We start from the raw sequence: 55,189 nt of genomic DNA on the forward strand, positions 1-55,189 counted from the left end.
GCTCCGACATGGACTGCTCGGCGATCTCCGCCAGCCCCATCCGCACGATCGCATCCTCCACGGTGGCGCGGTCCTGTGCCCGGGGAGCGAGCCCGAAGTGCGGGGTGCGGCCCAGCATCACGGCCTCGCGGACGGTGAGGTCGAAGGGCGCATCCCCGGCCTGCGGGACGTAGCCGACCACCTTCGCCAGCTCGCGGCGGCCCAGCGAAGCGGTCCTGCGACCCTCGACGGTCACGGTGCCGGCCTTGGCGCGGTGCACGCCGGCGATCGCCTTGACCAGGGTGGACTTGCCGGAGCCATTGGGGCCCAGCAGGGCGCAGAACGTCCCGGAGGCGACCTCGAAGCTGACCTCATCGAGGATCCGGCGGGTCCCGTAGGCAAAGGAGAGGCGGTCGACGGTGAGGCTCACTTCAGGGTGTTCCTTCGGGTCAGGATGAGGTAGATGAACACGGGGCCGCCGATGAAGGCGACCACGATGCCGACGGGGACCACGGCGGGGGCGAGGACCGTGCGGCCCACCGCGTCGGCGACCAACAGCAGCAGTCCACCGGACAGCGCCGCGAAAGGCAACAGATGGCGGTGATCGGCGCCGATCGCGAGGCGTGCGATGTGGGGGCCCACCAGGCCGACGAAGCCGATGATCCCGCAGAAGGAGACGACCACTGCGGCGAGGGCGACGGCCAGGGCGATCAGACCGATCCGCACCGGGCCCACGTTCACGCCGAAGCTGCGGGCCGCGTCGTCACCGGCGAAGGCGATGGCGTTGAGGTCCTTGGAGAAGAACAGCGTCACCGGGATCGCCAGCAGGGTGATCACCCCGACGATCAGCACATCGGACCACAGCGCGTCGTTCACCGACCCGAAGGTCCAGCGGATGATCGCCTGCAGGGTGTTCTCGTTCGCGGTGAACTGGAGTGCGGAGGTGAGGGCCTCGAAGATCTGGGTCATCGCGATGCCGAGCAGCAGCAGGGTGGCCACTGCCATGCGGCGGGCGGTGGCGATCCCGAGCACCACGGCGGAGACGGCCAGTGCCATGACCATGGCTCCGGCGATGGTCGCCCAGGCCGGGAGCTGCTGGGTGCCGGCCAGGGTGATCACCAGCGCCGCGCCGAAGGCGGCGGCCGGGGAGACCCCGAGGGTGAACGGGCTGACCAGGGGGTTCCGCAGCAGCCCCTGCATGAGCACACCGGAGACGGACAGCGCCGCTCCGGCGGTGAAGGCCAGCAGCACCCGCGGCAGCCGCAGCTGGGTGATCACCGCGTAGGTGGAGGCGAACTCGGCGCTGATGGTGCCGCCGAGCAGGCTCACCCGCAGCGAATGGAGCACGTCGCCCATCCCCACCCCGGCGGTGCCGATCGTCACCGCTGCGACCAGGGCCAGAGCCGACAGCACGAGTCCGGCGGCGAGGACGAGGAGCTTGCGGCGCTCATGGGCGCGGACGGTCCGGGCGCCGTTGCTCTCGGGGCCTCGGGCGCGGGAGCGGGACGCTCAAGGGTGGCGGTCATGAGGACGGACCCTGCACATAGTCGGTCGGGGCGGACAGCTCGGTGTCCTGGAACTCGGTGACCCAGCGGGTGAGGTACGCCTCGGGATCCACGCCGTCCATCTCCTGGGGGTGCAGCCAGGTACCGAGGTAGAGAGCGCCGATCGACTTGCCGAGCGCACTGGTGGCCCAGCCGTTCGCGATCGCGACGTTCCCCTGGGCCAGTGCGGTCATGCCGTCCCAGCCGGGCCGATCGGCGATATCCGTGCGGAGGGCGTCGAAGCGGTCGACGGGCTCGGCGGAGGGCTCGAACTCGTGGAACACGAACTGCGGATCACGCAGCACCACCTCGGCGGGGTCGACGGTCAGCTCCTCCTGGGCGTCGCCGCCCGCGGCGTCCTCGAAGATGTTCGCCCCGCCGGCGGCCAGGATCATCGCGTGGAAGCCGGAGCCGGGCAGGGTGGTCAGGTAGGGCTCGACGGTCTCGAGATAGACGGGGACCGGCTCGACGTCCGCAAGCCGCTCCTGCAGGATCCCTGCGATCTCGCCGCGGAAGTCCAGCACGGTCTGTGCGGTGTCCTCCTGGCCGAACACCTGGCCGAGCAGGGTGAGGGTCTCCTCGACGACCTCGGTGTCCCAGGCGGTGGCGACGATCAGCGGGATGCCGAAGGCCTCGAGCTGCTCGGCGGCCTCCTGCCAGACGGCGTTGCGCGGCATCACGACGACGTCGGGCTCGAGCTCGGCGATCGCCTCGTAGTTCAGCTGGTCCAGGCCTTCGGCGATGATCTGGTCCTCGCCGAGGTCGAGGTAGGGCAGGCGTTCCAGCGAGGCCCGGTCCACGCCGACGACGCGGTCGCCGGCGCCGATGGCGCGCAGGAACTCGTTGGTGTAGCTGTTCAGGACGACGGCCTTCTGGGCAGGGCCGGGCAGGACGACCTCGCGGTCCTGGTCGTCGATGATCGTCAGCTGCTCGGCCGCCTCGGCCTGGCTCTCAACGGTGACGTCTCCGCAGGCGGCGAGGCCGAGGACGGGCAGGGAGGCGAGGGCAGCGCCGAGCACGGTGCGGCGGCGGAATGCAGTGGTCATGGGAACCTCGTTCGGGGGATCAGGAGTCGTCGGGGAGGGAGGGGTCGCCGAGGCTGAGCATCAGGCGGTTCGCCCAGGCGAAGAAAGCGGCCGCACCCAGCAGGTCGGCGATCTCCGGGTCGGAGATCCCCAGTGCGCGCAGAGGCGCGATCGGCACTGCCGACGGACGGGGGCGCGAGAGCTCCGCGGCGGCGGTGACCAGCGCGGACCAGCGCTCGTCCTGCCCGGCCGCGAGCGGGGTGAGATCGACGGCGATCCAGTCGGTGTCGCGCTCGAGCACGGCGGCCAGCAGAGCGTCCACCTCGACGTCGCGCTTGGCGAAGGCGGCGGCTTTGCGGGCATGCACGGAGGCGCAGTAGATGCAGTCGTTGACCTTGCTGGTCACGGCGGCCGCGAGCTCCCGCTCGGCCTTCGGCAGGCCGTCACGCGGCAGGAAGATCGCATTGTCCAGCTCGCTGCGAGCCCGGGTGATGTTCGGGGTGAGCGAGAGCATCCGGAAGTAGACGCTGTTGGTGCTCGCCTTGGAAGCGAAGGAGCCTCGCTGCTCGGGGGTGAGCGCCGCCTCGGAGGGCACCTCGATCCAGGGTTCCCACTGCAGCTGCTCGCGGGTGAAGGCCGAGGGGCGGGTGCGTCCGCCCGGGGTGGTGCCGCCGTGCTGCGCGGCGCGGCCGCGGGTGCGGGGAGCACGGACCGGCGCAGCGGCCGACGGCACCGCGAGGCCGCGCAGGGCGGCGAGCCCCGCGACCAGGCGCTGGAGGTAGCTCTCGAAGGCGACGAGCTGGCTGACCAGCACCGCGGTGCGAGCATCGTGGCCGGCCGCGGTGAGACGTGCCTGGTCCGCCGGGGTCACCAGCGCCGGCGAGAAGGAGAGCAGATCCACGTGATCGCGCAGCGCTGCCAGGCCCGGATCCTCTGTGTGCGGGTCGGCGGCCGTCAGCGCCGCGGAGGCACCCTGGGCCCGGTGCCAGTCGGCGAGCGGTCCGCTGCCCTGCCAGTCTGCGGTGACCGCGGCCAGCGCATGCAGCACGGGGATCGACAGCGCCTGCGGCTCCCGGTAGAGCGCGTCGTAGGCGGCGCGAGTGTGGGCCAGCACCTCGGGCCGGAGCACCTCGAGGGCGGCGCGACCCTCGGAGGAATCAGTGAGCAGGGCGTCCAGCAGCAGCTGGGCATCGGCGGGAGCGACCAGAGTAGCCATATGAGTATCTTAGGGGCCACCAAAGCAGTTGTTGGCTGTGTGACGAAGTGTGGACGCTCACCCCCACGCCGACGCTGCATCGCCTACCGAGTGCCGCAGCGCGCCCACGCATGACGAGAGGCCCGTGGTCCACCGCGACGACGATCCACATCGTCATCGCAGTGATCCACGGGCCTCTGCACGCGGTGGCACCTCCGGCATGCCTCAGCCGTCGGGCCGTTTCAGCGGCCTGCTCTCACCCCTGGCGGCGCGACAGGTGCCGTCAGAACCAGGTCTTGCGGCCTCCCACGGCGCGGCCGAGGAAGCCGAGGACCGTCAGGACGATGCCGATCACGACGAGCAGCCCGCCGAGGGCGTAGAGGAAGGACAGGTCGGTCAGCGCGCCGACGATCAGCAGAATGACACCGAGAATGATCATGGAGAACCTCGCTAGGCTGGGACGGGCACCGCAGGTGTACCTGGGCGCCTTCGTGGTCACCGCTGTCCCGGGACGGGTGGGAACCCGCATGATTCGTGGGACAGCACTGGCCGGTAAGAGTCTCAACGATACCTGAACGTCGGGCCAGGACGATGCCTATCAGGGCGCGCCCAGCCCTCGCGCCGCCTCCGCCGGAAGGTGCTGTGACCAGCGGTCCCGTGCAGTGGGGGGAAGCGTCCGGGTGCTGGGTTACCACCCGGTCCGTCCCACACCGACCCGCGAGCCCTCGCGAACGCCCGCCCAGGCGCGTCAGCGGTGCTAGCGTGCCGGAGTGACCGACTCGGATTCCCGCTCCCCCGCCTCGACCGCCTCCAGTGCCCGGGAGGCTCGGGGAGGTGGCGCGATCGGCTTCGATCGCGAGCAGTACATCGAGCTCCAGTCCCGCCACATCCAGCACCGCCGTGAGGAGATCGGTGGGAAGCTGTACCTGGAGATGGGCGGGAAGCTCTTCGACGACCACCATGCCGCTCGGGTGCTGCCGGGTTTCACCCCGGACAACAAGATCGCGATGCTGCATCGGCTCAAGGATGAGCTGGAGATCCTGGTGTGCCTGAACGCGAAGGATCTGGAGCGGCAGAAGGTCCGTGCGGATCTGGGCATCCCGTATGAGGACGACGTGCTGCGGCTGATCGACGTGTTCCGCGAGCACGACTTCCTGGTCGAGAACGTGGTGCTCACGCAGCTGGAGGAGTCCAACCACGTCGCGCACGCCTTCATCGAGCGTCTGCAACGGCTGGGGCTGACCGTGGCGCGGCACACCGTGATCCCCGGATACCCGCAGGACACCGCGCGGATCGTCTCCGAGCAGGGCTTCGGGGCGAACCAGTACACGCAGACCACGCGCGACCTGATCGTGGTGACCGCACCCGGGCCGGGCTCGGGCAAGCTCGCCACCTGTCTCTCGCAGATCTACCACGACCATCAGCGCGGGATCAGCGCCGGATACGCGAAGTTCGAGACCTTCCCGATCTGGAACCTGCCGCTGGAGCACCCGGTGAACCTCGCCTACGAGTCCGCGACCGCGGATCTGGACGACCTCAACCTCATCGACCCCTTCCACCTGGCGGCATACGGGCAGCAGGTCACCAGCTACAACCGGGATGTGGAGGTGTTCCCGCTGCTGCGCACGCTGCTGGAGCGGCTCACGGGCTCCTCGCCCTATGCGTCTCCCACCGACATGGGCGTGAACCTGGCCGGGGACTGCATCGTGGATGACCAGGTGTGCCGGGAGGCCTCACGGCAGGAGATCATCCGCCGCTACTACAAGGCCCTCATGCACGAGCGGATCAACGACGAGGACGATGTCGTCTCCCAGCGGATCGGGATGATCATGTCCAAGGCGGGATGCGTGCCCGACGACCGTGCCGTGGTGCAGCCGGCCCTGGCGATCGAGGCCCGCACCGGGGAGCCGGGAGCGGCGATGCAGCTCGCCGACGGCACACTGATCTCGGGGAAGACCTCACCGCTGCTGGGCTGCTCGGCAGCGATGCTGCTGAACGCCCTGAAGCATCTGGCCGGCCTCGAGGATTCCGTGCAGCTGCTCTCGCCGTCGTCGATCGAACCGATCCAGACCTTGAAGACCGAGCATCTGGGCTCCCGCAACCCGCGTCTGCACACCGATGAGGTACTGATCGCGCTGTCGGTCTCCGCCTCGAGCGACGAGAACGCCCGGCGTGCTGTGGAGCAGCTGCGCAATCTTGCCGGCTGCGATGTCCACACCACCACGATCCTCGGTACCGTCGACGAGGACATCTTCCGCAACCTGGGGATCTCCGTGACCTCCGAGCCGCGGTTCCTGCACAAGGCGCTCTACCACAAGCGCTGAGAGACCCGGAGGTCCGTCATGCGTCGCTCGCTCTTCGCTCTCCTCGCCCCGCTGCTGCTGCTCGGCCTCGCCGCCTGCGGGCCGGACGAGACTCCCGGGGAGGAGACCGCGACCCCGACGACCGACGCGGAGACCACTGAGACATCACCCCCGGTGGAGGTCTCGGACGGCGGCGGAGAGCTCGGGGACGATGACGACGAGGTCGTCCAGCCGACGGAGACCACGCACTACGAGGAGCAGGGCGAGGGGACCGACGGCGAGTAGGCGTCGTTGCGGCCCCCGCCGACACTCACCCCATCGCGTGCAGGGTCAGTGCGGCGAGGAACCCGAGGGTCGCCAGCAGGCCCGTGTACAGGGAGTCCTTCGAGAAGGCCTCGGGGATCATGGTGTCGGTGATCATGGCGAGGATCGCGCCGGCGGCCAGGGCGTTGACCACTGCGAGGGTGGCGGGAGCCGCACCGTCGAGCAGCAGGAATCCGGCGAGCGAGGCGAGCCCGGAGGCCAGGGCGATCGCGCTCCAGATCCCGAACACGTATCGCCTGCTGCGGCCGGCGTTCTTCCAACCGGCGCTGCTGGAGAGCCCTTCGGGGACGTTGGAGATGAACACGGCGGCGAACATCGGCACGCTCAGCCCGGGACCGACGAGCACGCTGAGCCCGAGCACCATGGATTCGGGGACCCCGTCCAGCAGGGCGCCGATGGCGATCGCTCCCCCGCTGCCGCTCTGCTCCTGCTCGGAGGGCTGCTCGGTGCCGGAGCGCTTGCGGTGCCTCGCTCCGTGGCGGGCCAGCAGGATGTTCAGCCCCACGTAGATGACCGCTCCCGCGAGGAAGCCTCCGCTGGTAGCCAGCAGTCCACCCTGGTCCATGGCGTCCGAGACCAGCTCGAGGGTGAGGGCGGAGATCAGCACTCCGGCGCCGAAGGCCATGATGGCGGCGACGACCGCGCCGGGGACCTTCACGAACCAGGCGATCGCGCTGCCCAGCAGCAGGGCACCACCGGCGACCGATCCGGCCAGCAGGGCGAGCAACCAGGGTTCCATCTCAGCTCCTCGACCCCGACGATGCGATGTGGTGGCGACTCTAGCTCGCCGCTGCCGTGCGGTGTCAGTGCAGCTCTAGCAGCGCCTGCACGGCGGCGTGGTCGGAGTGGGCACGGACGTCCGTGCCGGCAGTGACGATCGCGGCCTGCAGCGCAGTGAGGTCCGGAGTGGTGAGGATCCAGTCGATGCGCTCACCGTCCGCGATCGGCGGGAGGTAGTCGGTGAAGGTGCCCCAGGCGGGGGTGAGTCGTTCGTGGGCGGAGTCCCAGCTGTCCAGCATCGGTCCGTCGGTGACGAGGCTGGAGTAGGCCCGGGAGGCCCGCGCGGCGGCGTTGAAGTCGCCGGTGAGGATCGTGGGGCGGGAGTTGTTCGCGACCAGGTCGGCGAGGAGTTGGGCGGCACGCTGTCGGGCGGTCTCGGACTCGTGGTCGAGGTGGGTGTTCAGGAGGGTCAGCTCCCGGCCGGTGATCCGGTCACGGAGGTCCGCGCGGACCACGATCCGGGTGACGGTGTGCCCCCAGGTGACCGAGCCGATCACCTTCGGGGTGTCCGAGAGCCAGAACTGGTCCCAGGCGATCACCTCGAAGCGTTCGGGATCGTAGAGGATCACGGCGTGCTCGCCCCGGCTGCCACCCTCGCGGCCGAAGCCGAGGCGGCGATGGCCGGGCAGCGCCTCGTCCAGCGCGGAGAGCTGGCCCTGCAGCGCTTCCTGGACCCCGAGCAGATCCGGCCGCTCCCGGGCGAGCAGCTCGATGAGCAGGGGCCGGCGCTCGGGCCAGTGATCAGGATCGCCGGGACGCGTGCCGCCGTCCACGGAGCGGTCGCAACGGATGTTCGTGCTCATCACATGCAGCTGCTCAGGGGTCGTGGGAGTCAGAGCGGGAGGTGTCACCTCCGCGTCCCGGAGGGACGACGGGAGATGGCGTTGCGGCCTGGGCTTCATCGCGCCTCCTCCGTCCATGTGACCTGTGCGCAGCCGTGGCGTTCGGCCCACGTCGCCAGAGAGACCGTGTCCGTCGACGGTGGATAGGTCAGCTCGGCGGTGCCCGCCGGCCTGCTGACCCGGAGTGAGGTGTGCACGTTCGCGCTCCACGTCGGCCGGCGTCGGTCGGTGTGGTCCGGCCGCTCACCACCGAGCGTCAGGTCGTGATCTCTCGGCGCACACGGGAGCAGGACCACGGTGACGACCCGAGCGTGGACCTCGATCCGGTCGATCTGCTCCCAGGGGATCAGGCGCCTGCCGTGGTGGATGTCGAACCACCCCAGCTCCGTCGCGCCCGCGAGCGGCCGTGTCGACCGCAAGGACGTGACGATCCGCGGGAGGAAGACGGCCAGCCCCACCACCGGCATCCAGCCGAAGAGCACCACCAGCCACCAGGGCGCCTCCCCCGTCGCGATGCCCCAGACGAAGATGCCTCCGAAGCCGGCCAGCAGCACGCTGCCCCAGGCGTAGAAGACCGACCGGCGGAGGCGCTCGTGCAGCGGGGTGACGTCGGCTCGCGGATCCGGCGACCACGCGGGGTCCAGGCCGAACCGTCTGGTCTCCTCGAACGTCGGCGAGAAGCCGTCAGCCGCCCAGCGCCGGACCGCCTCCTGGGCCCCGGGTCGCCAGCGCACCCCAGGGCCGAGCCCGGCCCCTGCCCCCGCCGGCAGGGACCGACCGACCTCCCGGTCCAGCCCCACCCAGCGCAGGCCCTCGATGGGCACCTGGCTGTCGCCTCTGCCGCCGTGCCCGGTGACGATCATCCCGCCGGGGCAGATGGCCACCGTGCCCTGGTTCGAGGACCACGCCCGGCTCAGGCGTGGCAGCACGGTGGCGAGAGTGACGCCGGCTGCGGCCAGGGCACCGGAGAGCACGATGAGCCGGGCGGAGTCCTCGACACCGAGGAGGGCCCCGAAGCCCACCGTTCCCAGCACCGCTGCGACCAGCCCGGCCCAGGACAGCACCATGGCCCCGCGCCGGGGCCGCCACGCGATCAGCACGGCACCATCCGGGCGACGCGGCGGGCGCAGGTCCCGCAGGAAGCCGTCGAGGGTCATCACCCAAGGGAGCGCGGCGAAGAGGACGATCACCACGATGACGACCAGCTTCAGCCCCGGGTCGTCCACCTCGGGATGGGTCGCGATGCTACCGATCAGGCCCACGGCTCCCAGGGAGAATCCGGCCTTCACCGGCGGGGACTCCATCAGACGCTGCGTCGCACTCATCTCACGCTCCGTATACACCGCAGTGCGGCGGGTGGGGTCCATAGAAGACAGGTCACTCTAACCGGCCCGGACCGCCTTCCGCCCCCGGGAGAGGACCTCGGCGATCACGGTCGCGGCCTCCTCCACCTCGGCGGCGGTGGTCCTCGGGCCGAGTGTGAAGCGCACGGCGGTCTGCGCGACCTCGTGCGGGATCCCCAGGGCGAGGAGCACGTGGGAGGGCTCGTCGCTGCCGGCGGCGCAGGCCGAGCCGCTGGAGGAGATCACGCCCTGTTCGGCGAGGTCCAGCACGATCGACTCCCCGCTGCGGCCGGGGACGCAGAAGGAGGCGTGGCCGGGCAGGCGCGCTCCGGGCCGGTCGACGTCCGCCCCGGTCAGCAGCATGTCCTCTCGCGCTTCAAGCACCAGGCGGACCAGGAGGTCGCGCAGCGGTCTCAGCCGCTCCGTCGCCTCGATCCGCTCCGTCTCGGCCAGCTCGAGCGCGGTCGCGAGCGCGACCGCGAAGGCGACGTTCTCGGTGCCGGAGCGTCGGCCGTTCTCCTGACCGCCGCCGTGCACGAGCGGCTCCACCGGCAGTCTGCCGCGGATCATCGCCAGGCCGCTCCCTTTGGGCGCGCCGAGCTTGTGGCCGGACAGGGTCAGGGCGTCTGCTCCGAGGCCCCGCAGCTCGAGCCAGCCGGCGGCCTGCACGGCGTCGGTATGCAGGAGTGCGCCGGAGGCGTGAGCGACCTCGGCGAGCGCGGGGATGTCGTGGACGGTGCCGATCTCGTTGTTGGCCAGGGCCAGGGAGACCAGAGTCGTGTCCTCGCGCAGCGCCTCGCGCAGCGCCTCGGGGCTCACGGCGCCGTCGGGCGCCACCTCGAGGAACGTCACCTCGAAGCCGTGGACGCGGTGCAGGTAGTCGATGCTCGCCAGCACCGCGTCGTGCTCGGTGGCGGCGGTGACCAGATGCTTCCCGCGAGGTGAGGCGAGGGCGAGCCCCTTGATCGCGAGGTTCGCCGCCTCGGTGCCTCCGGCGGTGAAGGCGACGTCGCTACGGCGCACGCCGAGCACGGCGGCAGCACGGGCTCTGGCATCCGCGAGCCCGGCGGCGGCGGCCTCCCCCACCGGGTGGTGGCTGGAGGGGTTGCCGAAGGTGCCGGTGAGATACGGCCAGGCGGCTTCGAGCGCCTCCCGGCGGACAGGGGCAGTGGCGGCGGTGTCGAGGTAGATCATCGGCGGCGCTCAGGCGGTGACGGTCATGTCGAGGCCGAGGTCCAGGTGGCGGGCACTGTGGGTGAGGGCGCCGGAGGAGATGACATCCACGCCGGTGCGGGCGATGTCGGCGACCGTCTCGAGGGTGACGGTGCCGCTGGCCTCGATGATCGCGCGGCCGGCGACGATCTCCACGCCGCGGACGAGGTCCGCCGGCGCGAAGTTGTCGAGCATGATCACGTCGACCCCACCGGCGAGCACGGGCTCGATCTGCTCGATGCGGTCCACCTCCACCTCGAGCGTGGTGGTGTGGCCGAGGCGGGAGCGTGCCTGCTGGATCGCCTCGGTGAGGTCCAGGCCCTGCTGCTGGATCACGGCGAGGTGGTTGTCCTTGGCCATCACCGCGTCGGAGAGGGAGAAGCGGTGGTTGACTCCACCGCCGCACCGCACGGCATGGCGCTCCAGGGCTCGCAGGCCCGGGGTGGTCTTGCGGGTGTCGGTGATCGAGGCGCCGGTGCCTTCGACCGCATCGACGAACCGGCGGGTGAGGGTCGCGATGCCGGTCATCCGCTGGAGGAGGTTCAGGGCCACCCGCTCGGCCTGGACCACGGCGCGGGCCGGGCCGGTGACGGTGGCCAGCACCTCCCCGATATCGAAGCGGTCGCCGTCGGCCCTGTGCGCACGGACCTGCACCGCGGGGTCGGTGAGGCGGAAGGCGGCGGCGAAGACCTCGATCCCCGAGAGCACGCCAGGTTCGCGCGCGGTGAGCTCGGCGGTGGCCACAGCCCCGATGGGCAGGAACACCTCGCCGGTGAGGTCTCCCCAGGGCGCGTCCTCGGCGAGCGCGGCGGAGACCACGGCCTCGATCCGGGCGGCCGGGAGCGTGGGGGCGGTGGCGGTGGCGGTGGCGGTCAGCATGCGTGGTCCTCCTGGACGGGGGCGGCGGGGGCGTCGAGACGGTGGTGGGCACCGAGTGAGTCGGGGTTCGCGCCCGGGCACAGGCGACGAGCAGGCGGGCGAGATCGAGGAGGTTGCGGTCCTCGAGCGCGGCGACGGTGGTGGGGGCGGCGGGATCGACTGCCTGCCAGGTGGCGAGGACGTCAGCGGCCTCATCCAGCTCGGCGCCGGTGCGCAGCAGTCCGGCACGGCTCCACATCAGCTGCTGGAGATCACCCCGGGTCCAGGCGGCGCCGGCGGTGGGAGCTCGCTGCACGGCGGGCAGGCGCGACGGCGCCGGGCCCGCACCCGGTCCGGGCCCGGCGCCGCGAGCGGCTGCGGCCTCCCCTGCCCGGGCACCGAACACGGCACCCTCGAGCAGGGAGTTCGAGGCCAGCCGGTTCGCTCCGTGCACCCCGGTGCGGGCGCACTCCCCCGCCGCGAGCAGCCCGGGCAGCGAGGTCGCGCCGTCCAGAGCGGTGCGGATGCCGCCCATCCAGTAGTGGGCGGCGGGGGTGACGGGCACCGGTGTGCGGGTCCAGTCGATCCCGCACGCGTGCAGCTGGGCGTCGATGCTCGGGAAGCGCCGCCGCAGCCGTGCTCCCCCGATCCCGGTGGCGTCCAGCAGCACCGGACGGCCGGCCTGGATCCGCATCACCCTCGCGATGGCGCGGGCGACGACGTCGCGCGGTGCGAGTTCGGCCCGTGGGTCGAGGGTGGGCAGGAAGCGCCCGCCCCGCTCGTCGCGCAGCAGCGCGCCCTCGCCGCGCACCGCTTCCGAGATCAGGAAACTGCCCGGGCCGGCGAGCGCGGTGGGGTGGAACTGGAAGAACTCGAGGTCCTCGAGCTCGGCCCCTGCGCGCCACGCGGCGGCGATCCCGTCACCGGTGGCGGCGGCGGGGTTCGTGGTGTGGGCGAAGAGCTGACCGGCGCCGCCGGTGGCCAGCACGGTCGCTCCGGCACGGAGTGCGAAGCGGGTCCCGTCGGCCCCGAGCAGCTCGGCACCGACGACCCGGCCGGACTCGCACAGCAGGTCCACCAGGGTGGTGTGCTCATGTACGAGGAGGCTCCCGGGGCCGTGGACCGAGCGCGCGGCGCGCGCTGCTGCCCGCACCAGCGACTCCTGGATCGCTCGCCCGGTCGCATCGCCGCCGACGTGGAGGATGCGCGCACGCCCGTGGGCACCCTCCAGGCCCAGGGCGTACGGGGACCCGGTTCTGCCGGGGCCGGTGACGTCCCGGTCCCGGTCCCGGTCGAAGGCGACCCCGTGGCCGATGAGCTCGTCGATCGCCTCCGGCCCCTCCTCGCACAGCACCCGCACCGCCTCCGCCTCGCAGTGACCGGCCCCGGCCCCGCAGGTGTCCCGGGCATGCTGAGCGGGACTGTCCTCGGGACCCACGGCGCCGGCGATCCCGCCCTGGGCGCAGGCGGTGGCGCCGTCGCCGAGCGCCCCCTTGGTCACCAGCCGCACATGAGCGGTGCGGGAAGCCCGCAGCGCCGCCGTCAGCCCTGCGATGCCGGAGCCGATCACCAGCACCTGCGTGCCGGCGCCGCGTACCTCGCGTCCGGTCATGTTCAGCGCTCCGCGGTGGTGCGGGCCGGGGCGGGCTTCACCTCGAGCATCCGCTCCAGGGCGAGCCGGGCCGGCTCAGCGACGTCCTGGCCCACGGTGATGCGGTTGACCACCTCGCCGGCCAGCAGGGACTCCAGCACCCAGGCCAGATAGCCGGGGTGGATGCGATACATGGTCGAGCAGGGGCACACCACCGGGTCGAGGCAGAAGATGGTGTGCTGCGGGTGCGCAGCGGCGAGGCGCTGGACCAGATTGATCTCGGTGCCGATCGCGAAGGTCGTGGGCTCCTCGGCCCCTTCGATCGCGCGGCGGATGAAGTCGGTGGAGCCGGATTCGTCGGCGGCGTCGACCACGGGCATGGGGCACTCGGGGTGCACGATCACCCGCACCCCGGGGTGCTCGACGCGGGCCTTGTCGATCTGTGCGGTGGTGAAGCGCTTGTGCACGGAGCAGAAGCCGTGCCACAGCACCACCTTCGCCTCCTGCAGGCCCTGGGCGTCGTTGCCACCCAGCGGTCGGTGCGGGTTCCACATCGGCATCTGCTCCAGGCCGATTCCCATCGACTTGGCGGTATTGCGCCCGAGGTGCTGGTCGGGGAAGAAGAGCACCCGTCGTCCCCGGGCGAAGGCCCAGTCCAGGACCGCGGTCGCGTTGGAGGAGGTGCACACGATCCCCCCGTGCCGGCCCACGAACCCCTTGAGCGCGGCGGCGGAGTTCATGTACGTGACCGGGATGATCGGCAGCAGCCCGTCGGCGTCCTCGCTCTCGCCGCCGTAGACCTCCATCAGCTGCTCCCAGGCTTCCTCGACCTGGTCGATATCGGCCATGTCCGCCATCGAGCACCCGGCAGCCAGGTTGGGCAGGATCACGGTCTGCTCGGGGGCGGAGAGCAGGTCCGCGGTCTCGGCCATGAAGTGCACGCCGCAGAAGATGATGGCTTCCGCCTCGGTGCGGGACGTCGCGGCGGTGGCGAGCTGGAAGGAGTCGCCGACGTAGTCCGCGTACTGCACCACCTCGTCGCGCTGGTAGAAGTGCCCCAGCACCACCGCGCGGTCGCCGAGCTCGGTCTTCGCCGCGAGGATGCGACGGTCCAGCTCCTCGGCGCTCGCGTCGCGATACTCCTGGGGGATCTCGCCCTGGGCCGGTGCGCCGGCGGGGATCGGATCCGCCATCGAGGCTCCGGGGCCGTAGCCGGGATCGGTCGCATCGACGTCCCAGGGGGCATCCAGCAGACGGGTCGAGCAGCTGGCGTCCGCGGTGCCGCGGGTGCTGAGGTCACGCAGGGTCAGGTCGACGGAGGCGGTGGTCATGGGTTCTCCTGAGGGTCGGGGCTGAGGTCAGCGTTCGGTGAGAGGGCCGTTGTCGGAAAGCTGGATGGAGCGGTCGTGCCGGTACAGGCGGGCGGGGCGGTGACGGCCTCCGGTGCGATAGGCGTCGGTGGCCACGAGCCGTCCCGAGGCCTCGATCTGCCGGCGGAAGTTCGAGGGTTCGAGGGAGCGCTGGAGCACCGCTTCATGGACTCCGCGCAGCTCGGCGAGGGTGAAGCTCTCACCGAGGAAGGCGGCGGCGATGCGGGAGTACTCGACCTTGTTGCGCAGTCGCCACAGCGCGTACTCGACGATCAGCGAGTGGTCGAAGGCGAGTTCGGGCAGCTCGTCGGCGACGAACCATTGGACATTCACGCCGACGGCGCCGGCGTCGGCCTCCTCCGGCCGCACCAGCGCCCAGTAGACGACTGAGACGGTGCGCTCGGCGGTTGTCGGCGCCCGGTCCGTACCGCCGAAGGCGTAGAGCTGTTCGAGGTATCGCGGGCTGAGCCGGGTGGTCTCCTGCAGGGTCCGGGCGGCCGAGGCCGCCAGGCCCTCGTCCGCGCCGAGCGGTCCCCCGGGAAGTGCCCATCGTCCCTGGTGCGGCTGCCGGATACGGCGCACCAGGGGCACCCACAGCACCGGCAGCCGTGTCCTGGGGTGCGGGCGCAGCGCGAAGATGACGGTCGAGACCGCCAGGGAGAGCGAGCCTTCCATCACAACACCTCCTGTTAAGGTCAATGGGACCTTTACTCGTGACGAGGAGGTTAGTTTCATCTCGACCAGAAGACCGGCCTTCGCGCATGAGGTGTGAGCGGCGTCACGTGGATGCTGACATTAACTCCTCACCGGAACGGCGCTCCACAGCCGCGGCGAGCTCGCGCACGCCCCGAGCGCCGCGGGCATCACCCGGACCGACCTAGGAGTCCGCGCCGATGAGGGCTACGGTCGGCCTCAGAGCGCTGCCACCGGGCAGAGTTCTCTTACCCTGCCGTGCCCGTGCTCGGCGAGGAGCTGGAGGCGCACGATGACCACCGACCGCCCCGACCGTCTCCGCATGACCCGTGAGCAGGCTCTGGCGTGGAATCCCGCCTGGTCCGCCGCGGACGTCCGCCTGCTCGAGGAGAATCTCGACCGGCTCGAGGTGCGCGCCTTCTATCGCACCCGTTCCAACGGCAGCGTCACCGCGCAGGACGCGGACGGGCTGTCGGTGATGTACCTGTCCCCGGGATACGTGGAGTTCCGCAAGGGCCTCGCGCCGACCGATCGCCCGGATCCGGCTTGGCACGGTCTCGCCCTGTCGTGCTTCCGACCCCGCTCGAGGGATGTGGGGACCACGGACGAGGGCCCCGCCATCTGTCCGTCCTGCTTCATCGCGCTGCCCGCCACCGGCGTCTGCGACGACTGCGGGTGATCACCGGCATGCTGCGGGGCCGTCACCGATCCCGCAGCACGTGGGCCCTCCCCTGCCTCTCCACCTCGCCGACCAGGGTGAATGCCCCGGACTCGGGGGATAGGGCAACTGGTGCGGACCGACCTCGCGGAACAGCGGGCCGGCGCTGCGCACCTGCACCGAAGACCGGCTCAGCCACCGCTCGAGGCGATGATTCACCCGGTTGCCGAGGTCGCGATCGATGAAACGAGGTGCATCTGCACGGGCGGTCACCAGGGTGTGCTGCCCCCGCACCTCGACCGACTCGATATCCTCCCAGGCCACGAGCCCCTGGCCATGCAGATGGTCGACCCATCCGGCGGGGCTCAGCTCCGCCGGTCGGGTCACGTCGGTGCGCAAGGTGCGCAGCAGGCGCGGGGCGAGGATCGCGACGCCGAGCAGCGGTGCCCAGCCGAGCAGCAGCAGGATCCACCACGACGCCTCACCTGTCGCGACCGCCCAGATCATCGCTCCGGCCAGGAGCGCGCAGCCGAGCGTCGCCCAGCCCTGGAGGGCGATCAGCCCCAGCGGTCGGCCCGGGAGGATCGCACCGTCGACGGATCCGAGGACCACTCGGGGTCCAGGTGGAGGGAGCGTGCCTCCTCGGCGGTCGGGTCGAAACCCTCTGCGGCCCAGCGCGCGACGGCCGCGCAGGTGCCGGGTCGCCACCGCACACGCCCACCGAGCCCGCATCCCCGCACGGCCGGCAGCGACCCCTCCGGCGATGACGACGGCAGGACCGTCCCGAGCTCCGTCCACGGGATCGTCATGTCCTCACCGCCTCGCGCAGGGACGATCTGCAGCCCGCCGGGAGAGGCGGCCACCCGCCCGGCGCCATCGGCGTACCAGCGGCTGAGCCGCGGCAGCAGCGAAGCGACCGGAAGCGCCACGAGGAAGGAGAGCATGCTGAGCAGGAGTGCGACATCGCTCAGCTCTGCGGCCGCCAGCAGACCGAAGGACAGCCCGCTGAGGATCACCACCGCCAGCGATGCCCAGGACAGCACGCGCGCTAGGCGCCGCGGACGATTCGCGAGGACGACCGCATCGCCCAGGCACCGGGGTTCCCGCACGTCGCGCACGAATCCGGAAAGCGTGGCGCCCCAGATGACGGTGCCGAGCATCAGCACGACCACGACCATGACGATCCGCGCCATGGCCCCCAGCTCCTCGTCGTCAAAGCCGGGCACTGCAGTGACCAGGACCAGGAACAGCACTGAGGCGAAGCCCCGCATCGGTGGCAGGGACAGCAGGAACGTCGCGGAGCTCGGATTCATGGCCATCTCGAGATCAGCGTCGTCCCGGGGCCGTCCAGGGTGAACCCAGGGGCGAGATGGTCACGGCGCATGGCACCACCCTAGACCCCGTCCCGGATACCGCGCCCCGCCCCGGAGCCGCTCGTTATCCTGAGACCACCAGCGATGATGCGAAGCGCGCCAGGAGCCGTCATGCCGATCACCCACCCGGACACCCCCGATTTCGCTTCGGCGGCCGAGCAGACTGTCTGGGAGCATCTGAGTGCCCAACTGCCGCACGACGCCGTGCTGATCGCCGGCCAGCGCGTCACCCGGGACGGCACGGAGGTCGAGGCGGACCTGCTGGTGCTGTGGCCGGGGAGCGGCGTGGCGGTGATCGAGATCAAGGGCGGGCGGATCTCTCTGCGTGAGGGCCGCTGGTACCAGGCCGACCGCTCCGGGGAGCGGGAGCTGAAGAAGTCCCCGATCGATCAGGCGCAGACGGCGAAGCATCACCTGATCGCCTACCTCAACAATGCCGCCTCGACACCCATCGGCCGTGCCGTGCACCTGGTGGTGCTCCCGTACACCGAGCTGCCGAGGAGCTGGGATCCGCCGGAGGCCCCTCGTGCGATCACGCTGGACTCGACCGACCTGCCGTATCTGACCGAGCGGATCGTGCACGCCCTGAACGCACAGACGCGCCCCGGGTACGTGCCGCTGGACGCCCTCCAGTGCGCCTACGCGGTGAAGGTCCTGCGGCGCACCCATCGCGCTATCGAGAACCATCAGCTGCTGGCCCGGGAGATCGCCGACGAGGGCAATGCCCTGACCCATGAGCAGCAGCGGGCGATGGCACTGCTGCGATTCCAGGACCGGGCACAGATCATCGGCGGTGCCGGTTCCGGCAAGACGCATCTGGCGATGATCAAGGCCCGGAACCTGACCCGTCGCGGTGCCCGGACCGCCCTGCTGTGCTATTCCCGGGGTCTGGCCCGCCACTTCCAGCTGCTGACCTCGACCTGGCCCGTCGAGGAGCGGCCCGCTTATGTAGGGCTGTTCCATGATCTTCCCGTGCGCTGGGGCGCCGAGACCGAGGATGAGTTCGACGGGGCCGTCGTCGCCTACTACGAGCAGCACCTGCCCCGTCGCCTCGCCGAGCTCGCCCAGCATCAGGATCCGAGTGAGCTTTTCGACGCGATCGTGGTGGATGAGGCACAGGATTTCGCGGACATCTGGTGGGACTCCCTGCAGCCCTGCCTGCGCGATCCCGAGCAGGGAGTGCTGTTCGTGTTCACTGACGAGCACCAGACGGTGTTCGACCGCGAGGGCCGCGCCCCGATCACCCTGAACCCGTTCCCGCTGGACGACAACCTGCGCAACACCAGCACCATCGCCCGGACCTTCGCGCCGCTCGCGCCCCTGGAGCAGAATGCCCGGATGGAGGAGGGCGCCCCGGTGCGGTACGTCGCGAGCACCGCGCAGGAGGCGGTCGCCGCCGCCGACGACGTGATCGAACAGCTCCTCGTCGAGGGATGGGCTCCCGGAGACGTGGCCCTGCTCACCACCCGCAGCCGCCACCCCGAGCAGAAGGAGCGGATCGAGCACTTCGGGTACGACGGGTACTGGGATGAGTTCTTCGCCGAGGAGGACGTCTTCTACGGGCACGTGCTGAACTTCAAGGGGCTCGAGCGGCCCGTCGTGGTCCTCGCGGTCAACGGCTTCGGTTCCGCCGAGCGCGCACCGCAGCTGCTGTACGTAGGGCTCTCCCGCGCACGGTCGCTCCTGGTGGTGGTCGGTGACGGCGGCGAGATCTGGGACGCCGGCGGCGGTGTGGTGTGGGAGCGGATCAGCCAGCGGTGACCGGGCGCGCCACGCCGTTCACAGCGACACGATCAGCAGCGTCCCCGCGAACACCAGCCCGGAGGCGACCAGCACGATGGTGGTGTAGCCGAGGATGTCGCGCATCTTCAGACCCGCGATCGCGAGCAGCGGGAGCGCCCAGAACGGCTGGATCATGTTCGTCCACTGGTCGCCGTAGGAGACGGCCATGATGGTGATCGCCGGATCCACGCCGAGATCGGCGCCGGCACCCAGCATGATGGGTCCCTGCACCGCGAACTGTCCGCCGCCGGAGGGCACGAAGAAGTTCACCAGCCCCGAGGCGAGGAACGCGAAGAGACCGAAGGTGGTGGTGGTCGAGATCGAGACGAAGGCGTCGGAGAACACCTGGACCAGCCCGGAGCCGACCATCATGCCCAGGATCCCGGCGTACAGCGGGAACTGCAGCAGGATCTCGCCCACGTTGGACGCGGCGCTCTTGGTCAGGTGGATCAGCTCGAAGGGATTCTTCACCAGCAGCAGGATCAGGGCGAGGAAGGACCAGTTCACGGTATCCAGCGTCAAGGTGCCGCCGCCCACGAAGTGCAGCACCAGGTACGCCACCAGCGCGAGTCCGATCAGACCGGTCACGATCCGGCTGGCGTCGAGCCGGTCGGCCGGGGTGATGATCTCCTCCTGGAGGTCCTCCACCTGCTCGCGGGCATCGACGGTGAGCTCGGTGACCCGGTCACCGCGCCGGGGGGGCCACCAGGTAGAGCGCGAGCGCGACCACGAGGATCGTCACTGCGGCAGCACTCATGTTCCAGGCGGAGAAGACGGTCTCGGTGATCGGGATCGGCTGCCCGCCGAGAGAGTCCATGAGGAAGGAGTCCTCGGTGGCGGCGGTCAGCGGGCCGGACGCCGAGTAGCCCATGTGCCAGACCACGAATCCGCCGAAGCCGGCTGCCACCAGCATCGGGAAGTGCAGCTTCAGCCCGCGCTCGCGACCCTGGTAGGCGACCTCGCGCGCCAGCAGGCCACCCACCACCAGTCCCAGGCCCCAGGTGATGAGGGAGGCGATCGCGGCGACCACGAACACGAAGACGTAGGCGGTCAGCTCGGTCTTCGGGACCGACGCGAGGAAGGCCAGGATCCTCCGCACCGGCCCGGTGTTGGCCAGCATGTGCCCCAGCAGCAGGATGAGCGCCATCTGGGTCATGAAGGCCAGCAGCCCGGAGAGTCCATCACCCCATTGCACGACCAGGTCTGCGGGGCCGGTATCGGTGAGGATCAGACCCAGGGCTGCGACGATGAAGGTCAGGACGATCGAGAAGACGAGGGCGGAGGGGATGAATCGCTCCACCAGGTGGTTCAGAGGGCGCATGGCGCGTGAGATCGCCGTGCCCTCCTTCCGTGCGGTGCGGGGTTCGGGCGCGCTGGACATGCAGTGGACTCCTCAGGGATGAGGCCGGTCCGCACGACGTCGTGCGAAGGACCAGGGCCTGAACTGATGTGACTGTCGCCACCATAGGACGGATCCTGTCGTGACGTGGCGCAATGGCTCCGCCAGGCGTTCTCGTTCCTCGAAGCCGCTGTCGCTGTCTCTCGGCGCGTAATCTTGCTGGGCCGCTCCCGCAGGAGCCGTGCCCGCCCGCACCGAAGGATCCGCCTCATGTCCCCCACCGATCGCCCCTCCCCATCTGCCGCGGCAGGAGCCGATCATGACCCGCGCCTGGGACGGCCCTGGCCGGCGCTGTGGTCGATCGTGCTGGGATTCTTCATGATCCTGGTGGACACCACCATCGTCACCGTCGCGATCCCCCGCATGCAGGAGGACCTGGACACGGACCTGCCGTCTCTGCTGTGGGTGACCAGTGCCTATCTGCTCGCCTATGCCGTGCCGCTGCTGATCACCGGCCGCCTGGGCGACCGCTTCGGGATGAAGTCGATGTACATGGCGGGGCTGGCGGTGTTCACGGCCTCGAGCCTGTGGTGCGGGCTGTCCGGGAGCGTGGAGATGCTGATCCTGGCACGAGTGGTGCAGGGGCTCGGCGCCGGGATGATGACCCCGCAGACGATGTCCATGATCACCCGGATGTTCGCCCCTGCCGATCGTGGACAGGCCCTGGCCCTGTGGGGCGCGACCGCCGGGGTCGCCACGCTGGTGGGGCCGATCGCGGGCGGCCTGCTGGTGGACGGGCCCGGCTGGGAGTGGATCTTCTTCGTCAACGTGCCCGTCGGCGTGATCGGCCTGCTGCTGGCCGGACGGAACGTACCCCGCTTCGCGCGCCGCGTGCACTCCTTCGACTGGCTCGGTGTGGTGCTCTCCGCGGTCGGGCTGTTCCTGCTGGTCTTCGGCATCCAGGAGGGAACCTCCTACGACTGGGGCAGGATCACCGACTCCCTCACGATAGGCCCGCTCGAAACCCATGTGCCGGTCAGCGTGCCCGGGCTGATCATCGCCGGGGCCGTGATCATGGCGGCGTTCGTCGCCTGGCAGGCGCTGAACCGTCGGGAACCGCTGGTGCCGCTGGGCCTGTTCCGTGACCGGAACTTCTCGGTCGCGAACATCGCGATCGCGATGATGGGTGCCATCGTGCTCACGCTGTCCTTCCCGATCACCCTGTTCTTCCAGCGGGTGCTGGGGATGTCCCCCACCGAGGCGGCGCTGATGACCGCGCCGATGGCGGTGGTCTCCCTCGTCCTCGCGCCGGTGGTGGGCAAGAACATGACCCGCTACGACCCGCGGTGGATGGCCGTGGGCGGTTTCGCCTCGCTCGCCGCCGGGCTCGCGTGGCTCGCCGTCCTGATGCGGCCCGACGCCTCAGTGGCACTGCTGCTGGTGCCGTTCGTGCTGGTGGGCCTCGGCAATGCACTGATCTGGGGACCGCTGTCGCTGACGGCCACCCGCAACCTGGCACCGTCCCAGGCCGGCGCCGGTTCGGGCGTGTACAACGAGACCCGGCAGATCGGCTCCGTGCTGGGTTCGGCGGGCATCGCGACGGTGATGAACGACCGCATCGGCGTGCGGATCACGGAAGCGTTCCAGGACGCCCCCGCCGCGGCCGGGTTCGGCGGTGAGCGTTCCCTGCCCACCGACGGAGACCTGCCCGCGTTCCTGCACGCGCCCTTCGCCGCCGCCATGGCCGACGCGATGCTGTTGCCGGTGGCTCTGTCGCTGGTGGGCGTGCTCGCCGCGCTCTTCATCGGCCGTCCGGTGGACTCCGGGGCGTGGGCCGAGGACGCCTGAGGGGCGGGATCCCGGTCAGCGCTCTCGTCGCAGGCGGGAGACAGTATCGGTGATGCGTGTCGGCAGCCGCACGGCTCGTCGGGAGCGGTCGTCCGCCTCGACCACCTGGCGGGTGACGGTGCGCAGTCGCTTCTCCATCGATTTGCGTCGCTTCTCGGCCGTCGCGGCGCGCTCCTCCGCTGCATCCGCCCTCTGCAGCGCCTCCTCGAGACGCTTCTCCACGTCCTCGATCCGCTGGCTGAGCCCGGTGAGCTGTTCCCGGGTCCGCTTCTGCCGTGCGGCGCCCTCCCGCCGGGTCGCGGACTGGGTCTGCTTGCGGCGGACCTCCCGGTCCTGGAGCACGGCATGACGGTGCGTCGTCTCCGGCGACTCCCCGATCCAGGTGGGCCGGACTGCGGGCGGGAAGGACACCTCCTGAATCCTCTGCTCGTACTCGCGACGGGCCGACTCCTGGCCCGGGTCGTAGATGTGCTCGAAGCCGTTCTCGTGCAGGAAGCTGCTCAGGGTGTCGAAGCGTTCGGCATGGCCGCGGTTGAACTCCGTGAAGTCGGCTCGGGCGTACAGCTCCTCGACAGTCCCCGGAACCTCGTCGCGCCCCCACGTCAGGTACGGGATGCCGTGATAGCGCGCCAGCTCCAGGGTCCGGGAGTCGTGCGCCAGCATGACGCTGGGTGTTCCCGCGAGCACGGCAGCGATGTTTCCGTGCGCTCGGGCTCCGAAGGAGAAATCCATCTGTGAGAGACGGTCGATCCACGGATAGGCATCGATGAACATCTCGGCCCGCGCCGCCGTGAACTGGGAATGCGACCGCTCCAGCGGCAGGCGCGGATCCGCGGTCTCGTAGGGAGAGGTCGCCCAGAGCATCAGTTCCAGGGTGCCGTGCTCCTGTGGGACGTAGGTGGCCCGGTAGTGCTGCTCCGCATCCGCGATGAGGTCCCCGCCGAAGGGGTCCTTCGTCTCCATGTTGTAGGCCACCTGGGCCCCGGCCTCGAGCGCCTCGGGCATCTCGACCCGATGGCCGGGGCCATGGAGGGTCAGGGACGGGCAGCCAACGACGAGCACGTCCTTGAATCCCAGGGAATGCAGGTAGTCCGCGGTCATCTCGCCTCGCACGGTCAATGCACTGGAGCCATTCAGGACCGCCCGGGCGAACCGCTTGACCGTCGGCTCCATCGCCTTCAGCTCCGACGGGTCGCCGTCCAGAGGCAGCTGCGCCCCACCGGAGAGCATCACGAAGGGGATCGTGAGCCGCTCGAGGAAGTCCGCCGTGCGTCGCAGCTGATCCTCGAAATTCGGGCGGAAGGCATTGGCCAGCGGCAGGATGAACCCGTCGTACTCGGCGTTCACCTCGGCGGCATAGGCGCCGTTGATGCGGTAGTGGTTGGGCTCGACGACCGTGTCTCGGGTCGAGAACAGTTTGTGGGCGGCAGCCCCGTAGATCAGGTTCCCGCTGTTCGTGCCGAGCAGGTTGTGATCGAGCGTATGGAAGGCATCGGCGACCTCGAACGGCGATTTGCCGAGCCTCATCAGATACCGCTTGGTCATGGAGTCCCCACTCTGGAACGGAACCGGGCTCTGCCACGGCGGACCACGATCGGGTCCCAGGATCAAGGCTACTGGTCGAACCGCCGGAGTCGGGCTGCGGCACGGGACAGTCGCCGGCACTGGCCGGTCCGCCGACCGCCCGCATCGATCGCGGCCCCGACGGTACGATCACGTGATGATCTGTCGCGAAGTGCAGTTGACAGCCGTGCCGGACGGAGCCGTCCGCGCGGAGGATTTCGGAGTGTTCGAGAAGGAGGTGGGGCCCCTCCGCGACGGGCAGGTTCTCGTGGAACTGCGACGACTCGGTCTGAACGCGGGTCTCGCCCACCGTCTCGGCGGTGAAGGCACCGCCTACGGGCCGGGCATCGGCGTGGGTGACGTCCCCTCCAGCGACGCCGTGGTCGAGGTGCTCAAGTCTGCGGTCGAGGGTCTCTCCCCGGGGATCTCGCCGTCGCCAAGGTGCCGTGGTGCACGGCAGCTGTCCTCGAGGCGGACGAGCTGAGGATGATCGATGGTCAGACGCAGGATGTGGACCTCGAGGCGTATCTGACAGTCCTGGGCCACGTCGGCTTCACCGCCTACACCGGCCTGGTCCACATCGGCGAGGTCCGACCGGACGACATCGTCTACGTGTCCGGAGCGGCCGGCGGCGTGGGCAGCTGCGTCGTGCAGTTCGGGAAGGCGCGGGGAGCGACCGTTATCGGCGTCGCGGGCTCCTCGGACAAGGTCGCGCTCCTCACGGACGTGCTCGGCGCCGACCGGGCCGTCAACCGTCACGACGGGCCCGCGGTGGACCTGCTGCGCGATGCCGCGCCCGAAGGCATCGACCTGTACTACGACAACGTCGGCGGGGAACAGCTCGAGGCAGCGCTCGAGGTCCTGAGGTTCGGCGGCCGTGCGGTGATCTGCGGTGCGGTCGCAGCCGGTTCCGGCGGACCGGCCAACTACCGCAGGATGATCTACCAGGAGCTCACCATGCGCGGGTTAACGGTCACCGCGCACGAGGATCTGCGGGCACAGTTCGAGTCCGAGGTCGGCCGCTGGGTGCGGGAGGGCGCGGTGCGCAGCCTGCACACCGTCTTCGACGGCATCGATAGGGTTCCCGAGGCCTTCGCCTCGCTCCTGGCCGGTGGCAGCTCCGGCCGGGTGATCGTCGCGATCAACGGGTGATCGACCGCCAGCCGGGGCGAACGGCGTCCCCGCCCCGGGAACGCATCTCAGCTGAACCGCGAGATCATGCATGGGACGGACGCGGTCCAGACCTGCGGTTGTGATCGAGCGTATGGAAGGCATCGGCGACCTCGAACGGCGATTCGCCGAGACTCATCAGGTAGCGCTTGGTCATGGAATCCCTACTCCGGAATGTCGCTGTGCAGTGCACGGCGGGCCGCACCCGGGCGCTGTCCCCGGGGCTGCCGGTCGCACCGCGGGCTGCGACCTCGAGTCGCAGCCCGCCGGCATCCGGTCATCCGGGGATCATTCGATCTTCTGCAGAGCTGAGAAGGTCGCGATGTAGTCCGGGGAGTCGATCGACATCACCTCGGTGAGGTTCGAGGCGTAGTAGCAGGCGTCATTGCCCTCGCTGCCGGTCTTGAGCGTCCCGGAGAACTTCACCATGTCCCCGGGAGCGAGCTCGAGCGCGGAGTCGTAGAGCGGATCGCCCTGCTCGATGAGCGTGTTGTCGCTGATGTCCGAGAAGGCGTTGTTCCAAGTGCCGATCTCGATGTCATCCTCGATCGAGACGACCACCACGGCCTTGCCCTCGCCGTTCGCGTCGACCGTCTTCACGGTGCCGATCCAGTCCTGCACGATGCCGTCGGGCACCGTCTCGCACATGGTCTCGCTACGCACATTCAGGACGTTGGCGCGCTGCAGGTCGGTTTCGGCGTCCTCGGCGTCCGTGCGTCCTTGGTCAACCGCATCTGCCATGGCCTGCTGCGCCGCCGGGAAGTCGGCGGCTGGCGCCTCCTCGACAGCCGGAGCCTCTTCAGCGGGCTTCTCCTCCGGTGCATCCTCGGCAGGAGCGTCCTCGACCGGCGCCTCGTCTGCGGACTCCTCCTCCACAGGCTCTGCCACGGCCTCGTCGACGACCTCGTCCTCGATCTCGGCCGGGGCGGCGGAGACCACCTCATCGGGCTCGGGAGCGGCCACTTCGCCCCCGCTGGTCGCGGCATTGACGCTGCTGAAGATCATGCCGAGGACCAGGACGATCGGGGTGACGATCCAGGCGATCTTCTTGCTCTTGTCGTAGCCGGCCAGCTGCTGTCCGGTGCTGTCGCGGCCACCGGTGAAGATGATGATCAGCAGATCGATCAATGCCCAGACCCCGGCTCCACCGCAGGTGACGAGCTTCAGGATGCCCAGACCGATGAATCCGCGATAGAAGCGGTCGATGCCCAGGAAACCGAGGAACAGTGCCAGCAGCCAGGCCACGACGAAGTCCTTCGGGGGCTTCTGGGCCGGGGCGTACTGGCCGGGACCACCCTGGTACGCACCGGGACCGGACTGCTGCTGCGGCTGCCATCCGCCGGGCTGCTGCGGCTGCTGCGCGCCGTAGCCGGGGCCCTGTGGCACGGGTGGGAAGGGCGAGCCCTGTCCCGGGTTCTGCGGACCGACGCCCGGTTGCTGGGGGATGCGCCGTACGGCGGAGGGACGGACGAAGACATGGATGCTCCTTGGGTGATCAGGCAGACGAACTCCGCCTGAGAAAGGGATGAGGGCCCAGCCGGTCGGTCCTCCAATGAGGCGCCGCCCCTGCGAACGGGCTGACTGAATCATCAACAACGGGTCCGACAGACGAACTCGGGGTCAGCGAGTTCCGAGGAGGTCTCCACGAACGAGACGAGGATCTTCACACCGGAACCTCTGGCATCGGGGGCCTGCGCGGTTTCGGCAGACGTCCGGCACGGCTGCGCCTCCGGCAGCTCCCGTCATCCACAGCCGTTACGCCCCGCTCGCGGCCCGTCGGCTCGCCCGCCTACAGTGGTCTTCATGAGCACCCCGCCTGCCGCCGACCCGATCTCCGCGCTCCGCGAGGGCGATGCCGGGCAGGCCGAACGGGCCCTCGAGATCCTCTCGACGGTCTTCGGCTATGACGCCTTCCGCGGTGATCAGGCCGAGATCATCCAGCAGGTCGCCTCCGGCGGCGACGCGGTGGTGCTGATGCCCACCGGCGGCGGCAAGTCGCTGTGCTATCAGATCCCCTCCCTGCTGCGCGCCGGCACGGGGATCGTGGTCTCCCCGCTGATCGCGCTGATGGCGGACCAGGTCGCTGCGCTCGAGGGCGTCGGCATCCGCGCCGCTTACCTCAATTCCACCCTGGACCTCGACCAGGCCCGCGCTGTCGAGCAGCAGCTGCTGGCCGGGGAGCTGGACCTGCTGTACATGGCACCGGAGCGGTTGGTCCTCCCCCGCACCCAGGAGCTTCTGGGTCGCGTCCGGCTGGCGCTGTTCGCGATCGATGAGGCGCACTGCGTCTCCCAGTGGGGCCATGACTTCCGCCCCGACTACCTGGGCCTCTCGGTGCTCGCCGAGCGCTTCCCGGAGGTGCCGCGGATCGCGCTGACCGCGACCGCCACCGAGACGACCCACCGCGAGCTCACCGAGCGCCTGCAGATGCAGGAGGCGAAGCACTTCGTCTCCAGCTTCGACCGCCCCAACATCCAGTACCGGATCGAGCCCAAGGCCACCCCGCGCGAGCAGCTGCTGAAGCTGATCACCAGCGAGCACGAGGGAGAATCCGGGATCGTCTACTGCCTCTCGCGCAAGAGCGTCGAGCAGACGGCCGAGGCGCTCGTGGCGCGTGGGATCCCCGCCCTGCCCTACCACGCGGGTCTGGACGCAGGCGTGCGTCAGGACCATCAGGAGCGGTTCCTGCGTGCCGATGGTCTGATCATCGTGGCGACCATCGCCTTCGGGATGGGGATCGACAAGCCCGACGTCCGCTTCGTCGCCCATCTGGACCTGCCCAAGTCCATCGAGGGCTATTACCAGGAGACCGGTCGCGCGGGGCGCGACGGGCAGCCCTCGACCGCCTGGATGGCCTACGGCCTGGGAGACGTGGTCAGCCAACGGAAGTTCATCGACACCGGTGAGGGCTCCGAGCTGTTCAAGCGCAATGCCCACTCCCACCTCGACGCGATGCTCGCCCTGTGCGAGACGGTCTCCTGCCGGCGCGTGCAGCTGCTTCGCTACTTCGGTCAGGACAGCCAGCCGTGCGGCAACTGCGACACCTGCCTGTCCCCGCCGCAGACCTGGGACGCCACCGTCGCGGCGCAGAAGCTGCTCTCGGCGCTGATCCGTCTGGACCGCGAAAGGGGCCAGAAGTTCGGCTCCGGGCAGGTGATCGAAGTGCTGCTGGGCCGGCAGAACCAGCGCTCCACCCAGTCCCGCCACGACGAGCTGAGCGTCTGGGGAATCGGGGAGGAGCTCAGCGAGAAGGAGTGGCGCACCGTGGTCCGGCAGCTGCTGGCCCGCGGCATCATCGAGGCCGAGGGCGACTACGGCGTGCTCGTGCCGGGTCCGCAGGCCGGTCCCGTGCTGCGCAGCGAGACGACCGTCGAGCTGGCCGTGGATCGCACCCCGCAGCGGGCGTCGCGCGGAGGCGGCCGACGGGCCGCAGGTGCCTCCCGTGCCGCCGAGAGCCTCGAGCCCGCGCAGCGGGAGCGCTTCGAGGCCCTGCGCACCTGGCGCACCTCGGTCGCCACGGAGAAGCAGATTCCGCCGTATATGGTCTTCTCCGACGCCACCCTGGTGGGGATCGTGGAAGCCGCTCCGGTCTCGGTCGCCGCGCTCGGAGCGGTCAGCGGTGTCGGAGCGAAGAAGCTCGCCGAATACGGTGAAGCCGTGCTCGAGACGCTGCCGGAGTCGGCGTGACCTCGCCGGAGTCGCCGACGCCGGAACCCGGATCCCACGAGCGCTTCACCCCACCACCGGCGGAGCCGGTCTCGCAGGCCGAGGCCCGCTCGAACTTCTTCCTCGCCGCAGTCCTGAGCGGAGCCGGGTGCCTGCTGGTGCTGCTGGTCGTCCTGGCTCTGATGCTCCTCTGCACAGCGGGCATGCCGCGGTGACGGGCGGTGGGGGCGCTCACGTGTCCCACCCCTGCGAGAGACTGGCGCCATGACCATCCACTGGGTGCGCGGCACCTGTCCCCGCTGCGGCAGTGACCAGGTGCTGCACCATGTGATCGGCATGCCGGTGCTCGAGGCCTACGAATCCTCACCGCCGTGGGTGCTCTGGGAAGGCTGCACGGGCCTCGGGCCGGAACGGGAGTGCGCGGAGTGCGGGCACGCCTGGCAGCCGGCGGATGTCGGCTTCGCCGAGGAGCCGGAGGCCTGGTACGACGCTCGGAACGACGAGGAGCACCCGGATGATCCCGCGCCCCTGCGCGTGGTCGGTGCGGTGATCGTGCGCGGGGAACAGATCCTCGTCGCTCGGCGCGCGGCGGGCAGGAGCGCCGCGGGGCTCTGGGAGTTCCCCGGCGGGAAGGTGGAACCGGAGGAATCCCCGCAGCAGGCGCTGGCCCGCGAGCTGCGGGAGGAGCTGGGCGCCGAGGTGGAGATCGGCTGGCTGATCGGCCGCGGGGAGGGCACCGCCGGTGATCGTGCCCTCCACCTGGACTGCTACTGGACGCGCCTGCTCGGCGCGGAGCCCGCCGGCAGCACCGATCACGACCGGTTGGAGTGGGTGGCCCGTACGGATCTGCGGGGCCGCGACTGGGCCGGCCCCGACGTACCGATCGTGGAGACGATCCTCGACGGGGCCGTGCCGCGCTTCCGTGCGCGCTGATCCTCCACCCGCTCGCTCGCTCACCCGGGCGTTCCGCGACCCCATTCCGCCTGGAACACCGCTCGCCGCTTCTCCTGCTCGATCGGATCCGGGACCGGGAGGGAGGCGATGAGCTTGCGCGTGTACTCGTGCGTGGGTCGCTGCAGCACGTCCGGGCCGTGGCCGTCCTCGACCAGGTCGCCGCGGAACAGCACACCGATGCGGTGGGCGAGGGAATCGACCACGGCGAGGTCGTGGCTGATGAACAGTGCTGCGAAGCCCAGGCGAGACTGCAGCTCGCGGAAGAGATCCAGCACGGTCGCCTGCACCGAGACGTCCAGGGCGCTGGTGGGCTCGTCGGCGATCAGCAGCTCGGGCTCGAGCACCAGGGCACGGGCCAGGGAGATGCGCTGACGCTGCCCGCCGGAGAGCTCGTGCGGGTACCGCCCGGCATATCTGCCGGGCAGCTCGACCGCCTCCAGCAGGGAGCGCACCTGCGCCTCCCGCTCGGCGGCGGTCAGCCGCTGCTCGTGCACGATCAGCGGCTCGGCGATGCACTGCTCGATGGTCAGATGCGGATTGAAGGAGGTCGCCGGGTCCTGGAACACGAAGCCGATCCGGCGGCGCAGCGGCTTGAAGGCCTTCTCCCTCATCCCGTTCATCTGGTGGCCCAGCACGCTCAGGCTGCCACCGGTGGTGCGCTCCAGGCCCGCGATCGCGCGGCCGATGGTGGTCTTGCCGGAGCCCGACTCGCCCACCAGCCCGTACACTTCGCCGGCGCGGATCTCGAAGTCCACGCCCTTGACCGCGCGGAATGCGGGCTTGCCCATCCGGCCCGGGTACTCGATGACGAGGTCCTTCGCCACCACCACCGGCTCCGCCTCCTCGAGCACGGCCTGCTGGGAGGGCTCCAGCGCATCCCAGGCGGAGTTCCGGCCCAGGTGCGGCACGGCGGCGAGCAGCTTCTTCGTGTACTCCTCACGCGGGCTCGCGAACAGCTCCCGCACCCCGGCCCGTTCGATGATCTGCCCGTGGTACATCACCGCGACGGAGTCCGCGAGGTCGGCGACCACACCCATGTTGTGGGTGATCACGATGATCGAGGTGCCGTGGCGTTCCCGGATCTCCCGCAGCAGTCCGAGGATCTCGGCCTGCACCGTGACGTCCAGCGCCGTGGTGGGCTCATCGGCGACGATCAGCTCGGCGCCCAGCGCGAGTGCCATCGCGATCATGATGCGCTGCTTCTGCCCACCGGAGAACTCGTGGGGGTAGCGGTCGATGCGCTCGGCGGCATCGGGGATCCCCACCGACTCCAGCGCCTCGACCGCCTCCGCACGGATCTCCTTCTTGGTGATCTTCGGCCGATGGGCGCGCAGGCCCTCCCCGAGCTGCCACCAGATGGGGAAGACCGGGTTCAGGGCGCTGGACGGCTCCTGGAAGATCATCGAGACGTCCTCGCCCCGCAGGGCTCGCAGCTGCGCCCCGGACAGTCCCACCAGGTCGGTGCCGGAGACGATCACCGCCCCGGAGGCCTCCGCCGTCTCCGGCAGGAGCCCCAGCACGGACCGGGCGGTGACGGACTTCCCCGAGCCGGACTCGCCCACGATCGCGAGGATCTCTCCCGGGGCGACCTCGAGGGTCACCCCATCGACCGCGTGGACGTCTCCGCCGTCGGTCGCGAAGCGGACGTCGAGGTCCTGGATGGACAGGCGCGGGGCGCTCTGCGTGTCGGTCATGCCGTCACCTCCTGCTGCGGGTTCTTCCGTCGGCCGCGGCGCGAGCGACGGGTGCGCAGACGCGGATCGTTCAGATCGTTGATCGACTCGCCCACCAGGGTCACCCCGAGCACGGCCAGGGCGATCGCGAGGCCCGGGAACATGCCGGTCCACCAGATCCCGCTGGTCGCATCGGCCATCGCCCGGTTGAGGTCGTATCCCCACTCGGCGGCGCTGGTCGGCTCGATGCCGAAGCCCAGGAACCCCAGCGCCGCCAGGGTGAGGATCGACTCGGAGGCATTGAGGGTGAAGATCAGCGGCAGGGTGCGGGTGGCGTTGCGCAGCAGGTGGGTGCCCATGATGCGGCGGTGCCCCGTGCCCACCACCTTCGCGGCCTCCACGAAGGGCTCGGCCTTCAGCCGCACCACCTCCGCGCGGATCACCCGGAAGTACTGCGGGATGAACACCACGGTGATCGAGATCGCGGCGGCGGCGATCCCGCCCCAGGCGTTGGACTGGCCACCGGAGATCACGATCGACATCACGATCGCCAGCAGCAGCGCGGGGAAGGCATAGACGGCGTCGGCCACCATCACCAGCAAGCGGTCCAGCCAGCCGCCCACATAGCCGGACAGCAGCCCGAGCGCGACACCCAGGAACAGGGAGGCGGCGACCGCGCAGGCCATCACCGCGACCGCGGTGCGGGTCCCCCAGATCACCCGGGAGAGCACGTCGAAGCCGGTCACGGTGGTGCCCATCGGATGAGCGGCCGATGGCGGCTGCTGGGTGCCGAAGCGGGTGCCGTCCGCCGACGTCTCCGCGAAGCCATAGGGCGCCAGCAGCGGCGCGAAGAGGGCGGAGATCAGCAGGATGCCGACCAGCACCACGCCGGTGATCAGCATGCCGCGCTGCAGTCCGACACTGCTGCGCAGGTGACTGATGATCGGCAGCCGCAGATACCAGGGGGTGCTGCGGCGAGCGGCCACGGCACTGCCCTCGGCAGCTAGATCGTTGGCGCCGGGATCGCCTTCGCCGACGGGTTCGGGGTTCGAGAGGGTCATCTCAATACCTCACTCTCGGGTCGATGAGCGCGGCGATCACGTCGACGACGAAGTTCGAGACCGCGACGATCACCGCGAGCATCATGACGATGCCCTGCACAGCGACATAGTCACGGGCCTTCATGTACTCGGCGAGCATGTATCCCAGCCCGTTCCACTCGAAGGTGGTCTCGGTCAGCACGGCGCCGCCGAGCATCAGCGCGATCTGCATGCCCATCACGGTGATGATCGGGATCAATGCGGGACGCAGCGCGTGCCGGGTGGTCAGCCTGGTCTCGGCCACGCCCCGGGAGCGGGCCGATTCGATGTACTGCATATCCTGCGTACCGATCATGTTCGTGCGCACCAGGCGCAGGAAGATGCCGCCGGTGAGGATGCCCAGCGCCACGGCCGGCAGGATCGCGTGCCGGGTCACGTCGCCCAGCAGCTCCATGTCCCCCAGCCGCAGCGCGTCCAGCAGGTAGAAGGGTGTGGGGTTCAGGATCTTGCTCATGGAGATCTGCCCACCGGTGGACAGCCGTCCGGCCACCGGCAGCCAGCCCAGGCCCACGGAGAACACGAGCTTGAGCAGCAGGCCCACGAAGAACACCGGGGTGGCGTAGCCGAGGATCGCGACGATGCGCAGCACCGCATCGGGCCAGCGGTCCCGGGTGCGGGCCGCGACCATGCCCAGCGGAACGCCCAGCAGCAGCGCCACGATCAGCGAGTACACGACCAGCTCGAAGGTCGCCCCACCGTAGGTGGTCAGCACCTCGGAGACCGGGGTGTTGTCGGAGTAGGTGGTGCCGAAGTCTCCTTGCAGCACCCCTGCGAGATAGTCGAAGTACTGCACGATCAGCGGCCGGTCGTAGCCGGCCGCGGCGCGCCGCTCGGCGAGCTGATCGGGGGTGAGCCGGCCGCCGAGGGCCGCGGTGAGCGGATCGCCGGTGATCCTCATCAGGAAGAACACCATCGTCATCAGGATGAAGATGGTGGGGATGATGAGCAGGAAGCGCACCAGGATGTATCGGCCGAGGCCGCCCCCCGACGCCCGCTTGCGCGAGCGTCGGGGGCGTCCTGGACCTCGGTCTCGAGGGTGGAGCTCACTTCGCGAGCGGCGAGAGGCGGAACTTGAACGAGGAGTCCAGGGTCACGCCCTCGACCTCCGCGGTGGAGATCGCGATCTGCGCGCCCTGCAGCAGCGGCAGGGTGGAGATCTCCTCGGCGACGAGATCCTGGATCTGGACGAACAGAGCCTCGCGCTCATCCGGGTCCTGGGTGCCGCGCTGCTGGGAGATCAGCTCGTCGACCTTCGGGTCCGAATAGTGGTTGCCCAGGAAGTTCTCGGTCGCGAAGAACGGGGAGAGGTAGTTGTCCGCATCCGAGTAGTCCGGGAACCAGCCCAGCTGGTACGCCGGATAGACGTCGTTGACCCGGTCCTTGGAGTACTGGACCCACTCGGTGGACTGGAGATCGACCGTGAACAGCTCGTCGGCCTCGAGCTGGTTCTTCACCGCGGCGTACTCGTCTCCGGAGGAGTTTCCGTAGTGGTCCGGGTTGTACTGCAGGCTGAGCTTCACCGGGATCTCGACGCCGGCGTCCTCCAGCCGCGTCCGGGCGCGGTCGGGGTCGGGACCGCCGGAGCCGTCGCCGTACAGGTCCTGGAACTGAGTGCCGGAGCCCGGCAGGCCCTCGGGGATGTACGAGTACAGCGGCGTGTAGGTGCCGTTGTAGACGGTCTCCGAGATCGCTTCCCGGTCCAGCAGGTCTGCCACGGCCTGGCGCACGGCCTTCGCCTTGGCGGAATCCGGATCCTCGGTCTTGTCCCCGTAGGGGTTGGTGTTGAAGTTGAACACGATGTATCGGATCTCGCCGCCGGGGCCGTTGTGCACGGTGACCGCGTCATCGGTCTCGAGGTCAGCGATGTCGGTGGCGGACAGGGAGCGCCACACGCAGTCGATGTTGCCCTCCTGGATGTCCAGCTTCATGTTGTTCTGGTCGGCGTAGTAGGACATCACCACCGAGGAGGTCGACGGCTTCCCGTACAGGCCCTGATAGTTGTCGAAGGCCTCGTAGGTGACCAGCTCGTTGATCTTCCAGCTCGAGATCGTGTACGGGCCGCAGAAGGCCTCGGCGGCGACGATCTCGTTGTCCGGCAGCACCGCGTCGGCGGGGAACACGTCGGCGTCGACGATCGGGCCCACCGGGCTGGTCAGGACGTACGGGAAGGTCTGGTCGTTGGGCTCCTTGAGATGGAACTCGACGGTGAGGTCGTCGACGATCTCGATGGTGTCGAGGTTGCCCAGCAGGCTGGAGGGGCCGGAGGGATCATCGATGGTACGGGTGCGGTCGAAGGTGTGCTTGACGTCCTCGCTGGTCAGCTCGTTGCCGTTGGCGAAGGTCAGTCCCTCCTTGAGCTTCACGGTGTAGACGGTGTCGCTGGTGAACTCGGCGCTCTCGGCGAGATCCGGCTCGGGGCGGCCGTCCTCGGAGCCGAGGGCGACCGACAGCAGATAGCCGTAGCACTGCGTCCACACGGTCGAGGAGCCGTTGTCGTAGGCGGCCGCCGGGTCCAGCGCGGTGACCTTGTCGGTGGTGCCGACGGTCAGGGTCCCGCCTCCGCCACCGCCGTCGGAACCGCCGGAGCCGCCCTCGTCGTCGCTGGTCTTGGCGCAGGCGGACAGCAGCACGGGAACGCCCGCCATCGACAGGAGCACGGCGCGGCGTCGGGGAGTGAAAGCGGCATCGAACATGGGGCCCTCCTGGGGATGAGGACGACGCCGCGGGGTCACGACGTCGTGGACCGGTGCGCCCCATGTGACGGGGCACACCCATGGTGCCCTGCAACCTAACAGCCCGGGTGCCCGTGGGCCGCCCGCCGGAGCGCCATGTCGGGCGCCGTGACCGAACCGTGATCCCCTGGCAGCTCAGCCCTCGTTCCACCAGCGCAGCACCCGCAGCGCCTGCATCGTCAGCCAGGGCGACGGCTCGCCCACGCCCACGTCGATCTCGAACCACACCTCGCCGGGCAGGACGTGCTGCTGCAGCCAGGTGCCGTCGTCCTGCTGAGCCGCCTGCACCATCTGCACGGCCTCCTGCATCCGCTGGTCACGGCGACCGGTGCGGCGGAAGTGGTCCAGCGCCCGCAGTGCGGTGAAGATATGCCGGGGCGGGTACAGGAAGTGGTCGACCCACGGGCCGACGATCTCGCCGGTGCTCAGGCGACGGCTGAGATTCCGCTCCAGCAGGTACTCCTCCCCTGCCCGCTGGGCCTCGCGCGTGGCATCCGTGCCGCCGGTGAGGCGTTCGTGCTCGTGCAGGGCGCCCAGCGCGTTGAGTGTGGAGTGGAAGCTCGCGCGGGTCGAGCCGTCCTTCCATTCACAGTTCCAGCCGCCCTCGTCCATCTGGTGGGCCAGGAACCAGTCCACCAGCGTCTCGACGTCCGCGCCCAGCCACAGACCGTTGGCGAGCGTCATCGCGTTGATGCAGACGTCAACCTCCCCGCCCCAGTACGGCAGGGAGCCATCGAACTCCCAGTGCGCGTGGCGGGCGAGCTTCGCAGCGGTGTCTCGGGCGATCAGCGGGGCGGCGTCCATGCCCCATTCGCGCAGGGTGGTCAGCGACCAGGTGGTCGCGGTCCACGGCTGGCCGGGCAGCTCCCTGCTCTCGGGGTCCTCGAGGAAGCCGGCCGGGAAGAAGGCGCCGCCGGCCCAGAGCCCGGTGCCCGGGTCCTGGTGGGCCAGCAGCGCAGCACCGTACCCCTCCTGGGGGATCCGGGCGCGGGTGGCCTGCCATTGCTGCTCGGGCGCGTCGAGCAGATCGCGCTCGACCTGCCAGCGCAGCGCCGGGTCGGTGTCCAGGAGCCAGGAGATCACATCGGTCGGTGCCATCCGGCGATCCTCCTCGCGAACCGTCGCGCGGGCAAGCCCTCATCCGGCCTACTGTGCCTGCATGCTCCGCCCTGTCTCCGCCGGGATCATCTCCGGTCTGGTCGCTTTCACCAGCTCCTTCGTCGTGGTCCTGGCGGGCCTGCACGGAGTGGGTGCCAGTGCGGACCAGGCGGCCAGCGGGCTGCTCGCGGTGAGCCTCACGATGGGGTCGGCCTCCATCCTGCTCTCGACGTGGACCCGGCTGCCGATCACGATCGCCTGGTCCACGCCGGGCGCGGCACTGCTGGCCACGACCGGCACCGTCGAGGGCGGGTGGCCCGCCGCCGTGGGCGCGTTCCTCCTGGTGGGTGTGCTCATCGTGCTCACCGGCCTGGTGCGCCCGCTGGGGCGGCTGATGGCGAGGATCCCCGCCTCGATCGCCCAGGCGATGCTCGCCGGCATCCTGCTGCAGCTGTGCCTCGGACCGGTGCTCGGCGTCGCGGCGAATCCGCTCGCGGTAGGACCGGTGATCCTGGTGTGGGCCCTCGCGCAGCGGTTCGCCCCGCGCTGGGCCTCCCCGCTCGCCTTCGCCGCTGCCGCGGTGGTAATCGCGGTCGCGATGGCCGGCGCCGGGACCAGCCTGTCATCGGTGCCGCTGCTGCCGGTGCTCGAGCTCACCACGCCGAGGCTCGGCCTCGGCGCGGTGCTGGGGATTGCACTGCCGCTGTATCTGGTGACGATGGCCTCCCAGAACGTGCCGGGGGTCGCGGTGATGAAGGGGCTGGGCTACGAGGTGCCCTGGCGGCGCACGATGGTGGTGACGGGGCTGGGCACGCTCGCGGGCGCGCCGGCCGGGGGCCATGGGATCAATCTCGCCGCGATCACGGCAGCACTGGCGGCGGGTCCGGAGGCCGGACCGGATCAGGATCGCCGCTGGATCGCGAGCTTCACCTCCGGCGTGGTGCTGGTGCTGCTCGGGCTCGGCGCGGCCGCCTGCGCGCACCTGATCGCCCTGGCCCCGGAGGGTGTGGTCCCGGCCGTGGCGGGCCTCGCGCTGATCGGGACGTTCGTGGTCTCGCTGCGCGCCGCGCTCGCGGAGCCGTCCGAGCAGTTGCCGGCCGGGGTGACGGTCCTGATCGCCGCCTCGGGCATCGCGGTGGGCGGGATCAGCGCCGCGTTCTGGGCACTGCTGGCCGGGCTCGCGCTGCGGGCGCTCCTGCGCCCGCGCCGTCGTCGCCGGGGACGGGGCCCGTCACAGGGGGTACGGCCCGAAGCGTAGCCAGGCGAAGAGGGTCGACACGATCGCCAGCAGGATCGACGGCAGTGCGGCGGCGATGCCGTCACCTCGCCGGGTGTGCACGAGAGCGGCGAAGACCATGGTGATCGCGAGACCGGCGCCGGCCAGGGGCACCAGCACGGTGGCGACGTCGAGGAGGGCGGGCAGGAGCAGCCCGAACGCACCGAGGATCTCCAGTGCACCGATCCCCCGGATCACGACCTGCGGGAAGTCCTCGACATAGGGCGTCCGGTCGATCTGCTTGTCACGGACGGTGACGAGCTTCACCATCCCGCTGCTCGCGAAGACCGCGGCGAGCAGGAAGGCCAGGACCCACAGGATCAGGTTCATCGGTGCGTCTCCTTCGACGGGGCATCCCAGTATCCCTCTGCGGAGCGGTCCCTGTCACACCCGCGCCCTCCCGTCGCTCATTCCCGCGCTCTCACCAGGCGTTCGTGACCGCTCTCCTCGAGCTCTGCGATGTCCGCGTTCCCCTTGAGGAAGTCGTTGAAGGACTTGAAGCCGATGGCCTTCTCGCTGAACGAGGAATCCATGCGCCGCATGTGGGACTTCACCGCCGAGGCATGCAGCCAGTCGCTGTCCCCGCGGTCGCCGAGCTGCAGCGCGCGCTGCAGCAGGCGGGTCGCGGCCTCGCGGGGGTCCTCTGCGGTCTCCTCGTCATCGGCCTCGGCCTCCTCGGCCGCGTCCGCCGCCTCCTCGGCGGCGTGGACAGCGGCGCGAGCCTTGGCGTCGGCGTCCGCCGAACGGCGGGAGCGGGTGCGCTGACCGCTGCCCTCACCGCTGGAGTCGCCGTCACCGGAGGGCTGGGCGCTGCTGCCGCCGCCGCGCCGGGAACGGCTCCGCTGGGGGGCCGCGGGCCGCTCCACCCCGGGGAGGTTCTCGTAGGACTCGAACTCGTCGCAGGCGGCGGCGAGGGACTTCGCGGTGGAGCCGGCCACGCCCATCGCGATCACGTAGCGGCCCAGGCGCCGGCAGCGCTGGGCGAGGGGGACGTAGTCGGAGTCCCCGGCGACGATCACCACGTGGGTGAGGTCGGGCATCAGATAGAGGTCCTCGACCGTGTCGACGGCGAGGCGGATGTCGGCCCCGTTCTTCGCGTATGCGGCGGCGGGGAACAGCTGCACGAGGTCCACGGCGCGGGCCACCAGCTGGCTGCGGTAGATCGCGTTGACCGGGGAGGACCAGTCCGCGTAGGCGCGGGTGAGCATGAGCGAGCCGAAGGAGGCGGCGTAGTCGATGACCGCCCCGACGTCGACGGTGGCCTTCGCCAGGCGCTCGGCGATCTCGGGCTCGGTCGGGTCCTCGGCGATGCGCTGCCGGTCGCGGCTGTATGCCTGTCGTCCGTGCACTCGGTCGTACCAGGACATGACGATGTTGTCGAAGTCGAGATAGACGGCCACACGGGAATCCTGAGTCTCTGCCATGGGTCCAGTCTGCCTGCTCCGGCGGGCGGGGACGACCTCAGCTGCGCGGCGGGCCGCTCTGGATCTGCAGCGACTGGCGTCGACGATGGACGGTGAGGTATTCCAGCCCGTCCTCGCCGGCACGGAACCCACGCTCGGTGCGGCGCGGGAGCAGTGCCACGTCTCCGGCTCGCAGCTGCTCCTCCCCTGCGTCGGTGACCAGTGCGCCGCCGCCGCTGACCACGTGGATCAGCGTGTCGACCTCCGCTCCGATATGGGTGGGGATGCTGTCGCCGGGGGGCAGCCGGATCAGGTTCGAGTCCAGCTCGCGCTCGGGCTCGGCGATCGACCAGACCGCGCCGCGGCGGGGCTGCTCGGGCTGGGCGGCGGTATTCGTCAGGATCGGCATATCCCGAACGTACACGGCGGGGTCGGCGGTGTGCTCGCGGACGAGATGAACCCGCAGATGCGGTGCTATGGTCGCATTCATGACGCATCTGCGAGTTCGCGACGCTGCCGGGTTCCTCGGAGTCAGTGAGGACACCGTGCGGCGCTGGATCGACAAGGGGAGCCTCTCCGCAAGCGCCGATGGCGCCGGGCGGAAGGTCCTCGAGGGCACCGAGGTCGCCCGCCTGGCCCGTGAGCTCGCGGTCACCCCGGAGCTGCACGGCGCCACCGCGAGCTCCGCCCGGAACCGCTTCGTGGGACTGGTGACGAACGTCGTGATGGACACGGTGATGGCGCAGGTCGAGCTGCAGTGCGGCCCCTTCCGCGTCGTCTCCCTGATGAGCAGCGAAGCCGCGCGCGAGCTGGGCCTCGCACCCGGCAAGGTCGCCAGCGCCGTCGTGAAGGCAACCCATGTGACGGTCGAGGCGGAGCCCGATCGCACTCCCGCAGGGGTCGACGCATGAGGGCCCTGGCCAGGTCGCTCTCGGCCGCGGCCGCGGTCATGCTGCTGGCCGCCGGCTGCGGGGGCGCCGCCGACGGCGCCGACGGGGCCGAGGACAACGTCTCCCTGCAGGTCTATGCCGCGGCCTCCCTGCAGGAACCGTTCACCGAGCTCGGCGAGGCCTTCGAGGCCGAGCACGACGGGGTCGACGTCGAGTTCAACTTCGCCGGCTCCTCCACCCTGGTCCAGCAGATCCAGCAGGGCGCCCCGGCGGACGTCTTCGCCTCCGCGAACCCCGAGAACATGGACAAGCTCGTCGAGGCCGGGATGCAGAGCGCCGAGCCGGTGGACTTCACCTCCAACACGCTCATGATCGCGGTGCCGGCCGGGAATCCGGCGGAAGTGACCGACCTGACCTCGCTCACCGAGGAGGATCTGCACCTCGTCGTCTGCGCCCCTGAGGTGCCCTGCGGCGCGGCCACCGAGACCGTCGAGCAGGCTGCCGGTCTCGCGTTCACCCCGGTCAGCGAGGAGCAGTCCGTCACCGATGTGCTGAACAAGGTCACCAGCGGTGAGGCGGACGCCGGGCTCGTCTACGTCACCGATGTGACGAAGGCCGGGGACGCCGTCGAGGGCATCGGGTTCCCCGAGGCGCAGGAGGCCGTGAACGTCTACCCGATCACCTCGGTGAAGGATTCTGCGCACCTCGAGCTGGCGAAGGAGTTCGTCGACCTGGTCAGCGGCCCGACGGGTCAGCAGATCCTCGACGGCTACGGCTTCGTCGGCCTGTGAGCACGCTCCCCCGCTGGGTGCTGGTGCCCGCCCTCCTCGGTGGGCTGTTCGTGCTGCTCCCGCTCGCAGCGATGGCGGCGCGCGTGCAATGGGCGAGCTTCGGCGCACTGATCACCAGCGAGGCCTCGCTCTCCGCGCTTCGGTTGAGCGTGCAGACCTCGGGGACCAGCGCGCTGCTCTGCGTACTGATGGGGGTGCCGATGTCCGTGCTGCTGGCGCGCGCCGAGTTCCGCGGCCTCTCGCTGCTGCGCTCGCTGGTGCTGCTCCCCCTGGTCCTGCCACCGGTGGTCGGAGGAATCGCGCTGCTGTACACCTTCGGCCGCCAGGGGCTGCTGGGGCGGCAGCTGGAGGTGCTCGGTCTGGAGATCGCCTTCTCGACCACGGCGGTGGTCCTCGCCCAGACCTTCGTGGCGCTGCCCTTCCTGGTCATCAGCCTCGAGGGGGCGCTGCGCACCGCCGGCACCCGCTATGAGATCGCCGCCGCCTCGCTCGGGGCCCGGCCCTCCCGGGTGCTGCTGGGAGTGACGCTGCCGCTGGTGCTGCCCGCACTGCTGTCCGGCACGGTGCTGGCCTTCGCCCGGGCGCTCGGGGAGTTCGGGGCCACGATCACCTTCGCCGGCTCCCTCCAGGGCACGACCCGCACGCTCCCGCTGGAGATCTACCTGCAGCGGGAGAGCGATCCCGATGCCGCCGTGGCGCTGTCCTTCCTGCTGATGATCGTCGCGGTGCTGGTCATCGCCGCAGCCCGGCGCAGGGTGAGCACATGAGCCTGCAGCTGCGGGCCCGGGTCCCCGAGCGCGACGTCGAGCTCGACCTCGCTGTGGCCGCCGGGCAGACCCTCGCCCTGATCGGCCCCAACGGTGCCGGCAAGTCCACGGTCCTCGCGCTGGTCGCCGGCACTCTGCGCACCCCGCGGGGACGGGTGGAGCTGGAGGGACGGGTGCTCGCCGGCGAACGCTCCTGGACCCCGCCCCACCACCGCCGGGTGACCACGCTCAGCCAGGACCCGGTGCTGTTCCCGCACCTCACAGCACGGGGAAACGTCATGTTCCCGCTGAGGTCGCAGGGGATGCCGCGAGCTCGGGCGCGTGCGGAGGCCGAACGGTGGCTGACCGAGCTCGGTCTCCAGGAGCTGGCCGAGCGTCGACCCGCGATGCTCTCCGGCGGGCAGGCCCAGCGGGTCGCGATCGCCCGTGCCCTGGCCGCGGATCCCCGCCTGCTGCTGTTGGACGAGCCGATGGCCGCGCTCGACATCGACGTGGCCTCGGCCCTGCGCGAACAGCTGCGGCGCTTCCTCACCGACCGGACGGCGATCATCGTGACCCACGACGTGCTCGACGCCCTGACCCTGGCCGACCGGCTCGCCGTGCTCGAGGAGGGGCGGGTCATCGAGCAGGGGCCCACCCGGGAGCTGCTGACCAGGCCTCGCACCTCCTTCACCGCTCGTTTCGCCGGCCTCAACCTGGTCACGGGACGCTGGGAGGACGGGGCCGTGGTCCTCGCCGACGGGGCCCGCCTGCCGGCCCCTGGACCGCACCCCGCGGGTCGCCGCGTCCATGCCGCCTTCCGCCCGTCCGCGGTGCGGCCGGCATCGCAGGGCGGGATCCGCCGCACCGTGACCGGGCTGTTCCCGCACGGGGACCTGGTACGGGTGCGCACGGAGGACCTCGCGGCGGATCTGCCGCCGCAGGAGATCGCAGAGCTCCGCCTCGAGCCCGGGGCCGCAGTGCACCTGGCCGTCTCGGGCGACGCCGTGACAACCTACGAGGCATGATCGATCTGCGCGTCCTGCACCGCGAGCTGCGCGAGCGGCACGGCCCGCAGGGCTGGTGGTGGCCCGGCGAGGAGCCCTTCGAGATCGCCATCGGCGCCGTGCTGGTCCAGCGCAGCCGCTGGGAGCAGGCCGCCTCGGCGATCGCGGCCCTGCGCACGGCCGGGCTGCTCATGCCGGCGCCGCTGGCCGCGGCCCACGAGGATACGGTGCGGGAGCTGGTGCGCCCCGCCGGGTTCCCCCGCACCAAGCCCCGCCGCGTCCAGGCGCTCGCCGACTGGTGGGCCGGGCGCTCCGTGCAGGCGCGGATGCTGGGCGACGAGGAGCTGCGCAGCGAGCTGCTGGGCATCGAGGGGGTCGGCGAGGAGACCGCGGATGCGATCTCCCTGTACTGCTTCGGACGGCCGGCCTTCCTCTGCGACGAGTACGCCCGACGCCTGCTCGGCGCGCGGGGTGCCGTGGTGCCGGGCTCGTACCGCGCGTTCCGTCGCGCGCTGGAGGAGCCGCTCGCCGCCGCCGCCTTCGAGGTGGCGGAGCTCGCCGAGCTGCACGGACTGATCGTGGAGGAGGGGAAGCGGAAGCGCAGCGCAGCTCAGGTGGTCGAGCGCACCGCCAGCTCGGGGCACAGCACGAGCGACTGAGCGGTCTCCCGGCCGGCGAGCAGGTCCAGCAGCATCGTGGCCCCGAGCTCGGCGAGGCGTCGGCCGGGGTTGACCACGGTGGTCAGCGAGATGGTGTCGTCGGCCGCGGAGGCGATGTCGTCGAAGCCGACGACGGCGACGTCGTCCGGCACCCTGATGCCCCGGCCCTCGAGCTTCTTCAGCACGCCGAGCGCCATCAGGTCGCTGCTGGCGAAGACGGCGTCGAAGGAGGTGTCGGAGGCCAGCAGGGCGGCCATCTCCCGTTCTCCCGATGCCAGGGTGAAGTCGCCGTAGGAGCGCCACACCGGGGTGATACCGGCCTCGGCGAGCTCCGTCTCTATGCCGATGCGGCGATCGACCGCGGCGGGCATGTCCTGCGGCCCGCAGATCAGTGCGATCCGTCGGCGCCCCCGCTCCAGCAGGTGCCTGGCTGCGAGGCGCCCGCCACCGGTGTTGTCGAGATCGACGAAGGGGGCGGAGCAGCCCCGCGGGGGCCGGCCGATGAACACCACCGGCACCGTGGCCTCCTCCAGCATCTCCTCGGTGAGGTCACCCTCGTGATGGGAGACCACCAGCAGCCCATCGGCATGCCCGCCGCGGAGGAAGCGGCGGATCCGGGCCCGGTCCTCGGGGCTGGTCAGCACCAGCAGCAGCTGCTTGTCCCCCGGGTCGAGCCCTGCGGTGACCCCGGAGATCGCACTGACGAAGAAGGGGTCGGTGAAGACCCGCGACTCATGCTCGGGAACGATCAGCGCGACGGCGCCGGTCTGTCGGCTGGCGAGGCTGCGGGCCGCATTGTTGGGCACGTAGCCGAGCGTGTGCACCGCGGCCTGGACCGCATCGACCTTGTCCTGGTGGACCTGCACATCCCCGCGCACCACCCGCGAGACCGTGGCGCGGGAGACCCCCGCCACACGGGCGACGTCCTCCAGGGTGGGGCCCCGTCCTTCGGGACGATGCTGCTCCGTGTCGTCGCTGATGCCCATGCACCCGCCTCCTCTCAGCCCTTGACCGCACCCTGCATGATGCCACCGACGAGCTGGCGTCCGGCGAGGATGAACAGCAGCAGCAGCGGGAGCACGGAGACCACCACGCCGGACATGATCAGGGAGTAGTCCTTGAAGTAGGAGGACTGCAGCTGCTGCAGCGCCACCGGGAGCGTGAGGCTGTCGCCGCGCAGGATGATGAACGGCCAGAAGAAGTTGGTCCATGAACCCACGAAGGTGAACAGGAACAGCATCGCCCCGGCGCCGCGAGAGGCGGGCAGCGCCACATGGCCGTAGGTCTGCAGGAGGTTGCAGCCGTCCATGCGTGCCGCCTCGATCAGCTCGTAGGGCAGCGCATCATCGAGGTACTGGGTCATCCAGAACACGCCGAAGGCGGTGACCAGCCCCGGGATGATCACCGCTTTCAGATCTCCCACCCAGCCGAGCTTCGCCATGATGATGAACAGCGGGATCACCCCGAGCTGCACCGGGACGGCCATGGTCGCGATCACGAACAGCAGCAGCCACTTCCGGCCCCGGAAGCGGAGCTTGGAGAAGGCGAAGCCGGCCAGGGTCGCGAAGAACACCACGGACAGCGAGGTCACGACCGCCACCAGCACGGAGTTCACGATCGCCGACCAGAAATCGATGTCGGAGGTGATCACCTCGGTGATGTTGCTCAGCAGATTTCCCTGCGGCAGCAGCGAGGGGATGGGATTGCGGGCGATGGAGCCGGCGTCCGAGGAGGCCAGCAGGATCGCGTAGTACAGGGGGAAGATCGAGATCCCCAGCACCACGGCGAGCAGGCCGTAGTTCCACCAGCGGGGGCGGGCGTCCACCCCTCCCCGCCTTTGAGCCGGCGACGAGCAGCACGGGCGGCCCCCTTGCCGGCGAACTGCTCGATGGCAGCGGTCGACTGCATATCTGCTCCTTACCGCTTGTTCTTCGCAGGGCCGCCGGCATCGGCGATCCGCTTGGTGATCAGGAAGTTGAGGATGCCGATCCCGATGATGATCAGGAACAGCAGCCAGGCCACCGCCGAGGCGCGGCCGAAGGAGACCTGTGGTCCCCAGCCGAGCTCGTAGAGGTACATCGTCATGGTCATCCACTGCCGGGACGCACCTCCCTGGCCGCCGGTGTCGAACATCCGCGGCTCGTCGAAGATCTGCAGCCCGCCGATGGTCGAGGTGATGACCACGAAGATGATGGTGGGTCGCAGCATCGGCACGGTCACGTGCCAGAAGCGGCGCATCCGGCCGGTGCCGTCGATGATCGCGGCCTCGTAGATCTCGCGCGGGATCGCCTGCATCGCTGCCAGGAAGATCAGCGCGTTGTAGCCGGTCCAGCGGAAGTTCACCATCGTGGCGATGGCGAAGTGCGAGGCCAGGGCGTCGGAGTGCCAGCCGATCGCGGGCAGGTCCATCCCCAGCAACAGGTTGTTCACCAGGCCGGACTGGTCGGCGAAGATCTTCGCGAAGATCATCGAGACCGCCACCGGTGCCACGATGTACGGCACCAGCACGCCCATCCGCCAGAAGGTCTTCGCGCGCAGGTTCGCATCCAGCACATAGGCGATGAGGATCGCAGCGATCACCTGCGGCACCGAGGACAGCAGGAAGATCGAGAAGGTGTTGCGCAGCGCCTTGTAGAAGCTCTCGGTCCCGAGCACGAACCGGAAGTTCGACAGGCCCACGAACTCTCCCTGGCCACGGATCAGGTCCCACTCGTGCAGCGAGACCCAGGCGGTGTACAGGATCGGGAACAGCCCGACCAGGAAGAACAGCAGGAAGAACGGGCTGATGAAGAGGTACGGCGTCAGCCGGGCATCGAGCCGGGCGAGGACGGCGCGTCGGGTCGATGTCCTCGAAGGGCGGGTGGTGGTCACAGAAGTCCTCTCGACGCGGAGCGGGCGCGGACGGCGGCTCGGCCGTCCGCGCCCCGGGGTCTGCTCAGGCCAGGCCGAGCTCGTCGTACGCGGTCAGGCCCTGCTCCCAGGAGTCCGTCGGGTCCGCGCCGTCCGCATCCCACCGGGTGATCGCATCGCCGACGACCGTGTTGATCACGAAGAAGTTCGGTCCCTGGAAGGGCTGGACCTCGATCGAGGTGGCGCGCTCGGAGTAGATCTCCCCCACCGGTGCATCATTGAAGAAGGGGTTCACCAGGCTGGTCACCTCCTCGGCGTCCAGCGCCTCGACCTGGCTGGGGAAGGCGCCGACGGCTTCGAAGGCCGCGATCTGCTGCTCAGGCGCGGTCAGCCAGGCAGCGAGCTTCTTCGCCTCCTCGATGTGCTCGCCCTGGGAGGGGACGGCCAGGTAGGAACCGCCCCAGTTGCCACCGCCGCCGGGGAAGACATCGGCGATGTCCCAGCCCTCGACGCCATCGGCGTTGCCGGCCAGCGGGCCCATCATCCACGGCGGGCACAGCATGGTGGCGAAGCCGTCGTTCTGGAAGGCCGCGGTCCAGTCCTCGGACCACTGGGTCAGGCCCGCGGAGATGTCCTTGTACTCGGCCAGGTGGTCATAGATCGCCTTGACGTCGGCGTTGTCCGCAAGCGGGATCACGGTCCCGTCGGACTCCTCATAGGGGTTGGTCAGCTGCTGGACCATCCCGTTGAAGGTGCCGCCGGCACCGTCGAACCACGGGATGCCGGTCGCCTCGACGAACTTCCGGCCGGCCTCGAAGTAGGTGTCCCAGTCCCCGGTCAGCAGCTCGGCGACCTCGGTGCGATCGGTGGGCAGCCCGGCCTTCTCGAAGAGGTCCGCCCGGTAGGCGATGGCCTCGGGGCCGATATCGGTGCCATAGCCGATCAGCTTGCCGTCGACCGTGGCGGCCTCGGTCTTCCAGTCCAACCAGCGGCCCTCGACCTCGGGGTCGGAGAGGTCCTCGAAGACGTCCGCGTACTGGAGCAGCTCGGCCCACCAGCCGACCTCGATGCCCTCGACATCGGCCAGGCCGGAGTGCGCGGCGAGACCCGTCATCAGGTTGGCACGCGCGTCATCGGCGGTCGCGGCCTTCTTGTGGGTGACCTTCACCCCGGGGTTCGCCTCCTCGTAGGCGGAGAAGAGGTCCTCGTAGCCGAACTCGTTGAAGGTCGCCACGGTCAGCTCGACGTCGCCGCCACCGCCTCCGCTGCCCCCTCCGTCGCTGCTGCCACAGCTCGCCAGGGCGGCGGTGGCAGCGGTCGCGGCCGAGGCCGCCAGCGCTGTTCTGCGGGTGATCTTCATGGTGAACTCCTTCGTTCGCTGCGGGAACCTGAGCATGAGAGCGCTCTCAGAATGGGGATGTTCGTCACCATACAGCAGTGCATCGAGGCCGGAGGTCTCGATCCGGTCTCACCTCGCAAGCCTCCGTTCACCGCTCCCGCAGCGCGGCTGGGAGGATCAGGGGATGACTCTCCTGGGCTCCCGTCTCCCGCTGGTCGCCGCACCGATGGCGGGCGGCCCCTCCACGCTCGCGCTGGCCGGAGCCGTCTCCGCGGCCGGCGCATTCCCCTTCCTGGCCGGAGGCAACCTGACACTGGAGGCGCTGGCCGCCGACATCGACCAGGCGCGGGGACTGGGGGCCGACTTCGGGGTGAACCTCTTCGTGCTGCCGCCCTGGGAGATCGACGAGGACGCCTTCGCCGCCTATGCGGAGGAGCTCGCCGAGGACGCCGCTCAGCTCGGTGCCCGCCTGGACCGGGTGCCCCACCGGGATGATGACCGCTTCACCGCGAAGCTGACGCTGCTGTGCGAGGCTCCGGTTCCGGTGACCTCGTTCACCTTCGGCCTGCCGCCCGCGACGGCGGTGGCCGCCCTGCGGGCGGTGGACACCATCGTGCTCGCGAGCGTCACCGATCCCGAGGAGGCCCGCGCCGCGGCCGAGCGCGGGGTCGACGGCCTGGTGGTGCAGGGCCCCGCCGCAGGCGGGCACAGCGCGACCCATCATCCCTCCCGGACCCCGGGCCCGATCCGCACCGAGGAGCTGGTGCGCCAGGTACGCGCAGCGGTCGACCTGCCGCTGCTGGGAGCCGGCGGGGTGGACGGTCCGCTCGCGGTGCGCCGGATCCTCGCCGCCGGGGCGGAGGCGGTGGTCAGCGGCACGATGCTGCTGCGCACCGACGAGGCAGGCACCTCCCCCACCCATCGCGCCGCCCTCGCGGATCCCGCGTTCACCGAGACGGTGCTGACGCGAGCCTTCACCGGTCGCCCCGCCCGCTCCCTGCGCAATGCGTTCGTGGACCGCCACCACGACACGGCGCCGACCGGCTACCCACAGGTCCACCACCTGACCCGCGAGCTGCGCCGGAGGGCAGCCGCGGCCGGCGATCCGCAGCGCCTGCATCTCTGGGCGGGCACCGGCTGGCGCAGCGCACCGGCGGGCCCCGCCGGCCAGGTCATCGCCCGGTTGGCCGAGGAGATCTGAGCCGGACCGGAGACCGGACAGCAGAAGGGCCCCACCTCGTGGTGGGGCCCTTCTGACGAGTCACTGTCTCACGGTTTCTCGAGTGGAGCTATGGGGATTCGAACCCCAGACCTCTTCCATGCCATGGAAGCGCGCTACCAACTGCGCCATAGCCCCGTATCGGGTGCCGCCCCCTGGGCGACGAGACGATATTACACGGCCTCCGAGATCAGAGGAAATCGGGGGCGACGTTGTGTGACACCAACCTCATCAGGCCGTTCGTCGTGTCACCGGCGATCGGCTCGAGCATCGAACGGTGACAGTTCTCGAGCCCGGCCAGGCCGCGGAAGCCGTTGGTGTCCAAGCCCAGCAGCGCGGTGATGCCCAAGGTGATCGCGGCGCCGTGGGCGACGACCATCACGGTCCCGCCCACGTGATCGGCCACCAGGGCACGGCAGGCGGCGGCGACCCGTTCCCCCACCTCCGGGCGATCCTCCACATCGAGCCCGAGCACCGGGCGGTGCGCGCGCCAGTCCGCATGCTGCTCGGGCCAGCGCAGGCGGATCTCCTCGCCGCGGAGCCCCTCCCACTGGCCGAACCCGCGCTCGAGGAAGGCGTCATCGGTCCTGACCTCGACCGCGGTGCCGCGGCTCATCAGCCGGGCCGTCGCCAGCGCTCGCTCCAGCGGGGAGGCGACCAGGACATCCGGCGGTTCGGCGGCGAGGACCGGCGCGAGCGATTCGGCCTGCCTGATGCCGGTGGCGTTGAGCGGGATGTCGACCTGTCCCTGGAGGCGGCCCTCGCGGTTGAAGTCCGTCTGCCCGTGACGCACCAGGACGAGACGGGTACGGGGGCCCCTCACGCCGGGCGGTCCGCGTCGATCTGCAGATCGATGACGGGGGCGTCGCGCCAGAGTCGCTCGAGGGCGTAGAAGACACGATCCTCGGAGTGCTGGACGTGCACGACGATGTCGCCGTAGTCCAGCAGCACCCAGCGAGCCTCGCGCTCGCCCTCGCGGCGCAGAGGCTTGCGCTGCCGCTGGGTCAGCAGCGCCTCCTCGATGCCGTCGACGATCGCGGCGACCTGGCGTTCGGAATCGCCGCTGCACACGAGGAAGGCGTCGGTGATCACGACCAGCTCGGAGACGTCGAGGGCGATCACCTCTTCGGCGAACTTGTCGGCGGCGGCCTGGCCGGCCACCCGGGCGAGGTCGAGGGATTCTTCAGGAGCGCTCACGCGGCAGGTTCCTCCAGGACGGGATGAACGAGGGACAGGTCGGACAGTGCGGACGGGGACGCAGTGGCTGCGGTGTCGGGGCCGAGGACCCCGGTCAGCAGCAGGACGATCAGCGCTACCAGCGCGATCGCGATCAGGATCCACACCACCCACGGCAGCAGGCGCCCGGCACTGCTCTCGGGACGGTGGAGCACCTTGCCGTCGAAGCGCGGGGCCGGGCGCGGCTCCGGGGCCTCGGTGACGGACAGCTCGCCGAGCTCGACTCCGTCGTGGTCGCGGCCGATGGTCGCGACGGAGGCATCCTCGGCGACGGGCGCGTCAGAGCCGGAGCCCGCGACCGCCGGCTCCGTCCCGGCGGACGCCGTCTCCGGCTGCTCGCTGAGCTCGATGATGCGGGCTCGGCGCCCGAACTTGCGCAGGGCCGGCACCGGGGCGTCGGCCGTCGGAGCGGCGACCGCACCCCGCACACCGGGCACGGCCGACGATTCGCCGGCGGACTCCATCGCAGCGCGCGCCTCGAGGGCGGCCTGCTCCTCGGGGCTGAGCGCCCGGGCGCGGCGACCGCGGCGCGGAGTGGTCTCGGGCTCGGTCATCGGGGGTCACCTCCTGTGTAGAGCGCGTACTTGTTGATGTATTGGACGACGCCGTCGGGCACCAGGTACCACACCGGCCCGCCGGCTGCCACGCGGGTGCGGCAGTCCGTGGAGCTGATCGCCATCGCCGGGACCTCGATCAGGGTCACGCCGTCCTCGGGGAGTCCGGAGGTGTCGAGCTCGTGCCCCGGCCGGGTGACCCCGACGAAGTGCGCGAGCTCGAAGATCTCTTCGGTGTTCTTCCAGGTGAGGATGTTCTGCAGGGCATCTGCACCGGTGATGAAGAAGAGGTCCGCATCGGGCTGCTCGTGGTGCAGATCGCGCAGGGTGTCGATGGTGTACGTCGCCCCGGGCCGGTCGATGTCCACCCGCGAGACGGTGAACACCGGGTTCGCCGCGGTGGCCACGACCGTCATCAGGTAGCGGTGCTCGGGATCAGAGATCGCCTGCTCCGCCTTCTGCCAGGGCCGGCCGGTGGGGACGAAGACGACCTCGTGCAGCCCGAAGACGCTCTGCACCTCGCTGGCGGCGACGAGGTGCCCGTGGTGGATGGGATCGAAGGTCCCACCCATCACGCCGATCCGTCGTCGCTGCAGCTCCACTGAGGTCAGCGGTCGGAGTCGCGGGTGCTCTTGCGCTTCTTGTCCAGGCTGCGGTGGTGCGCTCCGCCGGTGAGCCAGGTGAAGCCGAGCAGGGTCAACAGGATGACGAAGATGCCGATGCCGACGGCGGGGGCGCTGAGCCCCTCGCTGGCGTGCGCGCCGGACTCGGCGAGGATCATGAGCTGATCGATCATGGTCTTGAAGGCCTTTCCACGGGTGACCGGCCCATCATCCCACAGCGGCGCAGTCGGTCAGCACCCTGACGCGCAGGATGGGAGTCGGGTCACGGCCGCACCTGGCCCTGTCCCACCACCAGCCACTTGCTCGCGGTGATCTCCCGCAGCCCCATCGGCCCGCGCGCGTGCAGCTTCTGGGTGGAGATGCCGATCTCCGCACCGAATCCGAACTCGCCGCCGTCGGAGAAGCGGGTGGAGGCGTTGGCCATCACCACCGCGGAGTCGACCTCCGCGAGGAAGCGCTGCTGGCTGGTCAGATCGCGGGTCAGGATCGACTCGGTGTGCCCGGTGGAGTGGGCACGGATATGGGCCAGCGCCGCGTCCAGGTCATCCACCACCGCCACCGCGAGCTCGAGCGCGAGGTACTCGGTGTCCCAGTCCTCGACGGTCGCGGGAACGACGTCCGTGCCGGAGGGCAGCAGCGCCGCGGCCCGCTCATCGACGTGCAACCGCACCCCGGCGGCGGTCAGCGGCGCCGCCAGACGCGGCAGCGCCTCCTCGGCGATGTCGCGATGGACCAGCAGGGTCTCCAGCGCATTGCACACCCCGACCCGCTGCAGCTTGGCGTTGGCGACGATGGCGACGGCCTGGTCCAGGTCGGCGCTCGCATCGACCAGCACGTGGGTCTTCCCGGTGCCGGTCTCGATGACGGGGACCTGCGAGTGCTCGACCACCCGCCGGATCAGTCCCGCCCCGCCGCGCGGGATCAGCACGTCCACCAGGCCGCGGGCGCGCATCAGCACATCCACCCCGTCGCGGCCGTGCTCGTCGATCCCGACGATCAGGTCCTCGGGCAGCTCGTGGGCGGCCAGCACATCGCGCAGCACCCCGATCAGCGCGGTGTTCGAGTGCAGCGCCGCGGAGCCGCCGCGCAGCACCACTGCGCTGCCGGCCTTGAGAGCGAGGCCGGCGGCATCGACGGTGACGTTCGGACGCGCCTCGTAGACCATGCCGATCACACCCATGGGGACCCGCACCTCGCGCAGCTCGAGGCCGTTGTCGAGAACGGAGCCGCGGATCACCTCGCCGATCGGGTCGGGCAGGGCGGCGGCGTCCCTGAGCTGCTCGGCGATCGCCCGGACCCGGGCGACATCCAGCGCGAGCCGGTCCCGCAGTCCAGGTGCCATGTCGGCCGCGTCGGCGGCCGCGAGGTCGCGCGCATTGGCCCGGACGATCTCCCCTGCGCGTTCCACCAGCGCCTCGGCCATGGCCAGCAGCAGCTGGTCCTTGGCGCCGCGATGCAGGCGGGCCAGCGCCGGCTGCGCCTCCTTCGCGGCGCGGGCTGCGGCGAGGACGGCGATGGTCACGGGAGTGCTCATGGCCGGAGTCTACGAGGATGGCTCTGCCCCGAGAAGGAGCGTCCGACCAGCAGACCGAGTGTTCAGAGCACCACCAGCTGGTCGCGGTGGATGGCGGGGCGGCTGAAGCGATCCCCCAATCGCTCACGCGCCTCCTCGGTGCCGAGCCCGGCCATCGCCCGCAGCTCATCGCTGCTGAAGGAGGTCAGCCCGCGGGCGATCACCTCACCGTCCGGAGCGGCGAGATCGACGGGGACCCCGGCCGGGAAGGTGCCCTCCACGCGGGAGACGCCGACGGCCAGCAGCGAGCGGTGCCGGTCGCGCACAGCCTGCGCCGCGCCCTCGTCGAGGTGCACGGTGCCGGCACCGCGGGTCGCGAAGCGGAGCCACACCAGTCTGGATCGGCGCCGACCATGCTGCGCCGGGAAGAACGTGCCCACATCCTGCCCCGCGATGCCGGCGGAGAACTTCTCGGTGGAGGTCATCAGCGCGGCGGTGCCGGTGGTGGAGGCGAGCTGGGCGGCCGAGAGCTTGGTGACCATGCCGCCGGTGCCGACCTTGGTGCCGACCGTGCCGATGCTGACTCCCGCCAGCCGGGCCACGTCCTCCACCTGGCCGATGCGCTCGGCGCCGGGCTCTCGAGGCGGTGCGGTGTACAGGGCGTCGACATCGGTGAGCAGGATCAGCGCATCCGCGCCGAGCAGCTGCGCCACCAGCGCGGCCAGACGGTCGTTGTCGCCGAAGCGGATCTCGTGGGTGGCGGTGGTGTCGTTCTCGTTGATCACCGGGACGGTGCCCAGCCCCAGCAGCGTCTCCAGCGCAGTGCGCACGTTGCGGTAGGTCTGCCGGCGGATCACGTCGGACTCCGTGAGCAGCACCTGCCCGGTGATCCGGCCATGCCGGGCGAAGGCGGTCTGCCAGGCACCGGCCAGCAGCGCCTGGCCGACGCTCGCGGCGGCCTGCTGCAGCGCCACGGCTGCCGGGCGCTCCGCCAGCCCCAGCGGGCCGAGCGCCGCGGCGATCGCCCCGGAGGAGACGATCACCAGCTCGGTGCCCCGCTCGGCCAGCCCGGCGGCGGTGTCCGCGATCCCCTGGATGTGCTCTTCGTCCAGCCGCCCCTGCTCGTCGGTGAGGCTCGAGGAACCGATCTTGACGACGATCCGGCGGGCTGAGGGCAGTGAATCCCGGGTGGTCAGCCGCTCGGGCTGGCGCAGCTCCGCGACGCTCACCGCGTCGTCTCGTCCGAGGCCGGGTCGGCCCAGTGCCCGGCCCTGCGCTCGGCCTCCATGGCCGAGATCCGCTGCATCCGCTCCGCGGTGCGGGTGCGCTGCTGCTCCTTCTTCACCTCACGGGTGGGGCGGGAGCGGTCCTCGAACCGGTCATCGGTGCCGCGTCGACCCAGCATCTCGGCGCCGCCCACCATCGTCGGCTCCCAGTCGAAGACGACTGCATCGTTGCCGGGTCCGATCAGCACCGTGGAGCCGGCCACGGCCCCGGCGGCGAACAGCTGGTCCTCGACGCCGAGCTTCGCGAGGCGGTCGGCGAGGAAGCCGACGGCCTCGTCATTGGTGAAGTCCGTCTGGTGCACCCAGCGCTCGGGCTTGTCGCCCTGGACGCGGTATGCGGTGGCGCCGTCGAACTGCTCGGTGACCACGCGGAAGCCCTTCTCGTCCACCGCGCGGGGCGCGAGGACGATGGGTGCCGCTTCCGGCTCGGGCAGCTTCGCGCGCGCCTGCTCGACGAGTCCGCCGAGGACGAAGGACAGCTCGCGCAGCCCCTTGTGGGAGACCGCGGAGACGTCGAGGACCGGGACGTCGCGCTCGCGGAGCTGGTCGCGGACCATATCGGCCATGTCCTCGCCGTCGGGCAGGTCGGTCTTGTTCAGCACGACGACCGTGGGCCGCTGCATCAGCGGGACCCTGCCGTCGGTCTCCTCGTCGAGGCTCGCCGCATAGGTCGCCAGCTCGTGCTCGATCGTGGTCAGGTCTCTGAGGGGATCGCGGTCCGACTCGAGCGACGCGGCATCCAGCACGTGCACCAGCACGTGACAGCGTTCGATGTGGCGCAGGAAGTCCAGTCCCAGCCCCTTGCCCTGGCTCGCCCCGGGGATGAGACCCGGGACGTCGGCGATGGTGTACCGGTGATCGCCGGCCTCGACCACACCGAGGTTCGGCACCAGGGTCGTGAAGGGGTAGTCGGCGATCTTCGGCCGGGCCGCGCTCATGGCCGCGATCAGTGAGGACTTGCCTGCGCTCGGGTAGCCCACCAGCGCGACATCCGCGACCGACTTCAGCTCGAGCACGAGCGTGCGCTCCTGGCCGGGTTCGCCGAGCAGCGCGAAGCCGGGGGCCTTGCGCCGGGAGTTCGCCAGTGCCGCGTTGCCCAGGCCCCCGCTGCCGCCCCGGGCGGCCACGTAGCGGGTGCCGATACCGATCATGTCGGCCAGCACCGTGCCATCCTCGGCGGTGATCACGGTGCCGTCGGGCACCGAGAGCACCAGGTCCTGACCGCGGGCGCCGTGGCGCAGGTCGCCCTTGCCGAAGCCGCCGCCGGTGGCGCGCTGGTGCGGGCGGTGGTGGTACTCCAGCAGTGTCGTGGTGGACGCATCGACCTCGAGGATCACATCGCCGCCGCGGCCGCCGTCGGCCCCGTCGGGACCGGCCAGGGGCTTGAACTTCTCACGACGGATGGACGCGGCGCCGTGCCCGCCCGATCCCCCGACGACCTGCAGCTGGACGCGGTCGACGAATGTGGCCATGGATGCACTCCGATGCTGAAGGGGAGAAAAGCCTCGAGGGGCGGAGCGTTCGGCTCCGCCCCTCGAAGGACGCTGGGTGCCCCGGAAGCCGGGGCGAGCGGTCAGACCGTCTCGACGACGTTGACCACCTTGCGGTCACGCTTGCGGCCGAACTCGACGGTGCCCGCGGTGAGCGCGAACAGCGTGTCGTCGTTGCCGCGACCCACACCGTCACCGGGGTGGATGCTCGTGCCGCGCTGACGAACGAGAATCTCGCCCGCGCCGACGACCTGGCCGCCGAAGCGCTTGACGCCGAGACGCTGGGAGTTGG

General features: G+C 70.4%; 54 protein-coding genes, 1 tRNA gene and 2 pseudogenes (2 of these 57 only partly in view). 17 read left to right on the forward strand and 40 right to left on the reverse strand.

The genetic code is table 11. The annotated features are described in order from the left end of the window. The 5 genes from CFK39_RS01275 to CFK39_RS16385 form a co-directional block, all read right to left on the reverse strand. A protein-coding gene (locus CFK39_RS01275; protein ID WP_089063944.1) for an ABC transporter ATP-binding protein crosses the window boundary here: on the reverse strand, positions 1 to 409 show its 5' portion. Its footprint begins 407 nt before the window's first position; 409 of the gene's 816 nt are visible here — the first part of the coding sequence; it begins with the start codon at positions 407 to 409; its stop codon lies beyond the left edge, outside the window. Beyond that, positions 406 to 1,392 carry a FecCD family ABC transporter permease gene (locus tag CFK39_RS01280; RefSeq protein ID WP_245822790.1) on the reverse strand — a complete coding sequence of 329 codons (987 nt, stop codon included), beginning with the start codon at positions 1,390 to 1,392 and terminating at the stop codon, positions 406 to 408. The genes CFK39_RS01275 and CFK39_RS01280 overlap by 4 nt, the downstream gene beginning before the upstream one ends. Before the next feature lie 109 nt (positions 1,393 to 1,501). After that, positions 1,502 to 2,569: an ABC transporter substrate-binding protein gene (locus CFK39_RS01285; protein WP_089063945.1), complete on the reverse strand. Its 1,068-nt coding sequence runs from the start codon at positions 2,567 to 2,569 to the stop codon at positions 1,502 to 1,504. A 19-nt stretch (positions 2,570 to 2,588) separates the two neighbouring features. After that, positions 2,589 to 3,764 (reverse strand): peroxidase-related enzyme, encoded by a 1,176-nt coding sequence (locus CFK39_RS01290; RefSeq protein ID WP_089063946.1) that lies wholly within the window; start codon positions 3,762 to 3,764, stop codon positions 2,589 to 2,591. 262 nt (positions 3,765 to 4,026) lie between these two features. Next, on the reverse strand, positions 4,027 to 4,182 hold the full coding sequence (locus CFK39_RS16385) for a hypothetical protein (RefSeq protein ID WP_089063947.1): 156 nt from the start codon (positions 4,180 to 4,182) through the stop codon (positions 4,027 to 4,029). A 331-nt stretch (positions 4,183 to 4,513) separates the two neighbouring features. On the opposite strand from CFK39_RS16385, the gene CFK39_RS01300 reads away from it, so the two are divergent. Next, a complete protein-coding gene (locus CFK39_RS01300; RefSeq protein WP_089063948.1) occupies positions 4,514 to 6,067 on the forward strand; it encodes a DUF1846 domain-containing protein in 1,554 nt (517 codons plus the stop codon). An 18-nt stretch (positions 6,068 to 6,085) separates the two neighbouring features. Beyond that, positions 6,086 to 6,331 (forward strand): hypothetical protein, encoded by a 246-nt coding sequence (locus tag CFK39_RS01305; protein ID WP_089063949.1) that lies wholly within the window; start codon positions 6,086 to 6,088, stop codon positions 6,329 to 6,331. Positions 6,332 to 6,356: 25 nt separating this feature from the next. Here CFK39_RS01305 and CFK39_RS01310 read toward each other — a convergent pair whose 3' ends face one another. The 8 genes and pseudogenes from CFK39_RS01310 to CFK39_RS01345 form a co-directional block, all read right to left on the reverse strand. Then, the gene (locus CFK39_RS01310; RefSeq protein WP_089063950.1) at positions 6,357 to 7,109 is read right to left on the reverse strand and encodes a ZIP family metal transporter; all 753 of its coding nucleotides are present in this window, start codon (positions 7,107 to 7,109) and stop codon (positions 6,357 to 6,359) included. Between the two features lie 64 nt (positions 7,110 to 7,173). Beyond that, positions 7,174 to 7,953: an endonuclease/exonuclease/phosphatase family protein gene (locus tag CFK39_RS01315; RefSeq protein WP_245822792.1), complete on the reverse strand. Its 780-nt coding sequence runs from the start codon at positions 7,951 to 7,953 to the stop codon at positions 7,174 to 7,176. 95 nt (positions 7,954 to 8,048) lie between these two features. After that, positions 8,049 to 9,317 carry a hypothetical protein gene (locus tag CFK39_RS01320; RefSeq protein WP_089063952.1) on the reverse strand — a complete coding sequence of 423 codons (1,269 nt, stop codon included), beginning with the start codon at positions 9,315 to 9,317 and terminating at the stop codon, positions 8,049 to 8,051. Between the two features lie 57 nt (positions 9,318 to 9,374). Next, positions 9,375 to 10,529 carry a cysteine desulfurase family protein gene (locus CFK39_RS01325; RefSeq protein WP_089063953.1) on the reverse strand — a complete coding sequence of 385 codons (1,155 nt, stop codon included), beginning with the start codon at positions 10,527 to 10,529 and terminating at the stop codon, positions 9,375 to 9,377. Between the two features lie 9 nt (positions 10,530 to 10,538). Further along, complete coding sequence (gene nadC / locus CFK39_RS01330; protein WP_089063954.1) at positions 10,539 to 11,426, reverse strand: carboxylating nicotinate-nucleotide diphosphorylase; 888 nt, start codon at positions 11,424 to 11,426, stop codon at positions 10,539 to 10,541. Then, positions 11,420 to 13,017, reverse strand: a pseudogene (gene nadB, locus CFK39_RS01335) (L-aspartate oxidase). Before nadB ends, nadC begins: the two are co-directional and overlap by 7 nt. A gap of 2 nt (positions 13,018 to 13,019) precedes the next feature. Then, positions 13,020 to 14,327 carry a quinolinate synthase NadA gene (gene nadA, locus CFK39_RS01340; protein ID WP_089063955.1) on the reverse strand — a complete coding sequence of 436 codons (1,308 nt, stop codon included), beginning with the start codon at positions 14,325 to 14,327 and terminating at the stop codon, positions 13,020 to 13,022. 27 nt (positions 14,328 to 14,354) lie between these two features. Continuing rightward, positions 14,355 to 15,041: an NUDIX hydrolase gene (locus tag CFK39_RS01345; RefSeq protein ID WP_089063956.1), complete on the reverse strand. Its 687-nt coding sequence runs from the start codon at positions 15,039 to 15,041 to the stop codon at positions 14,355 to 14,357. A 310-nt stretch (positions 15,042 to 15,351) separates the two neighbouring features. On the opposite strand from CFK39_RS01345, the gene CFK39_RS01350 reads away from it, so the two are divergent. Continuing rightward, positions 15,352 to 15,738, forward strand: a complete 387-nt coding sequence (locus tag CFK39_RS01350; protein WP_089063957.1) for a hypothetical protein — start codon at positions 15,352 to 15,354, stop codon at positions 15,736 to 15,738. Here CFK39_RS01350 and CFK39_RS01355 read toward each other — a convergent pair whose 3' ends face one another. Beyond that, on the reverse strand, positions 15,739 to 16,329 hold the full coding sequence (locus CFK39_RS01355; RefSeq protein ID WP_089063958.1) for a hypothetical protein: 591 nt from the start codon (positions 16,327 to 16,329) through the stop codon (positions 15,739 to 15,741). It abuts the gene before it with no gap. Further along, complete coding sequence (locus CFK39_RS01360; protein WP_089063959.1) at positions 16,275 to 17,036, reverse strand: hypothetical protein; 762 nt, start codon at positions 17,034 to 17,036, stop codon at positions 16,275 to 16,277. The genes CFK39_RS01355 and CFK39_RS01360 overlap by 55 nt, the downstream gene beginning before the upstream one ends. Before the next feature lie 165 nt (positions 17,037 to 17,201). Between CFK39_RS01360 and CFK39_RS01365 the strand changes: the two genes are divergently transcribed. Beyond that, on the forward strand, positions 17,202 to 18,851 hold the full coding sequence (locus CFK39_RS01365) for an NERD domain-containing protein (RefSeq protein WP_089063960.1): 1,650 nt from the start codon (positions 17,202 to 17,204) through the stop codon (positions 18,849 to 18,851). Between the two features lie 18 nt (positions 18,852 to 18,869). On the opposite strand, the pseudogene CFK39_RS17420 reads toward CFK39_RS01365, so the two are convergent. Further along, positions 18,870 to 20,193, reverse strand: a pseudogene (locus CFK39_RS17420) (short-chain fatty acid transporter). 288 nt (positions 20,194 to 20,481) lie between these two features. On the opposite strand from CFK39_RS17420, the gene CFK39_RS01375 reads away from it, so the two are divergent. Beyond that, positions 20,482 to 22,059, forward strand: coding sequence for a DHA2 family efflux MFS transporter permease subunit (locus tag CFK39_RS01375; protein ID WP_089063961.1), 1,578 nt, complete (start codon positions 20,482 to 20,484; stop codon positions 22,057 to 22,059). A gap of 15 nt (positions 22,060 to 22,074) precedes the next feature. Here the strand turns inward: CFK39_RS01375 and CFK39_RS01380 are convergent, their stop codons facing one another. Continuing rightward, positions 22,075 to 23,604 (reverse strand): polysaccharide pyruvyl transferase family protein, encoded by a 1,530-nt coding sequence (locus CFK39_RS01380; RefSeq protein WP_089063962.1) that lies wholly within the window; start codon positions 23,602 to 23,604, stop codon positions 22,075 to 22,077. A 175-nt stretch (positions 23,605 to 23,779) separates the two neighbouring features. Here CFK39_RS01380 and CFK39_RS16390 point away from each other — a divergent pair, with 175 nt between their 5' ends. Together CFK39_RS16390 and CFK39_RS01385 are read left to right on the forward strand one after the other, a co-directional pair. Further along, positions 23,780 to 24,106, forward strand: coding sequence for an MDR/zinc-dependent alcohol dehydrogenase-like family protein (locus tag CFK39_RS16390; RefSeq protein ID WP_172805630.1), 327 nt, complete (start codon positions 23,780 to 23,782; stop codon positions 24,104 to 24,106). A gap of 2 nt (positions 24,107 to 24,108) precedes the next feature. Beyond that, positions 24,109 to 24,774, forward strand: coding sequence for an MDR family NADP-dependent oxidoreductase (locus CFK39_RS01385; RefSeq protein ID WP_172805631.1), 666 nt, complete (start codon positions 24,109 to 24,111; stop codon positions 24,772 to 24,774). Positions 24,775 to 25,080: 306 nt separating this feature from the next. On the opposite strand, the gene CFK39_RS16465 is transcribed toward CFK39_RS01385, so the two are convergent. Further along, complete coding sequence (locus CFK39_RS16465) at positions 25,081 to 26,178, reverse strand: TM2 domain-containing protein (protein WP_245822793.1); 1,098 nt, start codon at positions 26,176 to 26,178, stop codon at positions 25,081 to 25,083. Between the two features lie 417 nt (positions 26,179 to 26,595). Between CFK39_RS16465 and recQ the strand changes: the two genes are divergently transcribed. Genes recQ through CFK39_RS01405 form a run of 3 tightly spaced genes read left to right on the forward strand, consistent with a single transcriptional unit; the run spans position 26,596 to position 29,391 of the window. Continuing rightward, positions 26,596 to 28,479, forward strand: coding sequence for a DNA helicase RecQ (recQ, locus tag CFK39_RS01395; RefSeq protein ID WP_089063964.1), 1,884 nt, complete (start codon positions 26,596 to 26,598; stop codon positions 28,477 to 28,479). Then, positions 28,476 to 28,673: a hypothetical protein gene (locus CFK39_RS01400; RefSeq protein WP_089063965.1), complete on the forward strand. Its 198-nt coding sequence runs from the start codon at positions 28,476 to 28,478 to the stop codon at positions 28,671 to 28,673. The genes recQ and CFK39_RS01400 overlap by 4 nt, the downstream gene beginning before the upstream one ends. Before the next feature lie 49 nt (positions 28,674 to 28,722). Then, positions 28,723 to 29,391 (forward strand): (deoxy)nucleoside triphosphate pyrophosphohydrolase, encoded by a 669-nt coding sequence (locus CFK39_RS01405; RefSeq protein ID WP_245822795.1) that lies wholly within the window; start codon positions 28,723 to 28,725, stop codon positions 29,389 to 29,391. 20 nt (positions 29,392 to 29,411) lie between these two features. Here CFK39_RS01405 and CFK39_RS01410 read toward each other — a convergent pair whose 3' ends face one another. The 5 genes from CFK39_RS01410 to CFK39_RS01430 all read right to left on the reverse strand — a co-directional run bounded on the left by CFK39_RS01410 (position 29,412) and on the right by CFK39_RS01430 (position 36,015). Further along, the gene (locus CFK39_RS01410; protein WP_089063966.1) at positions 29,412 to 31,106 is read right to left on the reverse strand and encodes an ABC transporter ATP-binding protein; all 1,695 of its coding nucleotides are present in this window, start codon (positions 31,104 to 31,106) and stop codon (positions 29,412 to 29,414) included. Then, positions 31,103 to 32,146: an ABC transporter permease gene (locus CFK39_RS01415; RefSeq protein ID WP_089063967.1), complete on the reverse strand. Its 1,044-nt coding sequence runs from the start codon at positions 32,144 to 32,146 to the stop codon at positions 31,103 to 31,105. The genes CFK39_RS01410 and CFK39_RS01415 overlap by 4 nt, the downstream gene beginning before the upstream one ends. 1 nt (position 32,147) lies before the next feature. Continuing rightward, a complete protein-coding gene (locus CFK39_RS01420) occupies positions 32,148 to 33,149 on the reverse strand; it encodes an ABC transporter permease (protein ID WP_157697201.1) in 1,002 nt (333 codons plus the stop codon). A gap of 79 nt (positions 33,150 to 33,228) precedes the next feature. Further along, positions 33,229 to 34,878, reverse strand: a complete 1,650-nt coding sequence (locus tag CFK39_RS01425; RefSeq protein ID WP_089063968.1) for an ABC transporter substrate-binding protein — start codon at positions 34,876 to 34,878, stop codon at positions 33,229 to 33,231. Between the two features lie 174 nt (positions 34,879 to 35,052). Then, the gene (locus CFK39_RS01430) at positions 35,053 to 36,015 is read right to left on the reverse strand and encodes a prenyltransferase/squalene oxidase repeat-containing protein (protein WP_089063969.1); all 963 of its coding nucleotides are present in this window, start codon (positions 36,013 to 36,015) and stop codon (positions 35,053 to 35,055) included. Positions 36,016 to 36,076: 61 nt separating this feature from the next. Here CFK39_RS01430 and CFK39_RS01435 point away from each other — a divergent pair, with 61 nt between their 5' ends. Beyond that, a complete protein-coding gene (locus tag CFK39_RS01435; RefSeq protein ID WP_089063970.1) occupies positions 36,077 to 37,273 on the forward strand; it encodes a benzoate/H(+) symporter BenE family transporter in 1,197 nt (398 codons plus the stop codon). Here CFK39_RS01435 and CFK39_RS01440 read toward each other — a convergent pair. From CFK39_RS01440 to CFK39_RS01450, 3 genes are all read right to left on the reverse strand, one after another. Beyond that, positions 37,247 to 37,621: a DoxX family protein gene (locus CFK39_RS01440; protein ID WP_089063971.1), complete on the reverse strand. Its 375-nt coding sequence runs from the start codon at positions 37,619 to 37,621 to the stop codon at positions 37,247 to 37,249. The two genes, CFK39_RS01435 and CFK39_RS01440, sit on opposite strands and share 27 nt — an antisense overlap. A gap of 77 nt (positions 37,622 to 37,698) precedes the next feature. Continuing rightward, complete coding sequence (locus CFK39_RS01445; protein ID WP_089063972.1) at positions 37,699 to 38,715, reverse strand: NYN domain-containing protein; 1,017 nt, start codon at positions 38,713 to 38,715, stop codon at positions 37,699 to 37,701. 37 nt (positions 38,716 to 38,752) lie between these two features. Then, on the reverse strand, positions 38,753 to 39,103 hold the full coding sequence (locus tag CFK39_RS01450) for a cupin domain-containing protein (protein WP_089066235.1): 351 nt from the start codon (positions 39,101 to 39,103) through the stop codon (positions 38,753 to 38,755). A 79-nt stretch (positions 39,104 to 39,182) separates the two neighbouring features. Between CFK39_RS01450 and CFK39_RS01455 the strand changes: the two genes are divergently transcribed. From CFK39_RS01455 to CFK39_RS01475, 5 genes are read left to right on the forward strand one after another with little or no spacing between them, the layout of a single operon-like run. After that, positions 39,183 to 39,605 (forward strand): TOBE domain-containing protein, encoded by a 423-nt coding sequence (locus tag CFK39_RS01455; RefSeq protein ID WP_089063973.1) that lies wholly within the window; start codon positions 39,183 to 39,185, stop codon positions 39,603 to 39,605. Next, positions 39,602 to 40,375 carry a molybdate ABC transporter substrate-binding protein gene (gene modA, locus CFK39_RS01460; protein ID WP_089063974.1) on the forward strand — a complete coding sequence of 258 codons (774 nt, stop codon included), beginning with the start codon at positions 39,602 to 39,604 and terminating at the stop codon, positions 40,373 to 40,375. Before CFK39_RS01455 ends, modA begins: the two co-directional genes overlap by 4 nt. Then, positions 40,372 to 41,142, forward strand: coding sequence for an ABC transporter permease (locus CFK39_RS01465; protein WP_089063975.1), 771 nt, complete (start codon positions 40,372 to 40,374; stop codon positions 41,140 to 41,142). The genes modA and CFK39_RS01465 overlap by 4 nt, the downstream gene beginning before the upstream one ends. Then, a complete protein-coding gene (locus tag CFK39_RS01470) occupies positions 41,139 to 42,149 on the forward strand; it encodes a sulfate/molybdate ABC transporter ATP-binding protein (RefSeq protein WP_089063976.1) in 1,011 nt (336 codons plus the stop codon). The genes CFK39_RS01465 and CFK39_RS01470 overlap by 4 nt, the downstream gene beginning before the upstream one ends. Further along, a complete protein-coding gene (locus tag CFK39_RS01475; protein WP_089063977.1) occupies positions 42,146 to 42,787 on the forward strand; it encodes an endonuclease III domain-containing protein in 642 nt (213 codons plus the stop codon). Before CFK39_RS01470 ends, CFK39_RS01475 begins: the two co-directional genes overlap by 4 nt. Here CFK39_RS01475 and CFK39_RS01480 read toward each other — a convergent pair. From CFK39_RS01480 to CFK39_RS01495, 4 genes are all read right to left on the reverse strand, one after another. Then, positions 42,739 to 43,773, reverse strand: coding sequence for a LacI family DNA-binding transcriptional regulator (locus CFK39_RS01480; protein WP_089063978.1), 1,035 nt, complete (start codon positions 43,771 to 43,773; stop codon positions 42,739 to 42,741). The genes CFK39_RS01475 and CFK39_RS01480 overlap by 49 nt on opposite strands. A gap of 14 nt (positions 43,774 to 43,787) precedes the next feature. Further along, a complete protein-coding gene (locus CFK39_RS01485) occupies positions 43,788 to 44,612 on the reverse strand; it encodes a carbohydrate ABC transporter permease (RefSeq protein ID WP_338027690.1) in 825 nt (274 codons plus the stop codon). A 92-nt stretch (positions 44,613 to 44,704) separates the two neighbouring features. Then, positions 44,705 to 45,658 carry a carbohydrate ABC transporter permease gene (locus tag CFK39_RS01490; RefSeq protein ID WP_089063979.1) on the reverse strand — a complete coding sequence of 318 codons (954 nt, stop codon included), beginning with the start codon at positions 45,656 to 45,658 and terminating at the stop codon, positions 44,705 to 44,707. Positions 45,659 to 45,722: 64 nt separating this feature from the next. Next, complete coding sequence (locus CFK39_RS01495) at positions 45,723 to 46,997, reverse strand: ABC transporter substrate-binding protein (RefSeq protein ID WP_089063980.1); 1,275 nt, start codon at positions 46,995 to 46,997, stop codon at positions 45,723 to 45,725. Between the two features lie 163 nt (positions 46,998 to 47,160). Between CFK39_RS01495 and CFK39_RS01500 the strand changes: the two genes are divergently transcribed. Further along, complete coding sequence (locus CFK39_RS01500) at positions 47,161 to 48,177, forward strand: NAD(P)H-dependent flavin oxidoreductase (RefSeq protein ID WP_089063981.1); 1,017 nt, start codon at positions 47,161 to 47,163, stop codon at positions 48,175 to 48,177. Positions 48,178 to 48,260: 83 nt separating this feature from the next. On the opposite strand, the gene CFK39_RS01505 is transcribed toward CFK39_RS01500, so the two are convergent. The 10 genes from CFK39_RS01505 to rpmA form a co-directional block, all read right to left on the reverse strand. Then, positions 48,261 to 48,333: transfer RNA gene (locus CFK39_RS01505), tRNA-Ala, on the reverse strand. Between the two features lie 52 nt (positions 48,334 to 48,385). Then, complete coding sequence (locus tag CFK39_RS01510; protein WP_089063982.1) at positions 48,386 to 49,018, reverse strand: histidine phosphatase family protein; 633 nt, start codon at positions 49,016 to 49,018, stop codon at positions 48,386 to 48,388. Beyond that, complete coding sequence (gene rsfS / locus CFK39_RS01515) at positions 49,015 to 49,392, reverse strand: ribosome silencing factor (protein WP_089063983.1); 378 nt, start codon at positions 49,390 to 49,392, stop codon at positions 49,015 to 49,017. Before rsfS ends, CFK39_RS01510 begins: the two co-directional genes overlap by 4 nt. Beyond that, positions 49,389 to 49,985, reverse strand: a complete 597-nt coding sequence (locus tag CFK39_RS01520; RefSeq protein ID WP_089063984.1) for a hypothetical protein — start codon at positions 49,983 to 49,985, stop codon at positions 49,389 to 49,391. The genes rsfS and CFK39_RS01520 overlap by 4 nt, the downstream gene beginning before the upstream one ends. Then, positions 49,982 to 50,557, reverse strand: a complete 576-nt coding sequence (nadD, locus tag CFK39_RS01525; protein WP_245822799.1) for a nicotinate-nucleotide adenylyltransferase — start codon at positions 50,555 to 50,557, stop codon at positions 49,982 to 49,984. The genes CFK39_RS01520 and nadD overlap by 4 nt, the downstream gene beginning before the upstream one ends. A 35-nt stretch (positions 50,558 to 50,592) precedes the next feature. After that, a complete protein-coding gene (locus CFK39_RS01530) occupies positions 50,593 to 50,781 on the reverse strand; it encodes a hypothetical protein (RefSeq protein WP_089063986.1) in 189 nt (62 codons plus the stop codon). Between the two features lie 89 nt (positions 50,782 to 50,870). Then, on the reverse strand, positions 50,871 to 52,142 hold the full coding sequence (locus CFK39_RS01535; RefSeq protein ID WP_089063987.1) for a glutamate-5-semialdehyde dehydrogenase: 1,272 nt from the start codon (positions 52,140 to 52,142) through the stop codon (positions 50,871 to 50,873). 62 nt (positions 52,143 to 52,204) lie between these two features. Next, complete coding sequence (gene proB, locus CFK39_RS01540; RefSeq protein WP_089063988.1) at positions 52,205 to 53,350, reverse strand: glutamate 5-kinase; 1,146 nt, start codon at positions 53,348 to 53,350, stop codon at positions 52,205 to 52,207. Next, a complete protein-coding gene (gene obgE, locus CFK39_RS01545; RefSeq protein WP_089063989.1) occupies positions 53,347 to 54,879 on the reverse strand; it encodes a GTPase ObgE in 1,533 nt (510 codons plus the stop codon). Before obgE ends, proB begins: the two co-directional genes overlap by 4 nt. A gap of 101 nt (positions 54,880 to 54,980) precedes the next feature. After that, positions 54,981 to 55,189 carry the 3' portion of a 50S ribosomal protein L27 gene (gene rpmA, locus CFK39_RS01550; RefSeq protein WP_089063990.1) on the reverse strand. It continues 46 nt past the right edge of the window, so 209 of the gene's 255 nt are visible here — the last part of the coding sequence; its start codon lies off the right edge, out of view; it ends in the stop codon at positions 54,981 to 54,983.

The organism is Brachybacterium avium, assembly GCF_002216795.1.
In the GTDB taxonomy this organism is placed as follows: domain Bacteria; phylum Actinomycetota; class Actinomycetes; order Actinomycetales; family Dermabacteraceae; genus Brachybacterium; species Brachybacterium avium.

Excerpts from the sequence above, each read along its gene's own strand:
- CFK39_RS01285 (WP_089063945.1), bottom strand. The coding sequence starts at position 2,569 with ATGACCACTGCATTCCGCCGCCGCACCGTGCTCGGCGCTGCCCTCGCC.
- CFK39_RS01435 (WP_089063970.1), top strand. The coding sequence starts at position 36,077 with ATGCTCCGCCCTGTCTCCGCCGGGATCATCTCCGGTCTGGTCGCTTTC.
- CFK39_RS01445 (WP_089063972.1), bottom strand. The coding sequence starts at position 38,715 with ATGGCAGAGACTCAGGATTCCCGTGTGGCCGTCTATCTCGACTTCGAC.
- CFK39_RS01315 (WP_245822792.1), bottom strand. The coding sequence starts at position 7,953 with ATGAGCACGAACATCCGTTGCGACCGCTCCGTGGACGGCGGCACGCGT.
- CFK39_RS16390 (WP_172805630.1), top strand. The coding sequence starts at position 23,780 with ATGATCTGTCGCGAAGTGCAGTTGACAGCCGTGCCGGACGGAGCCGTC.
- CFK39_RS01475 (WP_089063977.1), top strand. The coding sequence starts at position 42,146 with ATGATCGATCTGCGCGTCCTGCACCGCGAGCTGCGCGAGCGGCACGGC.
- modA (WP_089063974.1), top strand. The coding sequence starts at position 39,602 with ATGAGGGCCCTGGCCAGGTCGCTCTCGGCCGCGGCCGCGGTCATGCTG.
- CFK39_RS01345 (WP_089063956.1), bottom strand. The coding sequence starts at position 15,041 with ATGGAAGGCTCGCTCTCCCTGGCGGTCTCGACCGTCATCTTCGCGCTG.
- nadA (WP_089063955.1), bottom strand. The coding sequence starts at position 14,327 with ATGACCACCGCCTCCGTCGACCTGACCCTGCGTGACCTCAGCACCCGC.
- CFK39_RS01410 (WP_089063966.1), bottom strand. The coding sequence starts at position 31,106 with ATGACCGACACGCAGAGCGCCCCGCGCCTGTCCATCCAGGACCTCGAC.
- CFK39_RS01290 (WP_089063946.1), bottom strand. The coding sequence starts at position 3,764 with ATGGCTACTCTGGTCGCTCCCGCCGATGCCCAGCTGCTGCTGGACGCC.
- CFK39_RS01385 (WP_172805631.1), top strand. The coding sequence starts at position 24,109 with ATGATCGATGGTCAGACGCAGGATGTGGACCTCGAGGCGTATCTGACA.
- CFK39_RS01405 (WP_245822795.1), top strand. The coding sequence starts at position 28,723 with ATGACCATCCACTGGGTGCGCGGCACCTGTCCCCGCTGCGGCAGTGAC.
- CFK39_RS01430 (WP_089063969.1), bottom strand. The coding sequence starts at position 36,015 with ATGGCACCGACCGATGTGATCTCCTGGCTCCTGGACACCGACCCGGCG.
- CFK39_RS01425 (WP_089063968.1), bottom strand. The coding sequence starts at position 34,878 with ATGTTCGATGCCGCTTTCACTCCCCGACGCCGCGCCGTGCTCCTGTCG.
- CFK39_RS01375 (WP_089063961.1), top strand. The coding sequence starts at position 20,482 with ATGTCCCCCACCGATCGCCCCTCCCCATCTGCCGCGGCAGGAGCCGAT.
- CFK39_RS01470 (WP_089063976.1), top strand. The coding sequence starts at position 41,139 with ATGAGCCTGCAGCTGCGGGCCCGGGTCCCCGAGCGCGACGTCGAGCTC.
- CFK39_RS01350 (WP_089063957.1), top strand. The coding sequence starts at position 15,352 with ATGACCACCGACCGCCCCGACCGTCTCCGCATGACCCGTGAGCAGGCT.
- CFK39_RS01530 (WP_089063986.1), bottom strand. The coding sequence starts at position 50,781 with ATGATCGATCAGCTCATGATCCTCGCCGAGTCCGGCGCGCACGCCAGC.
- CFK39_RS01325 (WP_089063953.1), bottom strand. The coding sequence starts at position 10,529 with ATGATCTACCTCGACACCGCCGCCACTGCCCCTGTCCGCCGGGAGGCG.
- CFK39_RS01365 (WP_089063960.1), top strand. The coding sequence starts at position 17,202 with ATGCCGATCACCCACCCGGACACCCCCGATTTCGCTTCGGCGGCCGAG.
- CFK39_RS16385 (WP_089063947.1), bottom strand. The coding sequence starts at position 4,182 with ATGATCATTCTCGGTGTCATTCTGCTGATCGTCGGCGCGCTGACCGAC.
- CFK39_RS01440 (WP_089063971.1), bottom strand. The coding sequence starts at position 37,621 with ATGAACCTGATCCTGTGGGTCCTGGCCTTCCTGCTCGCCGCGGTCTTC.
- CFK39_RS01500 (WP_089063981.1), top strand. The coding sequence starts at position 47,161 with ATGACTCTCCTGGGCTCCCGTCTCCCGCTGGTCGCCGCACCGATGGCG.
- CFK39_RS01305 (WP_089063949.1), top strand. The coding sequence starts at position 6,086 with ATGCGTCGCTCGCTCTTCGCTCTCCTCGCCCCGCTGCTGCTGCTCGGC.
- CFK39_RS01360 (WP_089063959.1), bottom strand. The coding sequence starts at position 17,036 with ATGGCCATGAATCCGAGCTCCGCGACGTTCCTGCTGTCCCTGCCACCG.
- recQ (WP_089063964.1), top strand. The coding sequence starts at position 26,596 with ATGAGCACCCCGCCTGCCGCCGACCCGATCTCCGCGCTCCGCGAGGGC.
- CFK39_RS01455 (WP_089063973.1), top strand. The coding sequence starts at position 39,183 with ATGACGCATCTGCGAGTTCGCGACGCTGCCGGGTTCCTCGGAGTCAGT.
- CFK39_RS01415 (WP_089063967.1), bottom strand. The coding sequence starts at position 32,146 with ATGACCCTCTCGAACCCCGAACCCGTCGGCGAAGGCGATCCCGGCGCC.
- CFK39_RS01520 (WP_089063984.1), bottom strand. The coding sequence starts at position 49,985 with ATGACCGAGCCCGAGACCACTCCGCGCCGCGGTCGCCGCGCCCGGGCG.
- CFK39_RS01450 (WP_089066235.1), bottom strand. The coding sequence starts at position 39,103 with ATGCCGATCCTGACGAATACCGCCGCCCAGCCCGAGCAGCCCCGCCGC.
- nadC (WP_089063954.1), bottom strand. The coding sequence starts at position 11,426 with ATGCTGACCGCCACCGCCACCGCCACCGCCCCCACGCTCCCGGCCGCC.
- nadD (WP_245822799.1), bottom strand. The coding sequence starts at position 50,557 with ATGGGTGGGACCTTCGATCCCATCCACCACGGGCACCTCGTCGCCGCC.
- CFK39_RS01495 (WP_089063980.1), bottom strand. The coding sequence starts at position 46,997 with ATGAAGATCACCCGCAGAACAGCGCTGGCGGCCTCGGCCGCGACCGCT.
- CFK39_RS01320 (WP_089063952.1), bottom strand. The coding sequence starts at position 9,317 with ATGAGTGCGACGCAGCGTCTGATGGAGTCCCCGCCGGTGAAGGCCGGA.
- CFK39_RS01380 (WP_089063962.1), bottom strand. The coding sequence starts at position 23,604 with ATGACCAAGCGGTATCTGATGAGGCTCGGCAAATCGCCGTTCGAGGTC.
- CFK39_RS01480 (WP_089063978.1), bottom strand. The coding sequence starts at position 43,773 with ATGGGCATCAGCGACGACACGGAGCAGCATCGTCCCGAAGGACGGGGC.
- obgE (WP_089063989.1), bottom strand. The coding sequence starts at position 54,879 with ATGGCCACATTCGTCGACCGCGTCCAGCTGCAGGTCGTCGGGGGATCG.
- CFK39_RS01535 (WP_089063987.1), bottom strand. The coding sequence starts at position 52,142 with ATGAGCACTCCCGTGACCATCGCCGTCCTCGCCGCAGCCCGCGCCGCG.
- CFK39_RS01310 (WP_089063950.1), bottom strand. The coding sequence starts at position 7,109 with ATGGAACCCTGGTTGCTCGCCCTGCTGGCCGGATCGGTCGCCGGTGGT.